A 57,550-nucleotide genomic window follows, 5' to 3' on the forward strand; every position below is an offset into this window, starting at 1 on the left:
AAGTCCGGCGGCCCCGCGGGCGGGCCGGGCGTCAAGAGCCCTCCGCCGGTGAACGCCGACCTCTTCACCCCCGGCCCCGCCGCCTCCTTCCCCGACACCGTCTCGACCGAACTCCCGAGCGGGATCGGCAGCGGTCTCAGCATCCCGCCGCCCACGTACACGGCCCCGCCGCCGTACACGTCGCCGTCCGCGCTGAACATCCTGCCCACCGGTGGCCGCGACGTACTGTCCGGACCCTTCGACCTCACCACCCGGGACTCGAACAGCCCGAACGACACGAACAACCTCGGCGGCTACGGCTTCAACAGCGGCAATGGCTTCAACGGCAGCAACAGCTTCAGCGACCCGAGCGGGCCACCGGCCCCCTACGTGCCGCCGTCCACCTCGTCGGCCTTCACCCCGTCCACGCTGCCGTCCGGGCACACCTCCGGGCCGTCGTCCGTCTCGAACGCCGACCTCACGACACCGGACCTCACGCCGCAGGACCTCACCGACGGCCTCACGCCGGACACGCCTTCGAACGTGCCACGATCGACAAGTGACCTCCCCCAGGGGCTCACCACGCCGAAGGGCTCCTCCACCGCACCGGACTCGAACACCCCGGGCGGTATGGACGCCACGCACGTGGATACCGATCCGGGCGACGCACCGTTCGGCCAAGACGGGACACGGGACGTCCCTCACGACACCACCGGGCAGGACCTGCCCGGGCAAGGACAGCCCGCCCGGAACACCGGCGCCCAGCCGGGCACGGAACACGGCACACACCAGCAGGTGAACGGCGCCCCACCGGCAACCGACGCCGAATCCGACACCGTCACAGCGCCGACGCCCCTGGGCACCTCGGCCGGCCCGAACACGACAGCACCCGCATCCGCCCCCGGGGCTCACAACGCATCGCCCGGTACGCCGGGAAGCCAGTCACAGCAGTCCTCCCGGACCGACCTGACAGACGGGACCGACGCGACAGGCCTGACAGACGACGATGTGACCGGCCTGCCTGACCAGCAGGCCGACCGAAACGGTCAGGAGTACCTGTCCGACGGTACGGACCAGTCGCTCACCCCGGCACCCCGTGACACGAACACGACCACGAACACGACCGTGCCCGAAGGTGACCCGGCGCCCCCGACAGGGTTGCGTACCTCCTCCGAAGCACCGCAACCGGACGCGGCACCGCTGAGCGGCGAAGCCCCGGCCGAGCACACCGGCACGGACGCCGAAACAGGCGCGGACGCGCTCACCGGGCCGACGCCGGAGCCCTCCCTGCCCATCGCCGATCCGGTGCGCCCCGAGCAACGGCGGGCCGGGGCCCACGACGCACCGGCGGTGCCGACAACGGAGCCGGAAGCACCGGCCGTGTCGCCGGACACCTCGTCGGCCGAGGCGTCCGACGGCCGGTCCGCTACGTCGTCGAGCTTCCCCGGCATGTCCTCACCGTCGTCCTCCCCGCCCCTTTCCCCTTCCCCGCCGACCGCTCTGGCGACTTCTTCGTCGTCCTTGCCCGCTCCGGGGGCAGGGCCCCAGCAGGGGGACCTGCCCGGCCTCTCCGGCCCGGATGCCGACCTGGCCCCGGACGGGGCCGAGGCGGTAGGGGCGTCCGGCCCCGTCTCAGGGACCACCGCCGACGCCGCCCCCGGGTCGCCCGCCTGGGAGGCGGCGCGCGCCGGGGTGGAACCGGTGCCGCGCTCGCACACCTGGGTCGACCCGGTGTCGACGCCACCGGATCCGCAACAGCAGGGTCGGACAACTCAGTTCGTGGTGAGGTCGAAGTTCGAAGTACGCCGCTTCGGGGTGGGCGGCGACCATGTCACCGACCTCACCGTCGAGGTCGGTGTCGGCAGCCCGGACCGGATGCCCGACGGCGTCTGGGCGAAGGTGCTCAGCGGCGTCGATACCGCGATCAACGCACCGGGCCACCGGCTGCCGAACGGTGACCTCCTGCATGTGACGGTGGTGCGCGTCGAGAGCGACCCGCACCCCAACGGGCTCAACGTCGAATTCGTCGGCCGCGACCAGCAGATGACCCGGTCCGCCTGGTGGGCGGATGCCGACCCCGTCGACTACGCGCACGAGATCACGCACATGCTCGGCCTCCGCGACGAGTCCCGGCACGCGGTCGCACCTCAACGCCCGGACGTGGAGGGGAGCCTCCTGGGGGACTACCGGCGCCCGGCCCCCGAGGGGCTGGCCCAGGGCGGGCTGCGCGGCCGCCATCTGCAGCTGATCAGCACACTCATCGGGGACCTCACGCCCACACCCGCCAGGACACCCACATCCGCATCCGCGCGCACGACCGCGACGGCAACCGTGTCCGCGACGGCGACCGTGGCCTCCCCGCCGCCCGTCGGCCGTCCGGCCACCACCAGCAGCGCCCCTGGTGCCGAGCCGTACGTGCCCGTGCTCCCCAGCACCCGGCCCCCCGTGCTGGACCGGGACCTGCCCCGGCCGCTCGGCGGGCGGCGGGACCGGACCGACTTCGGTGACGGCTCCCGGATGCCCGCGTACATCGACGACGTGCAGGAGCTCGTGCAGGACGCCCCTCCGGAGGTCCTCCTCGAACTGGTCTCCGGCGGCATGACCTTCGGGCACAGCGACGTCGTCCTGCGCGGCACCGGCGAGGCGCTGGCCGAGATCGGCCGGCTGCTGTCCACAGGGTCCGACGGGGTGCGGCCCGAGCAGCCGAAGAAAGGCCGCCCGGCCGGTTCGAACCTGATGGCCGACGTCACGTACGCCTTCACCCAGGAGCCCAAGACACTGGCCGGGGACGGGCGCGTGTTCCCGTACACGGCGCAGGACGGCAGTGCGCGGAAGCTGTCGGTCGTCGCGCGCCACTACGGCGACTGGGAACAGTTCACCGACACCTACGGCAGCCCCGTGAAGGTGGACGGGATGCACCGCTCGGTCTTCACCGCCGGGCAGAGCAAGACCATGCAGTCGGCGTTCCAGATCGCGCTCGGCGGGCCCATCGGGCCCGTGGGCGCGGCCGCATTCAGCGGTTTCGGCCGGCTCGGTCTGCGGCTCGGTTTCACCGACCGGGTGGGATACGGACAGACCGAACAGGGGACGAGCCAGACGGAGACCCGCGCGCTCGACGGCTCGCGGGTGTATCTGGACCACGTCTACTACGACCTGCGGGTCACCGATGCGGACGGAAGGATTGTGAGCGGTCCCGAGCCCGCGGTCTTCGGGTTCGCGGTGAGGGACGGGCTGTCCGTACGGCTGCCGGACAGCGTGATGAGTGCGACCGCCGCCCCCGGGCGCATCCCCCGCTCCATGGAGCTCGGCCGGCAGTCGGCCTACCGGCTGGTCCGGACGGAGGGGTTCGGCCCCGTCTCCCGGATGCGGGACTGGGCGGCCCAGGAGATCGGCGTGGCACCGGGCAGTACCGCCTACGGTGAACTCAACTCCTTCTTCTCCTCGTTGAGCTTCCAGCGGCAGAGCCCCGCACTGTCCAGGGGACGGGTCACCACCGTGCCTCTCTTCGCCGACGACAGGACCCGTACGCCGCTGGGCGTCTTCGTGGTCGATGTGGTGCCAGGCCGGGCGACGCTGATCACGGAGACGCCCGACGCGGAGATGCGCGACATCAACACCCTGGCCGTACGCAACGACCGGAGTGTCCAGAAGACGGCGGCCTTCGGAATCGACGGCGTCGCGGGCCCGGCCTTCAACTTCTTCGACCTGGGGAACGGTGCCCTCAATCTCCGGCTCCAGTTCGGCGCGGCGTTCCGATACCTCTTCTCCGTGTCGCGCACCGCCGGCCTCGGCGGTTCCGGGGCGATCAAGACGGCCGGCCAGGTCAAGGGCGATGCGACGGGTCTCTACCTGGTCCGGAAGACGGTGTACGTCCAGCGCAGCGGCAGCGGCTCCCGGCCGCAGCAGTTCCACACCTGGAGCGTGGACCGGATGACCCGCACGGAGGCGCGTCGGCTGGCGGGCTGGGACGACGGCCTGCGGCGTGCGCTGCGCGCGGGAGCACCGGAACCGTTCGCCCCCGCGTACCTGACCCCGGACAGGCCGCCCACCCTGGGCATGCACCGGGTGGAGGAGTTCGCCTTCGGCGACGGTACGAAGACCGGGCCGACCGGAGCCACGGGACGGGAGCGCACCTTCCTGGACACCCTCGCCGACGAGGTGCTGACGGCTCTCGCGGCGGCCTATCCCGGGCTGGTCGCACGGCTCGACCAGCTGGCGCCGCCGGAGCACAGGACCTGGCGGGAGCGGGCGAACGCAGTTCTGGGCCCGCCCGGTCCGTCCGCCGGCGCACGCCCCGCGCCGACGACGCGGTGGAAGAACGACGACGAGTACCGCACGGCCCTCGCCAACACCCTGGAGGTCCTCAGCGCCCTGTCGTACCGGAGCATGGCGGGAAACCTGGAGGCACTGACCACGACCGGCATCCGGATCCGGTTCAACGAGCCGGGCCGGATCGGACAGGGCCACCGCTACATCTGGCTGCACGGGGAGCTGACCAACCGCCGTTTCGAGGGCGTGCAGGACGACTTCAAGCTGCGCTACAGCTCGGTCGGTGTGGAGCGGGTGGACGGCCAGAAGAGCGCCAAGCGCATCGGGGAGGCGGGCGTCGAGGGGCTGATCGCCTTCCGTGACCCCCTGACGGACGACATCGGCGCACCGAACAACGCGGGCGGGCCGAGCGCCGGCGTGCGCTGGGGTTGGCAGGCCGACGAGGAGACCAGCTTCGGCGCGACGGCCACGTACGAGCCGATGACGGTGAGTGCCGGTCCGTCGCACCTCTACCGCTACGACCTCTCGATCACCGTGGACCGCGGCGGGTACTGGCGGTTCCGGGGCCTGCTGCGCGGAACAGCGACGCTGGGGCTGCTCGGCACCCAGCCGTTCGTCTTCCGGCAGCCGCAGGACCTGCTCATCGGTACGGCCCCCGGCGGCCGTCAGGTGGGCGGCGGGGACCGTACCGGGCAGGTGCTCATCAGCATCCCTGGCACGCACGCGCCAGCCGTGGACCCGCACCGCCGGGCTGCTGCCAACCCCTACGCGAGCGTCGCCCTCCAGCCGGTACGCACCCTGCGGCCCGACCGGGCGCGGGCACTCGCCCTCGGCGACCTGTCCAGGCCGGGCAGCCTGGTGCGCGCCTCCGACCTGGTGGGGGACCCGGGCCCGGTGACACCGGACGGCCGGGGCTCGCAGATGTTCCGGGACCTGCAGAACCATCCGTTCCTGACCATCGGCGTGATGCCGTCACCGGCCCTGGTCTCGGCACTCGGGCAGGCCATGGCCGCCGGGTCAGGCGGCGCTTGGCAGCTCACCGAGGAGGGTGCGCCGACCCGCGAGGCCGTACTCCGTGCCTTCCAGCCGCAGTACCTGACGGCCAACTTCGACCAGAGCTCCGGGCCGCTGGGCTGGAGTGCCTCAGGGCTGATGGGGAAGGGCCCGTACGCCACGCTCTGGGCCACCTTCCGGCATCTGACGGCGGTGGACGGCATCCAGGCGCTGACCGGGTCGGTGCCGATGGACACGGAAATGGTGCTGGGCGGCACCGGCCAGACGGCGGGTAAGCTGACGAAGACCCGCACCTTCTTCGTCGGCGGGCAGCTCGTCTACGCGCGCTCCCACGCGGCAGGGCCCGGACTGCTCGGCACCTACGGCCTGGTCGCCAGCCCCTGGTCGACGGCGGACCAGTCGAGCAGAACCGTGACCCGCTCCTTCGTCCACGACATGAACCGCAAGGGCTTCGGCCACCAGGTCCTCGTGTCGGGCGCCGCCGAGCACTGGCTGGCCCTGACGGCGAGCCTGCTCGGCTCCGGTGCCGCGGGCAGGCCGCTCGTTCCCGACTGGATCGCCGCGGCGGCCGGGCGGATGACGACCGTGCCCGGCGGCTGGCTGGCCCATGTGCCGGAGAAGAGCGCCCACCTCGTTGGGCTGATCGACGACGGCATGGGCGAGGTGCCGCGCTACACCCGCCACAGCTGGTCCCCGCAACCGTGGCTGCGGGACGACCACTTCGGTACGTACGCCGTCAACGCGCTGGACCCGACCGCGGCGCTCGCCGCCTTCGAACAGCAGGTGGCCGTGCTCGGGCTGGACGACGCCGGCCGGGAGCGCGTCCGCACCCTGGTCTCGTCCCGGGTCCTGCGATCCCTGGACAAGGAGACCACGGGCGGCGGCTCCTCGGTCCCGGCCCGCACCGGAGCGTGGGGCTGGCACAGCGTCCGGATCGGCAAGCGGCAGATCCGGATCAGGGTCCAGCTCGAACCCGGTACGCCGACGTTCGAGATGCTGGACCACAGCGTGGAGATGGAGGAGAACCGGCGGGCCATCGAGACGGTCACCGAAGGTGCCGAGTCCACGAAGGGTGCCGACTTCGGCTACCTCGTCGGGGAGGCCGTCCACACGGAGAACCCCACGGGGGCCGTGGCGGCGGGACCGACGTTCACGGAGACCGGCTCCGACCGGAAGTCCAACGGCGAGAGCCGTACGGAATCCACCCTGACCGTGTTCCGGGCGGCCTCGACGGAACCGTACGCGGAGATCGCCACGCCCTACACGCTCCGGATAACGCTGGAGGCGGACGACCCGGCACCGGGGCGACGGGGGCCCGTACGCACCGGGTTCGACCGGTTCCGCGGCAAGCAGGTCATCAGCGTGGCGCACTCCGCCGGAACCCTGCGCGAGCACGTCCCGCTGAGCCTGATGGCCCCCGACGGGGAGCCGGACGCCGATCTGCTGCCGCCCCCGGACCTGACCGGGCTCGCCGCACCGAGGCAGGGCGTCCCGCCGTACGTGCTGGGGCCCGACACCCTGCACGGTGACGGCACCCTCAAGCCGTTCCGTTTCCCCGCCACCGGCTTCGACGTGCGCCGGATCGTCGGCCTCGCGGACATCCAGGTGGCGAACACCTACGCGCTGGCCCTGTCGTACGACGCGGGGTTCTCCGTGGACGGACCTGATGCCGCACGCCGGGCCAGGGACACCGGGCTGACCCGGCTGGGCACCGGCTCGGCCCAGGCGCTGGAGGACGGGACCGGTAACGCCGCGCTCACGGCCTACTACCACCGTGCGGTGACGCCCCAGGGATACGGCGTCCCCGGGCTGACCGAGAAGAACATCGTCAGCACCGAGAGCGCTCAGCTCGAGCTGTACGCCAAGCCCGACTTCAGCCGCGCCCGGCTGCTGACCGTCGCCGACGGCCAGAAGATGGAGATGCTCCGGCGGACCGGCGCCGGCGCGGCGTCGTCCGTGGGACGGGAGAACGTCCAGGACTCCGCGCTCGGGGCGGGCGTGCTGATCAGCTCCGACAAGACGGGCATGCACCAGATGGGCGGGTCGGGCACCGGGCCGTACGCCGCTGAAGGCGACACCCTGCCCACCTCGGCGGACCAGCTGACCTCCATCAACACGAAACCCAAGACGGGCCGGGTGTTCCTGTTCGCCGTCCCCACCTCGTGGCTGAGCGTCGCCGATGTGCGTCGGGGCATCAAGGACACCCGAGTCGGACGCTTCGTCGGAGGCACCTTCGGCCATGTCAGGCCCGGCCCGAAGGCGGTCGGCTCGGAGGCGTACGCCCTGACCTGGGTCAGGGACGATGTCGCCAGGGAACTCGGCCTGATCGACGACACGAACTTCCCCGCCCGGGTGGGTGCCGCGTGGGACGCGGTGGGCGAGGCGAGCAAGGCGTGGGTCGACGCCGACAAGGCGTACTGGAAGAAGCGCCGTTCGGCGATCGGCCGGAGGGAGGAGCGGGACGCGGCGCGGATCGCGCTCGACGACGCGGAGACCGCCGCCGGGGCGGCCCGCCGAAGGCTGGCCCAGTCGTACGACGTGGCCGAGGCGGCCCACAACGCCGTGGAGGCCGCGGAGGAACGCATGGACCGGATACGGAGCGCCGGTCAGCAGTCGATACGCGAGGCCCGCGAAGCCCTCGAAGCCGCCGAGGCCTCGGACACCGGTGAGGCCGCCCACGATGGTTGGGCGGAGCTGGCACGCGAGGAGATGGCGGAGGCGCGTGCGGCCCTGGCGGCCGCCGAACGGACCTTCCGGGAACGGCTTTCGCCCGCCGAGGTCCACATCGCCGCCCTGCGGGAGCGTAAGGCGGCGGCCGACCGGCGGGTGAACACGGCCGAAAGAGCGCTTGCCACCGCGGACCGCCGGGTCGGGGCGGCCACCCGGCGGCACGACGCCGCCGTCACCGCCTTCGGTAACCGGCGCACGCTGCTCGGCATACTGAGGACGACGGCGGAGGACGCCGCGGCCGAGTACCACCGGGTGAGGGCGGGGACGGACCAGCTCACCCGGTGGCACCAGGAAGCGGCCACCGTCGAGGGCCGGAAGCGCCTGGAGGGCAGGACCGAGCCCCCGGCCGTCACCTACCTGAAGCCCGCGGTGCCAGCGCCCCCGGTGCCGCCCGCGCTCCCGGCGTACACGAGGACCGGCACCGGTCCGGACGCCCGGCTGACCTCGCCCGACCAGGTCACGTACGCCCTGCACGAGGTGCCGGAGGACGGGGACGCCTTCCTGCACGCGCTGGTGGAGGGGCTGAGCAGGAGCGCGCCCGGCCTGCTCACCGAACAGGGGGTGGACCTCGGCGACCGGCGTGCGGCGGCCGACGCGGTGCTGCGGATGCTCACCGCCAGGCTCATGGACCCCTCGGACGCGGACCTGCTCGAAGCCGTCGCCCCCGATGCCATGGATGCCTTCAGCGACGCCGAAGTCACCGGGGCGGGGCTGCGGGGGGCCGGGCCGCTGGCGGCGGACACTCCTGCAGGCCGCGAGTTCGACGGGCTGGGCGGACTGATGCCGCACTCCGTGACCCCGGACCCGGCGGCCCGGGCCGCGCTGGCCGTCGCCCAGCTGATGCGCCCGGGGAACACGGAGGGCGAGGCGGGCTGGAACCACGGGGCGGCCGACCTGCTGCCGGTGCTGGCCGCCCGGACGTTCGGGGTGGACATCACCGTCGTGGACGACGCGGGGCGCTTCCAGGACTTCGGCCCGGGACCGTCCGATCCCACGGGCCACCTGGCGGGGGCCCTGGGCCTGCCGCCCGGCAGCCCGCGGCCGCACGTGGTGCTCAGCCTGGCGGACCGCCATTACCGACTGGCGGTACGGGAGGGGGCGGTGACGGACGCGAAACCGGAGCCGAAGGCCGGGGGCAAGACGGAGGCCAGCACTCAGCCGGAGCCGAAGGTCCAGGACAAGACGGAGGCCAGGACTCAGCCGGAGCCGAAGCCGGTGCAGCCCTCGTCTGCCCTGCCTCCGGACGGTGCGGCCAGGGGGCGGCCCGTTCGGGTTCCGGTCACCGGGGAGTGTCTCTTCCACTCATTCATCGCGAGCGACCCCGGATACGTACGCAGCCGGCTGCCCGCTCTGGCGGAGTCCGCCCCCGCCGCGTACGCCTGGCTCGGCGACGCCGACGCCGTGCGCGGGGGGCTCAGCGGCAGAGCGGTCGTCCAGTCCACCACCGGGCACTACCCGGGCGGCCCGGAAACCGCCGTCGTGAGCGCGATGCGCAAGGCCGTCGAGGCCCATGTGACCGGGAGCGGAGGCCGTCTGCCCCGATCCGTCATCGGGCAGTTGCGCCTGTCGACGACGGCGGAGTTCGGGGCCCGGATCGCGGGACTGCACCGGGCGGGGCTCGTCTCGCTGCTCGCGCACCACGGTGTGGACGCGGACATGCTGATCGACCGCTCGGAGGCGGGACTGCGCGCGGAGTTGGCCGTTCTGTACCCGACGAGCGCGGCTCCACTGGACGACGCGGAGATGCGTACGGTCATGCGCGCTGTCGCCCGCTGGGAGGAGGATTACATCACCGACGTGGGCGAGATCTTCCTGCCCCTGCTCGCCCATACCTTCGGGGCCCGGGTCGAGGTGGCCTGGGACGGTCGTCTGGCCGACACCCGCCGGGCCGGCCCCAGCGGCGCATCCCGTGTGATCGAGGTGCACTACAACGGCGTGGACCACTACAACGGGAGCAGCGCCGAAGCGCATGACCTGCTCGTCTACGGCGACAGTGTGGCCCCCGAGCGCGTCAAGCCCGAGGAGCGTGACGGTGAGGGCGACGTACGGGTGAATCCGCTGTGGATCCCCCTGGACGATGTCGATCCCGATCTGCTGGTCACGGCGAACCCGGACACCGTGTGGATCTACACGGTGACCGAGGACGGACAGATCCTGCTGGGCAGCGAGCAGCCGAGCGGGATCATCACGCCGGAGCAGTCCGACGCACTGCTCGCCGGCATGCGGAGCGTGGCTCCGGACCTGACGGCGGACGGACTGCGGAAGGACCTGGACGAGCTGGGGCACACGGGCATCGCGGCCCGGTTCGGGGGGTCCGGACGGTCGGAGCCCGGGATGAGCCGGGGGTCCGGCGAGGTCCGGTGGAGCCCGGAGCTGAAGCGGTGGACGGTAAACGACAAGTTGGGCCGCTACAGGAGCGAATCCGCCCGGCCCGGCCCCGGCCCGGACGTCGCGGCGGGCCGGCTGCGGGAGGTGGCGGAGCTCTTGACGGAACGGCTCGGCGTGCGGGTCGTGCCCGAACAGGTCAAGACCGCTACGGCGGCGCCGTCCGGTCAGCCTCCCGCCCCCGTCGTTGCACCGCCGGCGGTGCCGTTGAAGGGGATGGTGTCGGTCGCGGAACTCGAAGCGATCGGCATGACGCTGTCGTTGGCGCAGTCCACACAGGCGGCGCTCCTGCGCGACAAACTGCCCGTGGAGGAACTGGGGCTGACGCCCGAGCAGCACAGGCTCATCCGGGTGCAGCGGGGTGAGCCCGACACCTCGGCGCCCACGCGGCTGCTGCTCGACTCGCCGGAACCCTCGTCCCCGGGAGCAGCGTCGACTCCCTCGACATGATCATGGACTGGGAGGACGGCGACGAGGACAGCCGGTCCGCCGAGCCGGACCGCCACCGGGATCCTGGAGGACCTCTACGGTCCCGGGATCGGCGAGGCCCCGCTCTGTCCGGCACTGCGCGAGACCCTGGTGCGGCTGGACGCGCTGCGCCGGGCCGTGACCGGATCGCCTCTGCGTGAGGGCCCGTTCGACCTGGACGCGGTCACCCGGTACGTCCTCGGTCTGGGTGAGCGGGAGGCCGTGACCAAGGTGCAGCGAGGCGAGCTGTTCCGGGTGGCACTCGACGAGAACGTGGAAGGGGCCCGGAGCCTCGCCGGCCTCGCCGCGTTCCGACTCGTGCTCGACGGGGTGTCCTGTGTCGCCCGCACACTGCCCCGGACCGGTGGCAGCCGGGGCAGGAACTGGACGGGCGGCAGGATCAGGGAACTGGACACGTCACAGGCGGTCGGGGTGGCCCAGCAGCCGTACGGGGTGCCCCCGCTCGGTGAGGCCGACCCGGCGCCGTACGTCGTCCTGGCGGCCGAAGGCCGCCACGACCACGTCGTGGTGCTGGACGGTGACGGCACCCCGCACCGCGTGACCACGGAGGTGTTCGCCGAACTGCTCGCCCTGGACCCGTTGCTGGCCGGTCTGCCGGACGCCACTCCCGTGGTCCTGCTGGTTCCGGAGGCGGGTGCACGGGGCCTGGATCTGCCTCGCGCGGTCGCCGACCGGACCGGCCGCACGACCTGGGCCCCCAGCGGCCGTCTGCGGTTCACCCCGCAGACGGAGGGCGGCCCGGCCGTCGTCTCACCGGAGCACCGTCCCGGTGAGGCGGCGGGGGCCTGGGGATTCAGCGAGCCGGGCTAGGTGCTCGACCCGGCCGGCGCACCATGACCAGGCCGCGCGGGCCCGCGTGAACTGCTCGCCCGAGGCCGCGAGCGGGCGTCGCCGAGGGCCGCGTGGACGGGAGGTCGTGTGCTCGTCACCGGCATGAAGCAGCTTCAGGAACACGGCCCGGCTGGAGCGGTCTTCCGGCGCTTCGGACGGCCGCACAATCAGACGCTCCTCGAGACGATCGGCAACCCGCGCCGCGAAGCGGCCGACGCTCGCCAGCAGGCCGAGTACGCCGCCCGCTAGCGGGAGCACAAGGAGGAGCTGCGCCGCATCGCCGCACAGCACAAGCCCGAGCAAGAGGCCCGCCGTCCGGTGTGCGCCGACTGCGGCACCCGGTTCACCGACGAACGGTGGAAGATCATCGAGCCTGCAGGGTGGGCTACCCCACGCGAGACCCACCCGCACCTGTGCGACGACTGCAAGCAGCGCGCCCACACCGCCGAACGCCAAGCCGAGCAGGCCGGGCCCAAACGCCAGGAGCACGACCAAGCTGTGCCCCTGCAGAGGGAGGGGGGATGGCTCGCGCGGTTCCGCTCCTGATGGAAGGGCCGTTAGCCCGCCCGTGCGGGGCCTGCCGCCGCCCCCGCTCTGGGAGACTGAGGGCCACCATTCCAGCGGCGAGGAGCGAGCACAGGGCGGCGAAGGCGGATTCAAGCGGTGACCGACGCACCCTGACGGGGCCGGACGACACCCGTCATCCGGCCCTCTCGGCACATCTGACCCCGGAAGGACCACCATGAACCACAGGCAGCTGGCCCTCGTGTACGGCTTCGCCCTGTTCCTGCTCTGCTGCGCCATCGGCTACGACCTGAACGACGGACACCCCAGCATTCCCTGGGGTCTTGCCGGAGTCGCTGCGGGCACCGTCCTCGCCGTGGCCGTCCGCAAGCGGACGGGCCGGTCCGGCAGCTCCCGGGACTCCGGTCACTGACGGCGCGCGGCCCCGGACAGCGGCTCCGTGCCGTCGCCCCGGCCGGGGCGACGGGCTACCGAGTGGGGGAGGGCTGGTGGGTGACGGCGCGGTCGCGCTGGGCTGCGGCCTGGCCAGCCAGGCCGCAGCACGTAAGCGGCGACCGCCCGTACACCCGCGTCCCAGCAGTCCCCGAACCGCTCCTCGACTCCGTCGGGGCGTGGCTCTCGACGATCCAGGTGTGGGCCCCGGCGACCACTCCGGCCTCCAGCCGCGCGACGAGCTCGTCCGCGCGTCCGGCGGGTAGCCCGGCGGCGGCCAGGGCGCAGAACGCCTTCAGGCGGGTGTTCACAGCCTCGTCCCGGGGCTGGCGGACCCGGGGCGAGCTCCTGCCCGTAGGCGTCCGCGTCGTACGACCCCGTGCTCATGCCGTTCCTCCTTCGTCTTCCCGGGCCCGCCGCGCCGCCCACTGCGGATCGCGCGCGGCGTAGTGACGGCGTGGGCCAGGACGACGACGGCCTGCCGCCCGGCGCCGCCCCGGAACCACGTGTCGGTGAAGCGGACCTGGTCGGCCGCCCGGTCGCCCAGGCGCCGCCACGGACGCACCCGGCCGAGGACTGCCGGCTTCTCGGCCCCTGAACCGCTGATGCGATCACGAGTTCTGGGTAAGCGGGTGGCATGTTCTTTTTCAGTAACCGGATCGGCTGCCTGGGGTCTCTGCTCATCAGTGTGGTAGCGACAGTCGTCCTGTTCATGATCTTCAGTCGCTGATGCAGCTGCCTGTGCCCGTCACGACCAGCGCATTCCGATCGCGGACAGCTGTTCCATCCGTTCCGGTGTCAGGGGCGCGGCCCTGCTGCGCTGGTTCCCGATCCAGGCGCCCAGCTTGTGCTCGCGCTTCTCCTGGTCGTCGCCGACGATTCGCTCGACGTGCTTCCTGGGGACCTGGAGGTGTCCCTCGCGTTCGTAGAACTGTTTGGCTGCTGTCCAGGGGCGGTTTTTCTGATCAGTGGGTGGTGTGTTGGCCTGGGCTGATCAGTTTGGTGTGGGGGGTGATAGGGCTTCGGGCCGAGCTAGTGCCGCATCAGGCAACGTTCGCCCTGTCGACGACGGCGCGTAGGCGCCGGTCGTCGGCGTGGCGGTTTCGCCAGATGATGTAGCGGCGGATCATGCTGCCCTGCTCTTTATGGTCGGCGTGGTCCGTGCCATCGAGGGCGAAGTAGCGCAGGGCCGTGAACTGGGCCTCAATGCGGTTGAGCCAGGAACTGTCGGTCGGGGTGTAGGCCAACTCGACGTTGTTCGCTGCGGCCCAGGTGCCGACGCGCTGGCACTTCTTCGTGGTCAGATGTGGGAAAAAGTTGTCGCTGATGATCGCGATTCGGACGTCGGGCGGGTAGAGGCTGCGCAGGTAGCGGCAGAACTCCAGGAACTGCGTACGCCTCTTGACCGGCTTGATCCGCCACAGGTACTTCTGTTCCCCATTGATCTTGATGAAGACCTCGTCCAGATGCCATTTGTCCCCAGGCCGAGGCTGCCGGCGGCGCAGCGCACCTGCGTACTGCTGCCCGAACTTGGCGCACCAGCGGCGCACCGTCTCGTAGGAGACGATCACGCCGCGCTCAAGCATGAGCTCCTCGACCTCGCGGAAGGACAGCGGGAAGCGGTGGTACAGCCACACCCAGTGGGAGATGACCTCGACCGGATACCGGTGCCCCTGGTACGACAGCGACACCCTCCCCACGGACGCCCCCTCCCAACCTGATCAACCAGAAAATCATCCCACCGATCAGCCAACGTGACAGTGCCCTCGGCTCCACAGCCCGGGCCGTTGCGTGAGGTGGTCTTGTCCGGGTTGGTCAGGTGAGGCCGAGGGCGGTCAGGGGGCGGCGGTAGTCGCGGGCGGCATGGCGGAGGGCGGCGTCGGGCGCTCGGCGCTTTGGTCCGCGCCCGTGCCCGCCCGTTCCGCCCTCTGGGCGGGCCAGTCGTCCACGGGTGGTGCGGCTGGGGTCACCGGGGCGGTGCGGGGGTCGGCTGCCCGGCTCGTACAGGGCCGGCGCAGGGGTCGGGCCGGGCAGCCGGAGGGGGCGGGCGTCAGCTCGTCGAGGGGTTGACGGTGAGGGTGGCCGTGTTGTTCGTCAGGTCGGGGTCGAAGGCGCGGACGGGGGGTTCGTAGGCGTCGTTGTAGAGGGCGGCGCGGGCGGTGGCGTTCGGGATGACCTCGTTGATGTGGAGGGTGAAGGGGAAGGTGTGGGTGGCGGGCTTGCCGGATTCGGTGAGGTAGATGGGGGTGTTGCAGCGGTAGCGGGTCTCGGACTGGGACCAGCAGGCGTCGGGGGCGGAGGCGACCGAGGTGCCGGCGGGGATGTCGATGTCGACGGTCGCGGCGGGTTCGCCCGCGCCGAGGGAGGCGACCCAGGCGGGGCCCGCGTTGTGGACGGTGACGGTGGCGGGAACGGTGTCGCCGGCCGCGCCGGAGACGGTGGAGGCGGTCAGCCGGTAGTCGGCCTGGTTGACGGTCTTCACCGTGAAGCTGCGGTACGGCTGGAGCTCGTCGGAGGGGGCGGCGGCCGGGGTGAGGTTCAGCTCCGGGCCGGCGCCCGGGGTGAAGGCGCGGCCGGCGCGGGCCTCGGCGAGCGCCTGCTCGGAGTAGGGCTGCGCCGAATAGTCGACGCGGTCGAAAAGGGCCATGTCCTTGGTGCGGAACTTCAGCGGGAGGGAGTGGTACGAGCCCGGGGTCGTCCGCTCGTCCAGGACGCAGAGGAACGTACGGCCGATGACGGCGTTCGTGGACTCGCAGTTGGAGGGGACGGACATGCCGAGGCGGATGCCGCGGGAGGTGAAGACGGTGAGCAGGGTGCGGTCGGCGGTGCGGTTGCCCTGGTTGCCGAGGACGACGGAGGAGTCGAAGGGCTGATTGGGTGCCATGCCGGTGCGGTACTCGGCCTGGGTGAGGCCGAGCGCGGGGCCGTCGTTGACGGCGACGTAGGTCTCGCCCGGGTAGGCGTTCATGCCGCCGGCCTGGGCGGTGTAGCGGACGTAGCCGTCGTTGCCGTCGGTGGCGCCCGGCTTGGCGGTCAGGCCGATCCGCGCGGCAGGGGCGTTGGCGCCGCCGGGGAGTTCGGGGGTGGAGCAGACGGCGGTGGTCTCGTTCTCCGGGCGGCAGTTCGCGGGCCAGGTGACCTCGGCGAACGAGGCGACTCCGGAGGCGTCGACGGTGAGCGTGCCGACCGGGACGGTGGTCGCCGTGTTGTCGTGGCTGATCTGCACGGTCAGCGACTGCGACGGTGCGGGGGAGCCGTCCTCGGACGGGCCCGCGAGGGTGATCTCGTACGGGTCGGACCAGAGCCACAGGGCGTCGGAGGCGGCCGCGGCGGGGGCCGCGGCCGGGCCGGCGACGGCGGCGAGCGCGCCGAGTGCGGCGGCAGAGGCGATGAGCGTCTTCTTCACGGGGATCAAGACTGCGGGGATCGGCGGATGGTTGTATGGGGAAGGAGGGCCGGTTTCAGTCCGCCGGGCCGGCCGTGCGGGCGACGAGGACGCCCGAGCGGGTGATGAGGTAGCCGAGTTGGGCGTGGCTGCCGCTGCCGAGGGCGGCAGAGAGTTCGGCGAAGTGGCCGCGGCAGGTGCGGACCTTGTGGCCGACGTCCTCGCGTACGGCGCAACTGCGCGAGCAGACCTCCGTCCGGAACGAGCAGACCGGCCTCACGTCGGGGGCGGACCGGCTGCCCGTACTCGCCTCCCGGCCGCTGGACGACAGCACGTTCGCGGCGATGCGTCGCGCCGCCGCCCGGTGACGCCCCGGTCGGTCGCGCCGTCGCGCAAAACGACGGACTTCCGGCTGGGGCACGGCCGGCACCGGGCGAGGCGCGCAAACCGCCCCGCAGTGCATGCAGAGCGGCACGATCACCAAAGTGCTTCGCTGGCGCAGTAGTTGAGATCGAATATAGGTATGCCTCCTACGCCTGCCCGTCGCCCCCGGTTACGCCGTACCACCCGCCTCGCCGCCCGGACCTCCGGCCGGCCACCGATCACGCCCGCTCCCGCTCAGGGTGAACGTGGGGAGGGCATGGACTGGGCACGCCGGATCGAGCTGGTCACCGTCGTGGTGGCCGCCATGGTGGCGGTGGCGGGTCTGTGGTACTCGAACGTTCAGACCCGGCAGGCCAACGAGCAGGCACGGGAGGACCGCGCGCTGGCCAAGGAGGGGCAGATCACCGACCGGTACACGGCGGCGGTGGGAAACCTCGGCGAGGACAAGATGGACGTACGGCTGGGCGGCATCTAAGCCCTGCAGCGGATCATGCAGGACTCCCGCCGCGACCAGCCCACCATCGCCAACGTCCTCGCGACCTACATCCGCACCCACGCTGCCAAGCCCCCGGCGAAGGGCAAGGACGTCCCGGCCGATGTCCAAGCCGCTCTCACGGTCCTGGCCACCCGCGACACGTCCCGGGACGGCGCCTTCCTCCTCGACCTTCAGGGCGTCAAACTCCCCAACGTCGCCCTGAACTTCGCTGATTCCGAGGCAGCTCTGCAAAAAGCGGATCTGAGCGGCGCGGACCTGACCGGCGCGGAGATGAGGGAGGAGCAGGTCGACTCAGCCAGGACTGACGGCGGTACACGGTTGCCTGATTTCCGGTAAAAGCTCACATGCTCCCCGCCTGCTTCGAGGGACTGGGGGCCAGCCTTCCCGCGTCCACCTCGTGCATACCGACCGAAGGTCCAGGTCACGGCCGCAGCCCACGACGGACGCGCCCAAGGGGCCGTCGTCGTTTCCTGGCCGGGCGCGGCGGATCCGGTCAACTCCCGCCGGCGTACGGCGGGGGTCGACCGCCGACTGTGATGCTCAGAAACTGCCACACCATCTCGACGCATGCCTGATGTGGAGTACGCGTATGTCCAGTACAGAGGCCACTTTGAGGCTCACCGTCGCCGCCCTGATGCGTCTCGCCGGGGAGCGCCAGGCCGACCTCGCGGCCGGACTCGGCCTGAGCCAGGCCCAGATCAGCCGCAAGCAGGCCGGCGCTGCGAGCTGGTCGCTGGCCGACGTCGACAAGCTCGCCCCCCACTACGGCATCCCCGTCCCCGACCTCCTGGTCGGCGTCGACCGCGCCGTCCACTGCCTGCCCGCCCGCCGCCGCGCCCCCGCCTCGGGCGCGGCCCAGCTCACCATCCACCCGTAACGACCACCGCGCCCCAGGGGCGCCCCCGTGCCGGTGGACCGTCCCGTCTCCTTCGACCCGGCCGTCCTCCCCCGCCAGCAGACCTTCCGCGGCCAGGCGACCAAGGGAAGCCCGCACCTTCTCGGCGCCCGGCCGTGAGGGGTGCTCCGGGCGGGCCGCGGAGCGTACGCTCCGCCCATGACCACCTCACCGAACCCGCGCAGCGCTCGACACGACCACGACCTCGGATGGGGCGTCACCACCTCCTGAACGACCACCGCCGCGCCCCGGAACCTCCTTCCGGGACGCGGCGCCGGTACGAGCGGGAGGGATCGGCGGGGGCGTGCCGGCCCGATCGGAGCTGGGCGGCTCTTCGGTCACCCGATCGATCGGGTGATCCGCGTCCGCTCTGCGGCGCAGCGGTGCGGGGGCCGGGAAGATGCGCCGGTGACCATCATTCCCGCGTCTGCCGTGGTGGTGACTGGCCAACTACCTGCGCGAACTTGATTACGACGCGCACGGAGGGGCGAGTGGCGGGACGCCCTGGGGGCGCAGCCGGGAAGCGGAATCCATCCGCATGTACGACGAGATCTCCACCGTCCTGGACGCGACCGTCAAACGGCCGGCCCCGACGGAACCGCCCCTGCGGGGCGTCGTGGACGACGCCTTCGTCGACGCCAAGGCGCCGCGATGACCGCCTCACAGGGGCGCGGCACCATCCCCCGACATGGAGCGCGCGGGTCAGGCCGCGGTCCCCGCAGTACGGCCGAGGGCCGAACCGGTCCGACGCCCTCTCGGCTGGCACCGGACCAGACCTCCGCCCTGAGCGGCTTGGTATCCGAATGGGTCTTCGTACATCCGGTGAGCCGTTCGGCTCCCTGGGCACATCCGCCACAACACCGCACGGAATAAGCTGACTTACTGCCATCCCTTGGTGCCCTGTGACCATCGCTGGCTACCCTTTTGTGTGCAAAGGTGCCCCAGACAGGGACACCCCAACACCAGGGGGAAAAATGCGCAAACTGGCGACGACCGCGGCGGGTATGGCTCTGGCGCTGGGAACCTTGGGTCTCACCACCGCTCCCAGCGCCTCAGCGGTGACGCCCTGTCCGTCCGGAGCGGTCTGCATCCGCGAGACGAACGGCAGCATCCTCAACAGGAACATCTTCTACAGCTACGGCGCCCACAACCTCTCCAACGTCACCGGAAACCGGGTACTGGTCAACAACCAGACGGGCGGCGCCGGCTTCCGGGTCTGCTACGACTACAACGGCGGCAGGTGCTCCGACGTGATGCGCGGCGTGGGCGAGTCCGCCCCGTACAACATGACGCCGATCAACTCGGTCGTCCTCGTGCCCTGAGCACACCCCACGGGCGTCACTCGACGGCCGGTCGCAGCGCCCTCGCACCCGGCCGCTGAAGCCACCGTGGCCCGGCTGCCTTCCCAGAGGCAGCCGGGCCGACGTAGAAACGCGCTCCTGCCGACCGGCTCCGGCGCACAGGACGGCAAGGCCGGAGCGGCTGGAGCCACCCCCGCCCCTTCGCCCTTGAGCCCTTTCCAACCTCATGCTGACGCGTGATGGGGGACGAGAACGGCCTGGACGATCGCGGTGATGCGGTTGGTGCTGCAGCGGAGCTTCCGTAGGAGGCGCCAGCCCTTCAGAGTGGCCATGGACTGCTCGCCGAGGCATCGGATCTTGGCGTGCGTGCTGTTGTGCCGACGCTTCCAGCGTTTGAGCCGAAGGTCCCTGAACGGCACCCGGACGGGCCGCCCGGCTCCCTGGTACGCCTTGTCCGCCCAGCACTTCGGCTCGGCCGTGGTACGTGCGCCGATGATCCCGTGGGTCCGTGCGGCGGTCAGGTCGTGGACGGACCCGGGCAGGGCGGGAGACGCCCACAGCAGCCGACCCAACGGATCGGTGAGGACCTGGACGTTCATGCCGTGGCGCTTGTTCTTCCCGGAGTAGTACGGGTGTCGGCGGCGATCCGGTCGATCGGCAGGAGGGTACCGTCCAGGATCACGAACGCCTTGGTCCGGATGGTCTTCATCGCCTCGGTCAGGGTCGGCGCGAGGGCGGCCAGGACGTCGATGACCTCGTGTATGGAGCGGTAGACGGTCGCGGCGCCGATGCGGAACCCGGCGGCGAGCTGGGTGGAGGTATCGCCGCACCGCAGGTGAGCCAAGGCGAGCAGGGCCTGTCGGTCCGCAGGCAGACGTCGCCAGCGCGTCCCGATCTCCCGCCGCCGAGCACGCAGTTGAGTGCTCAGGTAGCGCAGTGTGCGGCTGGACAGGTCGATCGACGACGGGTAGACAAGCACACGAAGCCCTTGGCGGACGGTGGATCTTGGTCGTGAACCCGTCTACCAGGAGCTTCGTCGTACCGCAGCTCCATCCAACACGCAACCAGCGCCCTCAGGTTGGAAACAGCTCACGGAACACCTACACCTGGAAGCCCGCCTTGGCCAAGGCGGGCGTCATCCCGCCGCGGGCCGAGGGGGCGAAAGCCTGGCAGTGGGCGGCAGCTCCGAAAGGCGGCTTCCCTGTGCTTCGGCACACCTACGCCTCGATCATGTTGGAAGCCGGAGAGTCCGTCGTGACCCTGGCGCGGTGGCTCGGGCACTCCTCGCCTGCGATCACTCTCGGTTACTATGCTCACTTCATGCCGGAGGCCGGCAGCAAGGGGCGCGGCACCATCGACGGTCTGCTGGGGGAGCGCGGGAGGTCAGCTTGCCGGCTGAAACTCCCCAGATTCTCCCCAGAGCTATCGACCCGTGTTCCCGGCCTCTACGCTCCAGAGAAGCCTTCCGTGGATTGCAAGGTTGAAGAGATGGGTAGCCTAGGAAAGTGTTGCAAGAGGTCGTAGCAACCCGCTATGTCACGCCCCTGCGTGAGGGCGGCTCGCTCCCCGGGATCGTCGAGGCCGACGACCTGGGCACGTACGTCATGAAGTTCACCGGGGCGGGCCAGGGCCGCAAGACGCTCGTCGCCGAGATCATCTGCGGGGAGCTCGGCCGGCGGCTGGGGCTGCGGGTGCCCGAGCTGGTGACCATGGAGCTGGACCCCGTCATCGGGCTCGCCGAACCCGACGAGGAGGTGCAGGAGCTGCTGCGCGCCAGCGGTGGGCTGAACCTCGGGATGGACTACCTGCCCGGCTCGTTCGGGTTCGACCCGCTCGCCTACGAGGTCGGGTCTGCCGAGGCCGGGCGCATCGTCTGGTTCGACGCGCTGATCAACAATGTGGACCGCTCCTGGCGCAACCCCAACCTGCTCGTCTGGCACGGCGACCTCTGGCTCATCGACCACGGCGCGACCATGATCTGGCACCACAACTGGCCGGGGGCCGAGGCGTCCGCCGCCAAGCCGTACAACGCGTCCGACCATGTGCTGGCCCCCTTCGCGCCGGACATCGCGGGCGCCGCCGCCGAGCTGGCCCCGCTGGTCACCGAGGGGCTGCTCGCCGAGGTCGCCGCCGACGTGCCGGACGTATGGCTGGCCGACGAGCCCGGCTTCGGCTCCGCCGACGAGGTGCGCCGGGCCTACATCGCCCCGCTGCTCGCCCGCGCCGCCGACATCCACGAGCGGATCACGTTGGACGCCCCGACCGCGGCCCGGCCCTCCCAGGCCCCGGGCTGGCTCACCGACCGCCTTCCGCCCCGGCCGAAGGGGACCGGCGACGGCCGGGACGCGGCAGCCGCCCGTACCGGCGAGGAGGCCGGCCGATGACACGCGACGTCTTCGAGTACGCCCTCCTGCGCGTCGTCCCCCGGGTCGAGCGCGGGGAGTGCTTCAACGCCGGGGTGCTCGTCTACTGCCGGGCCCGGTCCTTCGTCGCGGCCCGTACGCACCTGGACGAGGCCAAGCTCAGGGCGCTCGACCCGGGGGCCGACGTCGTGGGCGTGCGGGCCGCCCTCCGCGCCGTCGAACAGGTCTGCGGCGGCGGCGAAGAGGCCGGGCAGGCGGCCGGCGACGACGCCGGACGCCGGTTCCGCTGGCTGATCGCCCCGCGCTCCACGGTCGTCCAGCCCGGCGTCGTGCACAGCGGCCTCACCGCCGACCCGGCCGGCGAGGTGGAGAGGCTGCTCGGCCTCCTCGTGTACTGATCCACGCCCCGGCGGGACCTCCACGGCACAACGGCGGGCGCTCCCGCCCGGTGTGACGTGCGGCCCGCCGGGGCGCGCGCCGTTGACACGGGGTGCCAGGGCTTCTAGCGTCTCGACTGCTGAAGGTACTAAGCGGTTGCTCAGCCATCGGGGTCTTCCGTCAGGGAGCGCCCCGCCCCCGCTGGGCCGCTATCCAAGGGCGAGGAGAGCCAAGCATGTCCACCACCGAGCAGCGTGTCGCCATCGTGACGGGAGCGGCGCGGGGCATCGGCGCCGCCACCGCCGTACGCCTCGCGGCCGAGGGCCGCGCCGTCGCCGTACTCGACCTCGACGAGGCGGCCTGCAAGGACACGGTCGAGAAGATCACCGCCGCCGGGGGCACTGCGCTCGCCGTCGGCTGCGACGTGTCGGACGCCGGCCAGGTGGAAGCCGCCGTGGCGCGGGTCGCCGCCGAACTGGGCGCGCCGACGATCCTCGTGAACAACGCGGGCGTGCTCCGCGACAACCTGCTGTTCAAGATGAGCGAGTCCGACTGGGACATCGTGATGAACGTGCACCTCAAGGGTGCGTTCCTGATGGCGAAGGCCGTCCAGGCGCACATGGTCGAGGCCAAGTTCGGCCGGATCGTCTCGCTCTCCTCCTCCTCGGCCCTCGGCAACCGCGGCCAGGCCAACTACTCCGCGGTCAAGGCGGGGCTCCAGGGCCTCACCAAGACCCTCGCCAAGGAGCTCGGCAAGTTCGGCGTCACCGCCAACGCCGTCGCGCCCGGCTTCATCGTCACCGAGATGACCGCGCAAACCGCCGAGCGCGTCGGCATGGGCTTCGAGGAGTTCCAGGCGGCGGCGGCCACCCAGATTCCCGTCCAGCGCGTCGGCCGCCCCGAGGACGTCGCGAACGCCATCGCCTTCTTCACGGGCGACGGTGCGGGCTTCGTCTCCGGCCAGGTCATGTACGTGGCCGGCGGCCCCCTCAACTGACCCGAAGGGCGACGGACATCATGACGGTGCAGGACAGCGGAAAGGTCGCGCTCGTCACGGGCGCGAGCCGGGGCATCGGCTACGGCGTCGCGGCGGCTCTCGTGGCGCGCGGCGACCGGGTGGCCATCACCGGGCGCGGGGAGGAGGCCCTCAAGGAGGCCGTCGGGCGGCTGGGCGCCGACCGGGTGATCGCCATCCCCGGCAAGGCGCACGACGAGGCGCACCAGGCGGCGGCGGTCGAGCGCACCATGGAGGCGTTCGGCCGGGTCGACTACCTGGTCAACAACGCCGGGACGAACCCGGTCTTCGGCCCCATGGCGGAGCTCGACCTGAACGTGGCCCGCAAGGTCTACGAGACCAATGTGATCTCGGCGCTCGGCTTCGCCCAGCAGACCTGGAAGGCATGGCAGCGGGAGAACGGCGGGGCGATCGTGAACATCGCCTCGGTCGCCGGGGTCTCCGCCTCGCCGTTCATCGGCGCGTACGGCATGAGCAAGGCGGCGATGGTCAACCTGACCCTCCAGCTGGCGCACGAGTTCGCCCCGGTGGTCCGGGTCAACGCCATCGCCCCGGCCGTGGTGAAGACGAAGTTCGCCGAGGCGCTCTACGAGGGGCGCGAGGAGGAGGCTGCCGCCGCCTATCCGCTGGGGCGGCTCGGGGTGCCCGAGGACATCGGGGGCGCGGCGGCCTTCCTCACCTCCGCGCAGTCCGACTGGATCACCGGGCAGACCCTCGTGGTCGACGGAGGAATTTTCCTCAACGCGAGCGTGGGCTGAGATCGGCCTGAGCCGATTTGGCCCTGATTGGGTCAAGTGCCTCGCCGGGCCTGGGGATTGTCCCGGCGGGGCGCTGCGGTATGGTCTGCCGACCCAAGGCTGATCGAGGAGCGTGCGCGTGTTCTACCGGGCCAGTCTGCAGGCTGCTGCAGCCCTAGCTTCCCTTTCTCTGCTGGCCGGATGCGGTCTCCTCTCCGACAGTGGATCGGAGGTGGAGCAGAAGATAACCGTCGGGACGACCAGCTCCCCCTCCACGCTCGATCCGGCGGCGGCCTGGGACAGCTCCTGGGAGCTCATGCGGAACGTCTACCAGACCCTGGTGAGCTTCCCGACCGGCAGCACGAGCCCGGAGCCGGACGCGGCGCGGTCCTGCGAGTTCACCGACTCCACGAGCATGGCGTACCGGTGCACGCTCAGGAAGAACCTGAAGTTCTCCAACGGCGAGAAGCTCGACGCCGAGGCCGTGAAGTACTCCATCGACCGGATCGTGGACATCCACTTCAAGGGCGGACCGGCCGGAATGCTCGGCTCCCTGGACCGGATCGAGACCAAGGGCGAGGACACGGTCGTCTTCCACCTGAACAAGTCCGACGCCACGTTCCCCTTCATCCTGGCCACGCCCGCGATGTCGCTCGTCGCCCCCGGCGACTACCCCAAGGACAAGATCCGCGAGGACGGCAAGGTCACCGGCTCCGGCCCGTACCTCCTGGAGTCCTACGAGGAGGGCCGGACCGCCGAACTGAAGAAGTACGCGGACTACAAGGGCTTCGCCGACCGGAAGAACGAAGCGGTCACCATCCGCTACTTCGGCGAGTCCGCCGACATGGTGAAGGCGCTCCGGGCGGACGAGATCGACGCCACCTACCGGGGTCTGACCGCCGAGGAGGTCGTCAGCCTGGAGGACGACAAGGACGACAACGGCGGTCTCCGGATCGTCGAGTCCACCGGCGCCGACATCCGCTTCCTGGTCTTCAACCCGAAGGACCCGGCCGCCGCGAACCCCGCCGTCCGCAAGGCCATCGCCCACATCGTGGACCGCGACGCCCTGGTCGCCAAGGTCTACCGGGGAACCGCCGAACCCCTCTACTCGATGGTCCCCAAGGGCATCGCCGGACACACCACGAGCTTCTTCGACACCTTCGGCGACCCGGACGTGAAGAAGGCGAAGAGCATCCTCACCGGGGCGGGCATCACCAAGCCCGTGAAGATGAAGTTCTGGTACACCACCGACCGCTACGGCTCCTCCACCGAGCCCGAGTTCGAGGAGCTGAAGCGGCAGCTGGAGGCGTCCGGGCTGTTCGAGATCACCATCGAGGGCGAGCCCTGGAAGACGTTCCAGGAAGGCTTCAACAAGGGCGAGTACCCGGTCTTCGGCCGCGGCTGGTTCCCGGACTTCCCCGACCCCGACAACTTCGTCGCCCCCTTCGTGGGCAAGGAGAGCGTCACCGGCACTCCCTACATCAACAAGGAGATCACCCAGCAGCTGATCCCCGCCTCGCGGCAGGAGAGCGACCGGGGCGCGGTCAGCAAGCAGTTCGAGCGGGCCCAGGAGATCCTCGTCGACGACGTCCGCCTGCTGCCGCTGTGGCAGGGCAAGCTGTACGTCGCCGCGGGCGAGGACATCGGCGGCGGCGAGCGCGCCCTCGACCCGCAGACCGTCATGCAGCTGTGGGAGCTGTACCGCAAGGCCAGCTGGTAGCCGCCCGGCGGCTGCCGGACACGAGGGCTCCTGAGGGGCGTTGTCAGTGGGGACCGGTAGGTTCGGGGATCAAGAACTTGCTGCTCACCGGAGGTTGTGGACGTGACCGATATCGACCTGCTGCCCGAGTCCTGGCGTGCCGTCCTCGGCGAAGAACTGCAGAAGCCGTACGTCAAGGAGCTGGCGGACTTCGTCGAGGAGGAGCGGGCCAAGGGGCCCGTGTACCCGCCGCGCGAGCAGGTCTTCGCCGCCCTGGACGCCACGCCGTACGAGAAGGTGAAGGTCCTGATCCTGGGCCAGGACCCGTACCACGGCGAGGGCCAGGGCCACGGCCTCTGCTTCTCCGTGCGGCCCGGTGTCAGGACGCCTCCGTCCCTGCGCAACATCTACAAGGAGATGCAGCAGGACCTGGGTCTGCCGATCCCGGACAACGGCTACCTGATGCCGTGGGCCGAGCAGGGGGTCCTCCTGCTCAACGCCGTGCTCACCGTGCGGGCCGGTGAGGCCAACTCCCACAAGAACAAGGGCTGGGAGAAGATCACCGACGCCGTGATCCGCGCCGTCGCCGACCGGCCCGACCCGGCGGTCTTCGTGCTCTGGGGCAACTACGCGCAGAAGAAGCTGCCCCTGATCGACGAGGAGCGCCATGTCGTGGTGAAGGGCGCGCACCCCTCCCCGCTCTCCGCCAAGAAGTTCTTCGGCTCCCGCCCCTTCACCCAGATCAACGAGGCCGTCGCCGCGCAGGGGCACCAGCCGATCGACTGGCGGATCCCCGACCTCGGCTGACGGACGGGCCGCCCTCCGGGCCCGTGTCTGACCGATTCCGCGCCGGCCCGGCGTTAGCGTCGGACGGAGGGGGACCGGCGGCACGGGCGACGAGGAGCGAGCAGTGGTGGAGCAGCAGGAGGCGTCCGAGGACGCCGTCATGACCCGGATCGGCCAGGCGATCATGCTGCTCCACGGAGGCGACCGCGAGGAGGCCCGCAACCGCTTCGGCGCGCTCTGGGCGGAGCTCGGGACGGACGGCGACCCCCTGCACCGCTGCACCCTCGCCCACTACATGGCCGACACCCAGGACGACCCCGGCGACGAGCTGGCCTGGGACCTGCGCGCCCTGACGGCCGCGGAGGCGCTGCACGCCACCGGGGGCCCCTGCGACGCCGACGGGCCGGGGGACGCCTCGGGGCCGGAGGGCGCCGAGGCGTCCGGGGGAGCGGGGGAGAGCGGAGGCGCGCGGGCGGAGCACCGGGACCTGCCGGCAGTCCGGGCGTTCTACCCCTCGCTGCACCTCAACCTCGCGGCGGACTACCTCAAGCTCCAACGCCCCGACGCCGCCAGGATCCACCTCCAGCGGGCCCGCTCGGCGGCCGTCGTGCTCGCGGACGACGGGTACGGGGGCGGGGTCCGCGCCGCCATCGACCGCCTGGAGTCGCGCCTGCGGGAGGGATGACCCCGCAGGCCCGCGAGGGAACCGGGCCGCCGGGCCCCGTACGGGCACGGCCCCGGCGCCAGGGGCGTCAGCGACCGTACACCTCCGAGCAGATGCGGGACTGCGGGCTGCCCGCGGGCCACATGCCGTACCCCCGGCCCAGGGCGCAGACGTCCGCACCGCCGGGGACGCGTGGCAGGGCGGGTACGGCGACGGGCGGTTCGGCCCGGGGCCGGTGAGGGGCCCGCCGATGCGGCGGCTCCGGGCGGGCGGACCCGAACGCCCCGGCACGCCGGGGCGCGGTGGAAGAGCCGGCGGCCGGGGGCGCGGAGGAGGAGCGGCGGACGGCCGGTGGGGAGGGAGCCGGGTCGGGTACGGCCTCCAGCGCCTCACGGGCGGGCGGTTGCACGATCTGCGGCGCCACGTCCTGCACCGGACCGCCGACGCCGGGACGCGGGGAGGGAACGGCTCCGGGCTCCACCGTCACGCAGCCGGAGACGGCCGTCACCGCTAAGCCGACCAGGAGCTTCGTGGTGATTCTGGTTCTCTGCACCCGGCAACTCTGCGGCCCGGACCGGGCTCCGGGGAGCCGGTGCGCGAGGAATGGCCCGCACGGGTGACCCGGTCAGCACGGCGCCCCGGCCCGGACCGGCCGGGGAGGGCGGTGTCGTACGGCCGGGCGGCGCCACCCCCTCTCGCCGTGCCCGGCCCGGCCCCCGGGCACGGGGGAGCCGGCCGTCAGGCGCCGGTGGCGCCGTCCAGGCGCTCGCGCAGCAGGTCGGCGTGGCCGTTGTGCCGGGCGTACTCCTCGATCATGTGCGTGTAGATCCACCGCAGACTGAACGGCGCGCCCGCCGAGCCGACGCCCCGGGAGAAGTCGTCCAGGCCCAGCGCGGCGGTGTTCGCGCGCGCCGCCGCTATCTGCTCCCGCCAGACGGGCTCGGTCCCGGCCCACGTGGCGGTCTCCGCCACCTCGAAGTCGCCGTCCGGCCGCTCCTCGGTGGAGTAGAGGTCGGGCAGCTTCTCACCCGCCAGGATCTCGCGGAACCAGAAGCGCTCCACCTCGGCCAGGTGCCGTACGAGACCGAGCAGGGTCAACGCGGAGGGCGGCGCCGACGCTTCGCGCAACTGCGCGTCCGTCAGCCCCGCGCACTTCACGGCCAGGGTCTCGCGGTGGTAGTCGAGCCAGCCCTCCAGCATGGGGCGTTCGGCGGCGTCGAGGGCGGGTTCGGAGCGTCCAACAGAAGTCATGAGGGTCATCATGATGCGTGATCAGGGTGCTGGCCAGGGGTTTTACCGCCGCACCGGCCGAGGGGCCGCGGGCGGCGGCGACGTATGCTGCCGGGGCGCGGACAGCCGCGCACAGCGGCGCGGCACGGCGACAGGGAGACCTCGTGAAGATCGGTTGCATCGGGCTCGGCGACATCGCCCAGAAGGCGTACCTGCCGGTGCTCACCGCCGTACCGGGGGCCGAACTGCATCTGCAGACCCGTACCCCCGCCACGCTCCACGCGGTCGGCGACGTCCACCGCGTCCCGGCCGGACACCGCCACACGACCCTCGACTCCCTCCTCGACACGGGGCTGGACGCGGCGTTCGTGCACGCACCGACCGCCGTGCACCCGCAGATCGTGGAACGCCTCCTCGACGCCGGTGTCCCCACCTATGTCGACAAGCCGATCGCCTACGCGTTCGCGGACTCCGAGCGGCTGGTGAACCTCGCGGAGCAGCGCGGCGTCAGCCTGGCCGTCGGCTTCAACCGCCGCTTCGCCCCGGGGTACGCGCAGTGCGCGGAGCACCCGCGCGAGCTGGTGCTGCTGCAGAAGAACCGGGTCGGGCTGCCCGAGGACCCCAGGACCATGATCCTCGACGACTTCATCCACGTCGTCGACACGCTGCGCTTCCTCGTCCCGGGCACGGTCGACCACACCACCGTCCGCGCCCGGATCGTGGACGGACTGATGCACCACGTGGTGCTCCAGCTGTCCGGCGACGGGTTCACCGCGATCGGCATGATGAACCGGCTGAACGGGTCGACCGAGGAGATCCTCGAAGTCTCCGGCCAGGACGCCAAGCGCCAGGTCCTCAACCTCGCGGACGTCGTCGACCACCGGGGCCACCCCAGCGTGCGGCGGCGCGGCGACTGGGTGCCGGTGGCCCGCCAGCGCGGTATCGAGGCATGCGTCCTCTCCTTCCTCGACGCCGTGCACCGGGGCGAGACGCTCAGCGCCCGGGACGCGCTGGCCACCCATGAACTGTGCGAGCGGGTGGTCAGGGAGGCCCTGGAGCAGGCTTCCTGAACGCCCGTACCCCCTCGACGGCGCAGAGCACGGCGATCGCCGCCAACGCCCCGTACACCGCCCAGTCGCCGAACCGGCCGTAGAGCGTCTCCCCGCGCGCCAACGGCAGGTCGAACACCTCCGCCGCGCTCGCGTCCGTGCCGAGCGGGCGGCCGACCCGCTCCCCCCGGGGCCCGTACGCGGCGCTGACCCCGGTGAGCGTGGCGTGGACCATCGGGCGGCCGTTCTCGGCCGCGCGCAGCGCCCCCAGCGACGCGTGCTGGGCCGGGGCCCAACTGTCCTGGAAGGTCGAGGTGGCGGACTGCGCGACGATCACCCGCGCGCCCTCGCGCACCAGCCTGCGGCTCATGTCGGGGAACGCCGTCTCGAAGCAGACCAGCGGGCCGATCCGCAGCCCCCGGGCCCCGTGCGGCAGCTCCATCACCACCTGGCGGTCGCCGCGCAGCCGGTCCTCGCCCGCCGCCTTGCCCACGGAGGTCGCCCACCCCAGCAGGGAACGGGCCGGGACGTACTCGCCGAACGGGACCAGCCGCATCTTGTCGTAGCGGTCCCCGGTCGGGCCGCCGGGCCCGACGAGCACCGCCGACTTGAAGATGCCCGACCGCCCCGAGCCGTCCGTCTGCCGGGCGTCCACGTTGACCAGCAGGTCCGCGCCGATCCGCCGGGACAGCTCCGCCAACCGCCCGGCGGTCTCCGGGCGCTGCCACGCACCCGCGCCGATGCCGCTCTCGCCCCACACCACCAGGTCCACGCCCCGGCCCGCCAGCGTCCGGGTCAGCTCCTCGCCCCGGTCGAGGCGGCGCGCGACGCTCCCCGGCCCCTCCACGACCCCCGGCTGCACGACGGCGACCCTGACCGTGCCCGCGCTCTGCGGGCGGGGCGCCCAGGCCGCCACCGCCGCGACGGTCAGCCCGCCCACCGCCAGCAGGGCCGCGGCGGTCGTCCGGGCCGCGCGGTCGGCGATCAGCAGAGCCACACCGGTGTTCACCGCCACCACCAGCAGGCTCACCAGCCACACGCCGCCCACCGAGGCGAGCCGCAGGGCCGGGCCCACCTCCCACTGGCTCGCGCCGAGGAGCCCCCAGGGCCCGCCCAGCCCTTCCCAGGACCGGACCAGCTCGATCATCAGCCAGCCGGAGGGAACGACGAGCACGGCGGCGACGGCACGTGGCGCGGTCGGAGCCCCGCCGAGCAGCCGGCCCACCAGCAGCCCCCAGGGGGCCCACAGCAGCCCGAGCAGCGCGGCCAGCAGCACGATGAAGACATGGAGGCTCGGCATCAGCCAGTGGTGCACGGCGACGACGAAGCCGATCCCGCCGAGCCACCCGTCCAGCGCCGCCCGGCGCGGTGAGCGCGCGGTGCGGATCAGCAGCAGCCAGGGGACCAGCGCAAGACAGGCGAACCACCAGAGGCCGGGCGCGGGGAAGGCGAGCGCGGGCAGGGCCCCGGCGAGCAGCGCCGCCGCCCCCCGCGCCCAGGGGGAGGCGAGCGGCCCGGTGCGGGGGGAGCCCGGGACGGCGGAGGACGCGGCACCGTTCCGCGCGGTGGCGGTGCCGCCCGGGGCGGGACGGGAGGAGCCCCCGGAGGAGTCGCGGCCGGGGCGGCCCGCACCGGCCGCACCGCCCTCGAAGGCGTCGCCGCCCGGGGAGCCGCCCTCGGAAACACCGTCCTCGTTCTCGCCGTCAGGGAGTCGCCGCCCGCCCCGCATGCGCATGCCGTGCCCTCCTCGGTCGTGCACGGGCGGACGGTCGCCGCGGTCGCCGTCGACGCGTCAGCCCCCGGACCCCTGGACTACCCAGTGTGGGGGAGGCGGCCCCCGCCGGACACAGGAGACGGGCCGAGCGGGGCACGGCGGCGGGCGGTCGCCTCCTTCCCGCCCCCGGAGCCCGGCGCCCCCTCTCGTGGACGGCGACCCGGTGGACCAGCCCGCCCGGAGCGGCGCGCCGCAGGCCGAAGGCGCCGCAGTGCGCCGGTCGCGAAGTCGGGCACACAGCCCGCCGGGCCGCCCGCCGGGCCGCCCTCCGGGACGCCCTCCGGGACGCCCGCCGCCCGTGAGGCCGAGGGGCCTGCGTCGGCCGGGCGGACGGCTTCCCGCGAGGGGCGCGGTTCAGCAGGGGACGACGGCGACCGGTCCCGGCGCGTGCGTGACCGTCGTCTGCGCCACCGGGGACAGCCCGAGCCCCAGCGACTCCCCTCCCTTGCGCCGTCCGACCACCGTCAGGGCCGCGGTCGCCGACGCGGTCACCAGGGTGCGCGACGCCGAACCGTTGACCGGCTCCCTGACGGTCTCGACCTGCGGGTACTTCTCGTGCCATCCCGAGGTCAGCTCGGCCAGGGTCCGGGCCGCCGACCCCGCCGCCTCCCGGCGGTCCAGGACGGGACCGCCCGCGAGCATCGAGGAGAACATCGTCCAGCCGTGCACGATCCGCAGGCGGGCGCCCGGACGGGAGGCCGCGGTGGCGAAGGCGAACTCCAGGACCGCTTCGCTGCTCTCGTCGGCGGCCACCCCCGCCACGATGTCGGTGAACTCCTCCGCACCGCCGGGCCGGTCGCCGTCCCCCGCCGGGCGGTCGTCCGGCACCACCACGACGGGGCAGCTCGCCATCGAGGCGGTGGCGAGACTGTTGGAACCGATCATCAGCGAACGGAAACCGCCGAGGCCGCGCGAACCGACCACGATCATCGACGCGTCCCGGCCCAGGGAGACCAGGGCCGCGGACGGGAAGTCCAGCGGGGCCAGCGTCGAACGCCGCAGCTCCGGGGCGAGGAGCGCGCTGCGCCGGGCGGCCTCGGCCAGCAGCTCCTCCGCCCCGCGCCGGCCGGCTTCTTCGTCCACCTGCCCGGTGACCGGGCGGACATGGACGATCAGGAGGGGCAGCCCGCGCCGCACGGCTTCGAGGGTGGCCCAGTCGAGCGCCTGCCGGCTGTGCGCGGAGCCGTCGACGGCGGCGATCACGGGAAGATCGTTGGTGGTCATGGACCGAGCGTACGTCGCCGGGAGGACGGCCCTCGCCCGGCTCCCGCCGGTGGTGGACGGCGCCCCCTCCGGACCCGTCCCCTCGTGGCGGGCGGGGGCTCAACCGTGGTCGTGGGTGGAGGTGGTGTCCTCCGGGGGCACGCTGCGCCCGCCGTCCCTGCCGGTGGCCACCACGGCGACCAGCAGCACCAGGACCGCCGCCACCGCGAGCCGGCCGCCGAGGCGCAAGGCCCACCGCGTCCGGTCCCCGGCGGTCGCCCCGGGCCGGACGGCCAGCTTCTCGGAGCGGCGGGCGGGCCGCGTCAGCCTCAGGAGCAGCAGCGCGGCGATAGGCAGCTGGAGCAGCCAGACGCTGGTGCGGAACCACCCGTCGTACCAGACGTTGGTCCCGTACAGCAGGGTGTGCCAGACGCTGAGGACGTAGACGACGATCACACAGCGGTGCAGCACCCGCCAGGTCCGGGGGCCGATCCGGTGGCGTACGTAGAAGAGCAGGCCCAGCGGGATCGCGAGGTACAGGGCGGCCTGGCCGATGGGGACGGCGACCCGCCCGGTCCCCGAACCGTAGCCGCCGGGGACGAACGCCTCCACGAAGGCGGTGGCGACCGCCGAGTTCCAGGACGCCGTGTCGTGGCGGACCAGTTCGGCCGCGAACAGCAGGGCGTGGGCCGCGATCAGGGCCATGGTGTTGAGGCTCGTGGTGCGGTGCAGGCGTTCCAGCCGGGGGACCGGCAGCGGCAGGCGGCCGGGCCGGGGGCCCGACAGCATCAGCCCGAGGACGACGGTGCCCCAGGCCCAGAGCAGGGCGGACCAGCCGAACGCCTGGCTGAGGAAGTACATCCAGAAGCCGCCCGCGTCGGCCATGAACGGCATCACGGTGAGGGTGGAGGAGGACTTGTCGCGGATGCGTACGTAGAGGAGGACGAAGACGGCCGCGGTGACGAGGAGCGCCACCAGGCCGTCGGGCCATGAGGCCCGCAGGTCGGAGCGGAGCGTCGGCCGCCTCGGCTCTCCCGTCGCCCGGGGGGCGGGGAGGCGGCCGTGGCCGGGGGCGGAGCCGGTGCCGGGAGGTGCGGCGTCCGGGCCGGGCGCCACGGCCGGTACGGACGCCGCCTCCGATCCGGGCGCGTCGGCCGCTCCGGCCGCGGGGGGCGGCGCGGCCCCGGGGGGCTCGGCGGCCGCAGCCGGGTCGGGGGCGGGGGGTGGGTTCGTCATGCGGCCTCTTCGGGGCGGGGCGGGCGGTGGCGGGCGGGGCGTATGCGGCGGCCCCGGGCCACGAGGCGTACACAGGCGTCTTGTTGGAGCAGTCGGACGGGGGAGGGGGAAAGTTCCCGCACCGCGCCTGTGGCGTGGATCACAGGGTGGCGCCGGTGGGGCAAACACGTCGAACTCCCGTTGTTTCGGCATCTGGTGCCCTTCTCACCCCTGCGGGGGCTGCTGGCACGATGACCCCATGGGAGCCGGAACCGCACTCCGACTCGGACGCACCGCACTGTTCGCGGTGGTGTGCGTCGCCGTGTCCGGGCTCGGCCACGCGCTGATGTCCGGCGCACCCCTGCCCCTGCTCGTCCAGGCCGTCGCGCTGCTGCCGGTGTGCGGGGCCGGCTGGTGGCTCGCCGCGCGGCGGCGGAGCGCCCCGGTGACCGTCGCGGCCCATGTCCTGGGCCAGGCGGGGCTGCACGCCTTCTTCTCCCTCCCCGGATCCCGGCTGCCGGGCGGGCACGGCGCGCACCACGCGGGCGACGGGCACAGCGCGTCGAGCGCCCTGCGCCACTCCGCCCACGAGCTCCCCCTCGGCGCCCCCTCGGAGCTGACGGGGTTTCTGTCCGCCTTCGACGGCACGGCGTTCCCCCTCGGCATGGCCGCCGCCCACGCGCTGGCCGGACTGGTCTGCGGCTGGTGGCTGTGGCGCGGCGAGGTGGCCTTCGCCCGGCTGGCCCGTTGCCTGGTGCTGTTCGTCCGCGCCCCGCTGCGGACGGCCTGGCGCCTGTGGTGCGCGACGCCGCCCGCCCCGGCCCCTCCCGTCCGGCGACGGTCCCGCCGACAGGGGCGCCACCGCCGGGAGCTGCTCGCCCTGCACGCGATCTCCCGGCGCGGGCCTCCGCCCTCCCTCCGCCTCCGCTGACCTCATCGCGCTCTCCGGCCGCCCTGCGCCGGAGGCGGTACGGGTGTGCCCGCGCACACCCGTGACAGCCATGCCGGTCTCACCGGGCCGCCGCCCTCCGCGGCCGCCCCCGACCGGCCTACGGAGCCGGGCGGCCGCCGCCCCGGCCCCGCAAGGACGCGAAGGACCGCTGTGAAACCTCCTGTTCCCGCACCCCAGGCGCCCGCGCCGGCCTCCGCACCACCGGCCGCCGGGCCTCCGACCCCCCTCCCCCCCGCGTTGCGCCCGCCGCTCGTCCCCGTGTCCGGCGCCCGCCCGCCGGGCCCGCGCACGCCGGACCCCCACCCGTCCGGCTCCCACCCCGCCGCCCCCCGTCCCTCCGGACCCCGGGCTCTGGCCGCCCGGCAGAACGACGGGCAGATCACCGACTGGGCGCTGGCCGCCGGGGGCGGGGACCGGGACGCCGCCGACCGGTTCGTCCGGGCGACCTACGGGGACGTCCGCCGGTTCGTCGCCTACCTCAGCTCCGACGCGCCCGGCGCCGACGACCTGGCCCAGGAGACCTACCTGCGGGCGATGAGCGGACTGGCCCGGTTCGCGGGGCGTTCCTGCGCCCGGACCTGGCTGATGGCGATCGCGCGGCGCGTCGTCATCGACCGGCGCCGGGCCGCCGCCGCCCGCCCCCGCACCGCCGACACCGCGGACTGGCAGACGGCCGCGGAACGGGCCCAGCCCCGTCATCTGCCCGGTTTCGAGGAGTCCGTCGCGGTGGTGGACGCCCTGCGCCGCCTGGAACCGGCACGCCGTCAGGCGTTCGTCCTCACCCAACTGCTGGGCGCGTCCTACGCGGAGGCCGCGGCCGTCGCGGACTGCCCGGTCGGTACGGTGCGCTCCCGCGTGGCGCGCGCCCGCCGCGAACTCGCCGGACAGTGGCGGGCGGAACCGGCGCAGGCCGGGCCGAAGGCCGGTTAGACGGGGTCCGCCCGGGGTCCCGCGGGACCCCGGGCGGCACGGCGGCGCAACAGCAGCGGCGCCGGCAGCAGCACGCACTGGAGGCAGACCACCGCCCAGAACCCGCGCGCCGCGCCCGCCGCCTCCGCCGCTCCGTACAGCTGACCGCCGACGAGCCCGGCGGCGAACGCCCCGATGCCCGCCGCCAGCCTCTGGCGCCCGAACACGCTCGCCGGGGCGGCCGTGGAACGGGCCAGCGCCTCCAGGTCGTTCTTGAGGAAGAGCACGATCTCCCCGCAGCACATCAGCGTCGCGCCCACCGCGATCCCCCCGCGCCCACCGACCCCGATCGCCGCCGTACCGGCCGCCATCGCACCGAAGCCCCATCTCAGCGCCGCCGGGTAGCTCAGCGCGGCGACCCGTTCGGCCAGCAGCGGTTGCGCGACGACCAGGAGGACCGCGTACCCCGTCAGCACGGCCCCGTAGAAGGCCGCCGACGTGCGGGGGACCGCGTACAGCGCCAGGTAGTGCTGGAAGAACATGAACGCGTACACGCTCAGCACGGTCACCACGAACGGCGAGGGCCCGGGGGGCGGGGTGACGCCGCCGTGGGCCGGGGCGGCGGCGGGCCGCTCCCGGGGCGGACCCGCCGCCTCGCGCGGCAGCAGAGCGTGGCCCGCCCCGACGAGTGCGAACAGCCCCGCGACGCACCCGAACAGCACGCCGGGCGAGCCCATGACCAGCGGCGCGGCGGCCGGAGGACCCAGCGCCATCCCCGCGTTGAACGCCGACCCGCTCGCCGACAGCAGCCGGGGGCGGGCCGCCTCGGACACGCCGTCCACCAGGTACGCCTTGTTGGCCGGGAGGTACAGCGCCGCGCCCGCCGACACCAGCAGCAGGGCCCCGACCGCCAGGACCGGGCTGCGCGGCCCGGGGACGAACGCGGCGAAGCCCGCCGTCCGCAGGGCCAGTGCCAGCAGCATCGCGCGCCGCAGCCCGATCCGCCCGGTCACCGGGCCCGCCACCGCGCCCCCGGCGAACTGGATCAGCGAGGCGACGGCCAGCACGACGCCGACCGTGCCGAGTCCGAGGCCGATGCGCCGGTGCAGCAGCACCGACATGTAGGGCAGTACGGCGAAGCTGCCCAGCGTGATCAGGAACGAGCCGGCCAGCAGGAACCGCCGGGGCCCGGTGAACGGCGTACGGCCGACACAGGGGCGGTCCTCTCCCCGCCGGGCCCGGCCCGCCCCGGCCTCCGGCGGTCCGTCCGGTCGCCGAAGGCTCATCCCGCCGGGCTCACGCCGCGTGGGCGACGACCGGCCGGACCCGGACGGCCGCGCTCCACGCCCGGTGCTGAGCCAGCTCCGCCGTCGCCCCCTCCGCCAGCACCATCCCCGTGCAGCCGCGCTGGTCGTTCACGTGCTCCACCCTCTCGCCGGGTTCGCGGACCGGGAACCACTCCACCGCCCCGGGGAACGCCCCGAGCTCGTCGAGTCCGAGCCAGCCCTTGAGCACGCCGGGCCGCTCGGCGTACACCAGGACGAAACCGTACGCCGGGCCTTCGGCGTCGAGCGGGGCGTCCAACAGCGCCGGGCGGCGGCCGAGCGCCTCGTCCACCATCGCGGTGTAGACATTGGTCCGCAGCGTCCGGCACAGCACCTCGCCGACCAGCGCCCCGCCGATCCTGCGGTTGATCTCCACCAGCTCCGGGCCGTCGGCCGTCAGGATGAACTCCACGTGGGCGAACCCCCGTTCGTGGCCGGCCACCGCCAGGACCCGGCCCACCCACGCCTCGATCCCGGCCCGCTCCTCCGCGGGCAGCGCCACCGGGAACGCCGCCGCCTCCTCCCGTACCACCGCGGCCCGGGACGTCTGGCGGCTCAGCACCCCGAGGAGCCGGGTGGCGCCGTCCCAGCTGAGGGTTTCGGCGCTGTACAGCGGGCCGGCGAGGAACGCCTCGGCGAACAGGGAGCCGGAGAGCCGCTGCCGGCCGGCCTCCGCCACCGCCCGGTGCAGGGCCTCCTCGTCGTGCACGACCCACACGGCACGCGAGGAGGTGCCCGCCGAGTCCTTCAGGACCGCGGGCAGTCCGACCGCCCGCAGCACCGCCTCGGCGCCCTCGGCGCCCAGCGGGACGGCCACGGCCGTGCCGCGGCTCAGTCCCCGCGCGTACAGGGCCTCCCGGACCCCGCGCTTGTCGCGCAGCAGCCGTACGGCCGCGGGGTCGGCGCCCGGCAGCCCGAGCCGGGCCGCCAGCTCCGCGGCCGGCAGGCTCCAGGTGTCCGTCGTGTTGATCAGCCCGGCCAGCTCCGGCACGGCTGCCAGCGCCCGGCGGACGGCCTCGGGGTCGTCCGTGTCCACGTCCACGACGTCCAGCGCGTCCGGCCGCAGGACCGCCAGCTCGTGCCGGTAGACCGAACGGTCGCCGGTCAGCAGGCACAGCCGGTGCCCCGCCCCGGTGGCGGCCTCCGCCATCCGGCCCAGGCCGAAGGAGAGGGACTCCAGTGCGGCGATCGTCATGGCAGCAGCTCCACGGTCGTTGCGGGGGAGGGGGCCGCGCCCTCGGCGGACTTCCCGTCGCCCCCGGTGGCCCCGGCGGAATCGACGGACGTGTCGCCCTCGGCGGTCCGCGCGGCCGGCGGAGCGGGGCGGCCCGCCCACTCCATCACGGACCACGGCGGTCGCAGGCCGGCCGGCGAGGTGATGGCGCGGGGGCGCAGCCCGGCCGGGTCCAGCGCCTCGGCGTGGCGGGCGAACACTCGCTCCGTGTACCGGTGTCCGGTGTCGGCGCCCAGCACCAGATGCAGCCGCCCGGGATCGCGGGCCGCCTCCCAGGAGGCCGCGAGGTGGGCCGCTCCGGTGGACAGGCCGGCGAACACCGCGTGTTCCCGCAGCAGTCCGACGGCCCCGGCCATCGCGTGGCGGAAGTCGAGCCAGTGGACGGTGTCGTACAGCTCGTGGCGGACGTTCCCGAACGGGATCGAGCTGCCGATGCCCGCGATGATCGCCTCCGGGTCCTCGAACCGCTCGCTCCCGAAGGTCACGCTGCCGAACGGCTGGACGCCCACCAGCCGCACCGGCCGTCCCGACTCCCGCAGCGCGCGGGCCAGTCCACCGGTCGACGCACCCGTGCCCACCGCGCCGACCACGGTCACCGGGCCCTCGGGCAGCGCATCGGTCAGGAGCTCCGCGAACTCCCGGTACCCCTCGTGGTGGACTCCGTCGTGGTACTGCCGCATCCAGTGGAAGTCCGGCCGCTCGGCCAGCAGGCGGCGGACGTGGCGGACCCGCGCCTCCTGGTCCAGGCGCAGGCTCCGGGAGGGCGGCATGGCGTCGACCGTCGCGCCCAGGATCTCCAACTGCGCCCGCATGGTGGCGTCCACGGTGGTGGAGGCGACGATGCGGCACCGCAGCCCGTAGCGGTGGCAGGCCATGGCGAGGGCCAGCGCGTAGATCCCGCTGGAGCTGTCCACCAGCGTCTGCCCGGGGACGATCCGGCCCCGGCGCAACAGCGAGCGGACCGCGCCGAGGGCGGCGTACACCTTCATCGTCTCGAAGCGGGCGAGGACGACGTCGCCGGTGAGCCGGATCAGGTCGGGGGCCTTGACCGCGTCGGTGATGTGCTCGTGGATCACCGCGGGGGCGGTCCGGGAGCCGGAGCCGTCGCGGGGCTCCGGGGCGTCGTGGGGGGCGGAGGCGAGCCGGGCTCCCGGGGTGGAGCGGGGGCGGGTGCCGGGGCCGGTCCTCATGCGCGCCGCCCGCGGACGACGAGCCGGTCCGAGCGCTGGTCGTAGCCGGACGCGTCGAACCCGCCGAAACACTCCACGCCGGTGAAGCCCGCCTCCTCGAAGAGGGCGTGCAGCTCGGCCGCCGAGTAGAGCCAGGAGGTGAGGGACGCCGTCCGCGCCGTCGTGCCGCGCACCAGCGTCCAGTCGGTGCGCAGCCGCCGCCAGCCGTCGAGGACGGTGTCGCGCTGGACGACGTAGGAGCCGTCCGGCAGGTCCACCGCCTGGGGCCGGCCGATCCAGCCGGCCAGCACCTCCTTGCCCATCACGTCCACCAGGAGCCGGCCGCCCGGCACGAGGCTGTCGTACGCGTTGCGCAGCACCCGCAGGTTGTCCTCGGCCGCGTCGAAGTAGCCGAAGGAGGTGAAGACGTTCAGCACCACGTCGAAGGCTTCCGGCTCCCGGTAGGCGAGCATGTCGGCGCGCTCCAGCCGCACCTTCGCCCCCGCCGCGTCGCAGGCGGCACGGGCCCTCTCCAGCATCGAGGGCGAGAGGTCGACCCCCGTCACCTCGTACCCCCGGGCGGCCAGCGGCACCACGAAGAGGCCCGGCCCGCAGCACAGGTCCAGCACTCTCGTGCCGGGCGGGAAGTCCAGCAGGGGGGAGCCGGCGACCAGGGCGGCCGCCGACTCGGCCCGCGCGGGTGGGAACATCGTCGGGGCGAAATCGGACCAGAGCGCGTCGTCCTCGTACCAGTGCATGCCTCGCGGTCTCCTCACGGGCCAGAGCCTGTCTGCCGTCCCTCCAGTAGTCGGCCGCCGCTGCCGGGGAGTTCCCTCCTGCCCGCCGCCCCTTCCCCGCGCCTCACCGGCGGGCTCCGGGCGGTGTGCAGGCGACGTAACCGTCGCCGCCCGCCCGGTGTCATCCCCGGGTAACGGGCTCTTCCTAGATTCGGGAACGACCGCCGCCCGACCCGCGTTTCCCCGGGAACGCCCGCCCCGAAGGGCCTCCATGACCGCGCCGACCCCGCCGCCGGACGCCCCCGCCACCGACCGGGTGCGCACGGTCTGCTCGTACTGCGGCGTCGGCTGCGGGATCGTCCTCGACGTCGCCACCGGCCCCGACGGCCGCCGCGCCGTCGTCAAGGCGTCCGGCGACAAGGAACACCCCTCGAACGCCGGCCGGCTCTGCACCAAGGGCGCGACCGGCGCCGACCTCCTCGCCGCCCCCGGCCGGCTCACCACCGCCCTGGCCCGCCCCGACCGGGGCGAACAGCCCGCCCCGCTCGCCCGGGACGCCGCCATCGCGGAGACCGCGCGCCGACTGCGGTCCGTGCTGGACGCCCACGGCCCGGACGCGATCGCCCTCTACGTCTCCGGCCAGATGTCGCTGGAGGCGCAGTACCTGGCCAACAAACTGGCCAAGGGCTTCATCCGGACCACCGCGGTCGAGTCCAACTCCCGGCTCTGCATGGCGAGCGCGGGCAGCGGCTACAAGCTGTCCCTCGGCGCGGACGGCCCGCCCGGCTCCTACGACGACCTCGCCCGCGCCGACGTCTTCCTCGTCATCGGCGCCAACATGGCCGACTGCCACCCCGTCCTCTTCCTGCGGATGATGGAGCGCGTCAAGGCGGGCGCGAAACTGATCGTCGTCGACCCCCGGCGCAACGCCACCGCCGCCAAGGCCGACCTGTACCTGCGCATCCGGCCCGGCACCGACCTGGCGCTCCTCAACGGACTGCTGCACCTCCTGGTCGAGAACGGGCACACCGATCCGGAGTTCATCTCCGACCACACCGAGGGCTGGGAGCAGATGCCCGCCTTCCTCCGCGACTACCCGCCCGCCGCGGTGGCGGAGACCACCGGCATCCCCGAGGAGGACATCCGGCGGGCCGCCCGCTGGATCGGCGAGGCGGGCGACTGGACGAGCTGCTGGACGATGGGGCTCAACCAGTCCACCCACGGCACCTGGAACACCAACGCGCTGATCAACCTGCACCTGGCGACGGGCGCGATCTGCCGCCCCGGCAGCGGCCCGTTCTCGCTCACCGGCCAGCCCAACGCCATGGGCGGCCGGGAGATGGGCTACATGGGCCCCGGGCTCCCCGGCCAGCGGTCGCTCCTGGTCGACGAGGACCGCGCCTTCACCGAGGAGCTGTGGGGCATCCCGCCCGGCACCCTGCGCGCGGACGGTTCGGGCGGCGGCGCCGTCGACCTGTTCCGGCGCATGGCGGAGGGGGAGATCAAGGCGTGCTGGATCATCTGCACCAACCCGGTCGCCTCGGTCGCCAACCGCCGCACCGTCATCGAGGGGCTGGAGGCCGCCGAACTGGTCGTCACCCAGGACGTGTTCGCCGAGACCGAGACCAACGCGTACGCCGACATCGTCCTGCCCGCCGCGCTCTGGGCCGAGTCCGAGGGCGTCATGGTCAACTCCGAGCGCACCCTCACCCTCTCCCGCCGCGCCGTGGACCCGCCCGGCGAGGCGTGGCCGGACTGGCGGATCATCGCGGCGGTCGCCCGCGCCATGGGGTACGAGGACGCCTTCGACTACACCAGCGCCGAGGAGGTCTTCACCGAGATCACCCGGGCGTGGAACCCGCACACCGGCTACGACCTGCGCGGGGTCACGTACGAACGGCTGCGCGCGACCCCCGTCCAGTGGCCGAGCGCCGATGCCGGGGGGCCCGCCCGCAACCCCGTGCGCTACCTCAACGACGGCGTCGGCCGGGAGCCGGCCGTACGGCCCGACGGGAGCGTGCCGAGGCTCGTCTTCCCCACGCCGAGCGGCCGGGCGGTCTTCCACGCCCGCCCGCACCTGCCGCCGGCCGAGATGCCCGACGACGACTTCCCGTTCGTCCTGAACACCGGGCGGCTCCAGCACCAGTGGCACACGCTCACCAAGACCGCCAAGATCGACAGGCTGAACCGGCTCGACCCCGGTCCGTTCATCGAGATCCACCCGGACGACGCGGCCGCCCTGGGCCTCGCGGAGGGCGACGGCGTCGAGGCCGCGTCGCGGCGCGGCCGTGCGGTGCTCCCGGCCCGGATCACCGACCGGGTGCGGGCGGGGGAGTGCTTCGCCCCTTTCCACTGGAGCGACCTGTTCGGCGAGTACCTGGGGGTGAACGCCGTCACCAACGACGCGGTCGACCCGATCTCGCTCCAGCCGGAGCTGAAGGTGTGCGCGGTACGGCTGGCGAGGGTGGCCGCCCCCGCCGTGCGCCCCGCTCCGACCGCCGCCGCTCCGACCGCCGCCGAACGGTCCGCGCTCGCCGGGGCGCCCGGCCCCACGGACGCCCCGCCCCAGGCGGCCGGTGGGGGCCTGGCGAGTACCCTGGGGCCGGCTGACACGGCCCCGCCCGTCCTCACCGGCGCCGAACGCCGCTATCTCGCCGGATTCCTCGCGGGTCTGGGGGAGCACCCATCGGGCACCCCGGTGCTTCCGGCGGGTGCCCCGTTCGCCCCGGACCACGCGCTGTGGGTCAACGGCATGCTGGCGGGAGCCCACTCCCGCCTCCCGGAGCCGCGGGGCCCGGCGACCGCCCCCGCGGCACCGGCGACCACCCCGCCCGAGCAGGCCCGACCGGTCCTCGTGCTCTGGGCCTCGCAGACCGGCAACGCCGAGGAGGCCGCGGCGACGGCCGCCCGCACGCTGGCCGCCGAGGGGTACCGCACCACGCTCCTCGGCATGGACGACGGAACGCCCGAGGCCCTGCCGAGCCCCGCCGACCTCCTCGTCGTCACCAGCACCTTCGGCGACGGCGACGCCCCCGACAACGGCTCCGGCTTCTGGGAGTCGCTGAACGCCCCCGGAGCGCCGCGCCTGGAGGGCCTGCGGTACGCCGTCCTCGCGCTCGGCGACTCCTCGTACGACGACTTCTGCGGCCACGGCCGCCGACTGGACGAACGGCTGGGCGAACTGGGCGCGGAGCGGCTCGTCCCGCGCACCGACTGCGAACCCGAGTACGAACAGCCCTTCGAGCAGTGGCTCAAGGAGGTCCGGACGGCGCTGGAGGCGGAGGCAGGGCCGAACCCCCGGACCGCGACCGCGACCGCCCCCACGACCGCGACCGCCCCCACGACCGCGACCGCCCCCACGACCGGGGCCGCCTCCACAACCGGCGCCGGGACCGGGACAACGCCCTCGGCCGGTACCCCCGCCATGACGCCGCCCGCCCCCGCCCGCCCCGCCCGGGCCGCGCCCGTCTCCGCCCTCCTCACCGGGAACCGCCTCCTGAGCCTGCCCGGAGCGGCGAAGGAGGTCCGCGCCTTCACGATCGACACGCGGCACGCCGACACCCCCCTGAGCTACACCGTCGGGGACGCCCTCGGCGTGCAGCCCCTCAACTGCCCCGGCCTGGTGGCCGAATGGCTCGACGCCACCGGCCTCGACCCCGCCGCCGAGGTGGAGGTCCCCGCCCACGGCACGGTCGCGCTCGGCGAGGCTCTGCACCGCCACTTCGACATCACCCGGATCACCCCGGACCTGCTGCGTCTGGTCGCGGACCGGACGGGGGACCGGACGCTGAGGAAGCTGCTGCGCCCCGACAACAAGGGCGAGCGGGACCGGTGGGCCTGGGGGCGGCAGGCCGTCGACGTCCTCGCCGAACACCCGGTACGGGCCACGGCCGCGGTCTGGGCCGAGGTGCTGGGACCGCTCCGCCCCCGGCTGTACTCCATCGCCTCCAGCCCGCTCGCGGACCCCCACCGGATCAGGCTGACCGTCTCCGTGATCCGCTACGAGGGCCGCCTCGGGCGGATGCGCAAGGGCGTGGCCTCCACGTTCCTGGCCGACGCCGGACCGGACAGCCCGCTGCCCGTCTCCGTCCGGCGCAACGACCGCTTCGCCCCGCCCGCCGACCCGGCCGCCCCGATGATCATGGTCGGCCCCGGCACCGGGATCGCCCCGTTCCTCGGCTTCCTGGAGGAGCGGCGGGCGCTCGGGCACTCCGGCGCCAACTGGCTGTTCTTCGGCGAGCAGCACCGGGCCACGGACTTCTACTACCGCGAAGAGCTCGACGCCCTGATCCGCTCGGGCACCCTCACCCGGTTGGACACCGCCTTCTCCCGCGACCAGCGCGCCAAGGTCTACGTCCAGGACCGGATGCGCGAGCACGGAGCCCAGCTCTGGTCCTGGCTCCGCGACGGCGCCCACCTCTACGTCTGCGGCGACGCCTCCCGCATGGCCAAGGACGTGGACCGGGCGCTGTGCGACATCGCCGTGGCCCACGGCGGCCTCGCACCCGAAGCCGCCGCCGCGCAGGTGAAGCGGCTAGCCTCGGACCGCCGATACGTACGTGACGTGTACTGAACGAGGGAGCATGGCGATGGCCTGGGCGAACGTACCCGTGGACACCGGATCGCCGACCGCGGGCGCGGTCCTGCTGACCGGCGTCCCCGGCAGCGGCAAGAGTACGGTGGCCCCCGCGCTCGCCGCCCGGTTCGACGCCGCCGCCCACATCGAGGTGGACGGGCTCCAGGAGCTCATCGTCTCCGGCGGCCGGTGGCCCACGCCCGAGGGGGACCGGGAGGCGGACCGGCAGCTCTTCCTCCGTGCCCGCAACGCCTGCCTGCTGGCGGGCAGTTTCGCCGCCGCGGGTTTTCTGCCGGTCATCGACGACGTCGTCGTACGCCGTGCCCACCGGGACTTCTACCGCGCCGCGTTCACCGCCGGACCGCTGCACGTCGTGGTCCTGGCACCGGGCGCGGCGAAGGCCAGGGAGCGCAACCTCGGCCGGGACAAGAGGCTGACGACGGACTGGTCCCCGTTGGACGCGGTGATGCGCGACGAGTTGGCCGACGAGAAGATCTGGATCGACAACGCGGAGCTGACCGTGGACGAGACGGTCGACGCGGTCCTGTCCGCCACCGGTCTGAGGCCCCCGGGGCCCTGACGCCGCGGGCGTTGTCAGACCCCCGCCGTACGGTGAGGACATCTATCCGCGCCGCTGGCTGCTGCGCTGCTGGATCGCCCCGCCCGGCTGCTCCCGGGCGGGGCGCACATCCGCCGGGTCAGCCCGCCGACTCGCCCGCGTGCGGGCTCAGCGCACCGGTCCAGATCAGCGCGAAGATGACGATGCCGAGCAGGATGCGGTAGATCACGAACGGCATGAAGGACTTCGTGGTGATGAACTTCATGAACCAGGCGATGACGGCGTAGCCGACGAAGAAGGCCACCACCGTCGCGAAGATCGTCGGGCCCCAGGAGACGTGCCCCTCGCCCACGTCCTTGAGCTCGTAGGCGCCCGAGGCGAGCACGGCGGGGATCGCCAGGAGGAACGAGTAGCGGGCGGCCGACTCGCGGGTGTAGCCCATCAGCAGGCCGCCGCTGATCGTCGCGCCCGACCGGGAGACGCCCGGGATCAGCGCCATCGCCTGGCAGAACCCGTAGATCAGACCGTCCTTGACGCCCAGGTCCTTCAGTGTCTTGCGCTCCTTCGCCACGCGGTGCCTGCCGCCCGTCTCGTCCCGTGCGGCCAGCCGGTCCGCGACGCCCAGCACGACGCCCATGACGATCAGCGTCGTCGCGATCAGCCGCAGGTCGCGGAAGGGGCCCTCGATCTGGTCCTTGAGCGTGAGGCCCAGCACGCCGATCGGGATCGAGCCGACGATGACCAGCCAGCCCATCTGGGCGTCGTGGTCGCCGCGCATCGTACGGTCCGTCAGGGAGCGGAACCAGGCCGACAGGATGCGGGCGATGTCCTTGCGGAAGTAGATGAGCACCGCGGTCTCGGTGCCGATCTGGGTGATCGCGGTGAACGCCGCCCCCGGGTCGTGCCAGCCCGCGAACGCGGCCGTCAGCCGCAGATGCGCGCTGGAGGAGATCGGCAGGAACTCCGTGAGTCCCTGGACGAGTCCCAGGACGAATGATTCGAACCAGCTCATGGGGGTTAGGCCATCCCGGAGGTGATCGTGCGCCGGCCGCGGACTGCTGGGCCCGCCGGCCGCGCGCACAGTGCAGAGTGCGGTCAAGGATCAAGGACATCGAGGTCGCGGGCAGCGTATCGCCCGAAGGTGAACGCCAGGCTGACCGCACGGGTCGTCCACGTGCCGCCGTGCGCTCAGTCCTCCGGCGTGTCCCGGCCCAGCCGGTGGCGTTTGCGCCAGGCCACCAGCCCCCCGCCGAGAGCGGACAGCACGATGAAGCCCATCGCGGCCAGGAACACGGGCGAGGTCGGCGAGGCGGCCTCGCTGCCGGCTATCACGTACGCCGCCGTGTTCGGGATCGACCCGAGCCCGGTGGCCAGGAGGAACGGCGGAGCGCCCATCCGGGAGGTCGCCGCACAGTAGTTGGCGGCGGCGAACGGGACTCCGGGGAAGAGCCGCAGCGCCAGGACCGACCGGAAGCCGTGCCGGCTCAGCACCCCGTCGGCGGCGGTGAGCAGCTTCCCGCGCAGCAGCGTCCGCAGCGCGTCCTGTCCCAGCACCCGGCCCAGCATGAACGACACGCCCGCGCCCAGCACCGTGCCCGCCAGCGCTGCGGCCAGCCCCGCCTGCGCGCCGAACAACGCGCCCGCGGCGATGTTCAGCAGCGGGCGGGGCACGAACGCCACCGTCAGCGCCCCGTAGGCGAGCCCGAAGAGCATCGCGGCCGTGCCGCCGGCCAACTGGGGCGGCCACCCCGAAGCGAGCAGCCGCTGCGGCTCGAACAGCAGCATCGTCGACGCGGCCCCGAGGAGGACGACCACGAGCAGCGAGAGCCGGGACCACGGCGACAGGAGCGCCCGGGTGAGGCGCACGGCCGGGCCGGCGGCGGGCCGGGCGGTGGGGACGGGGTCGAACATTCGGGGAGAGTAACCGAAAAGGGTGTGTGATCGCCGTAACGTGCGTCGCGTGGGCCCCGCCCCGGAGACCCCCGTCCCACCGGATTCCGCCCCTGCGGCCCCCGCCCCGTCCGACAGCGTGCTCGCCGACGCCGTCCTGGAGCGCCTCGTCGCGGCGTACGCCCCGGCCGCCGAACCCCCCCTACGGGCGGAGGGGGCCGCCGGGGAGACTGTTCGACTACTGCCTGCGCCGCGCGGGCCACCCGGACTTCTTCCTCCGCAAGGCGGTCGGCTGGGCGCGGCGCGAGTACGCTGGGACCGCCCCCGCCGCCGTACGCCTCTTCGTCGAGGGGCCCGGGACCGCCTGTCGCCGCTCTCCGAACGCGAAGCCCTCAAGAACCTCTGAACGTCCGGGGCGAAGGGGAGGGCGGCGGAAAACCATTCGACGCGCCCGCCGCGCCCGGCCATGATCGGGGCATGTTCCGGTACGCCTTCCTCGCAGCGCCGTCCGCGGTCGCGGACGCGCCGAAGGCTGCCGTGAACGAGGCGGTCGCCGCGGCCCCCGCCCCGGCCGCCCTCGCAGCAGCAGTCGTCGCAGCGGTGTCCACCGCCGTCGCAGCGCCCTTCGGCGGCGCCCGAAGCTGACCCTCCCCCGACAGTCCGGCGGACCCCGCAAGGGGAGGGTCGGCGGGGCCCTGGGGTCTTCTCCATCTCAGCTTCGAGCTCTCCAAGAGGAACGAACCATGTCCAAGACGGCTTACGTACGCACCAAGCCGCACCTCAACATCGGCACCATGGGCCACGTCGACCACGGCAAGACCACCCTCACCGCCGCCATCACCAAGGTCCTCAGCGAGCGCGGCGGCGGCAGCACCTCCTACGTGTCCTTCGACCGGATCGACCGGGCCCCCGAGGAGGCCCGGCGCGGTATCACCATCAACATCGCGCACGTCGAGTACGAGACCGACACCCGCCACTACGCGCACGTCGACATGCCCGGCCACGCCGACTACATCAAGAACATGGTCACGGGAGCGGCGCAGCTCGACGGGGCGATCCTCGTGGTCTCCGCGCTCGACGGGATCATGCCGCAGACCGCCGAGCACGTCCTGCTGGCCCGTCAAGTGGGCGTCGACCACATCGTCGTCGCGCTCAACAAGGCCGACGCGGGCGACCCCGAGCTGACCGACCTGGTCGAGCTGGAGGTCCGCGACCTGCTCTCCGCGCACGGGTACGGCGGGGACGCCGTCCCCGTGGTCCGGGTCTCCGGGCTCAAGGCGCTGGAGGGCGACCCGCGCTGGACGGCGGCGATCGAGGGGCTGCTGGACGCCGTCGACACCTACGTGCCGATGCCGGTGCGCTACACCGACGCCCCGTTCCTGCTGTCCGTCGAGAACGTCCTCACCATCACCGGCCGGGGCACCGTCGTCACCGGCGCCGTCGAGCGCGGCACCGTCCGCGTCGGGGACCGGGTCCAGGTGCTGGGCGCGGACGTCGAGACGGTCGTCACCGGCCTGGAGACCTTCGGCAGGCCGATGGAGTCCGCCGAGGCCGGGGACAACGTGGCGCTGCTGCTGCGCGGGGTGGAGCGCGACCGGGTCCGGCGCGGCCACGTCGTCGCCGCGCCCGGCAGCGTCACGCCGAGCCGCCGGTTCACCGCGCAGGTGTACGTGCTGTCGGCGAAGGAGGGCGGCCGGACCACCCCGGTCGCCACCGGCTACCGGCCGCAGTTCTACATCCGTACGGCGGACGTCGTCGGGGACGTCGACCTCGGGGAGGCGGCCGTCGCGCGTCCCGGCTCCACGGTCACGATGACCGTGGAGCTGGGCCGCGACGTGCCGCTGGAGTCCGGTCTCGGCTTCGCGATCCGCGAGGGCGGTCGCACGGTCGGCGCGGGCACGGTCACCGCGCTGCTCTGAGCACCACCGCGGCCCGCCGCCCCTTCCGCCGGAAGGGGCGGCGGGCCGCGGTGCGGGGGAGGCGACAATGGTGGGGTGAACGAGCCGATACCCGTCATCCGCGAGGTCGACCACGGGACCGCCCGGCTGCTGCCCGACGTGGACCGCGGCCGGGCCTGGCTGCTCACGGTCGACGACGCCCCCCAGTCCTACGTGGACCTCGACGACCCGTACCACCTGGAATTCGAGTACGTACGGCGGCTCGCCCACGTCGTGGACGGCGCGGGGGAGCCGGGGGCGCCCCTGGACGTCCTGCACCTGGGCGGCGGTGCGCTGACCCTGCCCCGGTACGTGGCCGCGACGCGTCCCGGCTCGCGGCAGGACGTCGTCGACGCCGACCGGGGGCTGCTGCGGCTGGTCGGCGAGCAGATGCCGCTGCCCGAGGGGAGCGGTGTCATCCTCCACGCGGCCGACGCCCGGGAGCGGCTGGAGGCGACGGCCCCCGCCTCCGTGGACCTGCTGATCGCGGACGTCTTCGGCGGCTCCCGGGTGCCGGCCCACCTCACCTCCGTGGAGTACGCGCGGGCCGCCGGACGGGCGCTGCGGGAGGACGGGGTCTACGCGGCCAACCTGGCCGACAGCGCGCCGTTCGCCTTCCTCCGCTCGCAACTGGCTAATTTCGCCGAGGTCTTCCGCGAGGCGGCGCTGATGGCGGAACCGGCGGTCCTGCGCGGGCGGCGCTTCGGCAACATCGTCCTGCTCGCCTCGCACACGCCCCTCGACACGGCCCCGCTCGTCCGGCGCTGCGCGGCGGACGCCTTCCCCGCACGGGTCACCCACGGCTCCGCGCTGACCCGGTTCCTGGGCGCGGCCCGCCCGGTCGCGGACGCGGACGCCGTCGCCTCGCCCGAACCGCCCGCCGGGGCCTTCAGCGTGGGCTGAGGCGCCCGGCGGGCGGGGCGGGGCGGGCAGGGAACGGGCCGGTGCGGGCCGCCGGTGTCAGCCGGTGGGCTGACCGGCGAGGCGGACCGTGCTGAGGATCTGCTGGATGGTGGTGTCCGGCAGCTCGTCCTTGACGCCCTCGGCGGCGTAGAGGGCCCAGGTGGAGTAGTCGCCCTTGGCGTTCTTGAAGGAGAAGGCGATCGACTTCCCGTCGCTGTCGCACTTCTCCTTGTTGGCCAGGCCCAGGGCGGTGGCCTGGACGACGCTGCCGGAGAGGCCCGACTTGGTGGTGAAGGGCTTGGGCTTGCCCACCTTCACCTTCTCCTTGGGGTCGAGCTGGGCGTAGGCGGCCCACACGAAGTTGCCTGCCTCGGCCGTCGCGGCCTCATCGGTGTTCTTGGCGCCCTGGGCGCCCTTCGTCCCGACGCCGGCGAGTCCGGTGTCCTCCTCGCGGCCGTCCCCGTCGGAGTCGTCGACGCACCACTTGCTCTTGTAGTAGGCGGGCGCGGAGAAGCCGGCGACCGGCGACCCGTCCCCCTTCTTGGCGTCCTCGAAACCGGCGAACGTTCCCGAGCTGGAGACCTCCCAGTCCCCGGGCACGTCGAACTGCGTGCCCCACTTGGGGTTGGTGACGACCTTCCAGCCCGGAATGAGCGGCTTGGGGTCGCTGTCGGAGCCGCGCGGGTTCTCCGCCGGCGTGGAGCCGGTGGCCGATTCGGCGGGCTCGGCGCTCGGCGAGGCGGGCTTCTTGGGGTCGGCGACCGTCTTGCCGTCGTCGTCCTTGCCGAGCACGAGGAAGCCCGTGACGCCCGCCGCGATCACGACGGCGGTCGCCGCGACGATCGCCGTGATCACCGTCTTCTTCTTGTCGTCGCCGGGCTTCGGCCCGCCGGGCGGACCCGGGACGGCGTACTGCGGCACCGTCGGCTGCTGGTAGGGGTTGGGCTGCTGGTACCCCGGCTGCCCGCCGGGCGGTGGGCCCTGCGGGTAGCCGTAACCCGGCTGCGCGGGCTCTCCCTGCGGCGGATACCCCGGTTGCTGGTAGGGGTTGGGCTGCTGGTACCCCGGCTGCTGGTACGGGTTCTGGTTCTGGTCCTGCGGGTTCTGCTCGCCCCCGGGCGGCTGCGTTCCTGGCCACATGGCCAGTAACCATAGATGGACCGTGCGGCCACTTCTACGGCCGCCCTGTACCGGAGCCGTCACAAGGGGATGGCCAAACGGTGCTACTGATGAGTAACATTCCGGCATGAGCGCTGAACAGATGACCGTGGGCGAGATGCTCGTCGCGACCGTTCCGATGGCCCGGACCCTCAACCTCGCCTTCCTGGAGACGACCCCGGAGCGCGCCGTCGTCCGGCTGCCCGACCAGGCGGACTACCACAACCACCTCGGCGGCCCGCACGCCGGAGCGATGTTCACGCTCGCCGAGTCCGCCAGCGGCGCGATCGTCATCGCCGCCTTCGGCGACCAGATGTCACGCGCCGTGCCGCTCGCCGTGAAGGCGGAGATCGGCTACAAGAAGCTGGCCAAGGGCGAGGTCACGGCGACCGCGACCCTCGGCCGCCCCATCGCCGACGTCGTCGCCGAGCTGGACGCCGGGCAGCGGCCGGAATTCCCCGTCGCCGTCGAGATCCGGCGCGCCGACGGGGCGGTCACGGGCGAGATGACCGTCGTGTGGACCCTGCGCCCCCACAGCTGACCGTTCACCGCACGCGTACGCACCGGGCCGCGGCCCCTCCCGAGGCGGGGAGGGGCCGCGGCCCGGTCGTGCACGGCGGGGGCGCGGGCCTCAGCCTCCGTGCGCCTCGCCCTCCGCGGGCGCGGCCTCGTGCGCCTCGCGGTGGGCCTTGGCCAGCTCCACGTACCCGGCCGCGTTGAAGCGGATGCTCTCCAGCTCCTCCGGGGTCAGCGGCCGCTTCACCTTCGCGGGCACGCCGGCGACGAGCGAGCCCGGCGGCACGCGCATCCCCTGCGGCACGAGCGCCTGCGCCGCGACCAGCGAACCGGCACCGATGTGCGCCCCGTTCAGGACTGTTGCGCCCATCCCGACCAGCACGTCGTCCTCGATCACACAGCCGTGCAGCACCGCGTTGTGGCCGACCGAGACCCGCGCGCCCACGGTCAGCGGGAACCCGGGATCGGTGTGCACGCTGCAGTTGTCCTGGACATTGCTGTCGGGACCGATCGAGATGGGGCCGCAGTCGGCGCGCAGCACCGCTTGGTACCAGACGCTGGAGCCCGCCGCGAGCGTCACCTCGCCGATCACCACGGAGGTCGGGGCCGTGAACGCGTCCGCGTCGACGTCCGGCTCCTTGCCGCCCATGCCCGTGATCAACGCCTGCTCCGCCATCGCCTGCTCCTTCGCGCCGGTGTGGTGCCGTCCCACACGGTAGGGGACGGCCGCCGCGGCCCGCCGCGCAGTGGGGCGAACATCACAGGTCACCGCGCCGATCGCCCGCCGCGCCGCCGACTACCGTGAGCGCGTGCCGAAGAACCGCAACCCGTTCTCCCTCCTCGCCCGCCTCCCGCGCCGCGCCGCCTCCCGCGCGGTCCACCGCGGCTGGAGCTGGGCGCAGCGGGCGGGCGCGGTCACCGCCGAGCACCCCGGGCGGCTGCGGTTCGGCGCGATCGGCCCCGGCACCCGGCTCGCCTTCCCCCAGGGGACCGTGTTCGGCGAACCCTGGATCGAGCTGGGCGCGCACTGCGTCATCGGCGAGCAGGTCACGCTCACCGCCGGGATGATGCCGGACCTGGACCTGGGCCCCGACACCGTCCTCACCCTGGGCGACGGCGTGGTGCTGGGACGCGGCAGCCACGTGATCGCGGACACGACGGTGACGATCGGCTCGGACACGTACTGCGGCCCCTACGTCTACATCACCTCGACGAACCACAGTTACGACGATCCGTACGAGCCCGTGGGCAAGCAGTGGCCCCGGATGGAACCGGTGACGATCGGCCCCGGCTGCTGGATAGGGACCGGCGCGGTGATCCTGCCCGGCGCCCGCCTCGGCCGGAACGTGGTGGTCGCGGCGGGCGCGGTCGTCCGGGGCGAGGTCCCCGACCACGCCGTGGTCGCCGGGGCGCCCGCCCGCGTCGTCCGCAGCTGGGATCCGCGGAAGGGGTGGCAACCGCCCCTGCGGACGCCCGCTCCCGTGCCGATACCCGAGGGCGTCACGCCCGAACAGCTGCTCGCCCTCGCCGAACCGGACGAGGCACGCGACACCCCGTGACGCCCCCTGAGGCGGGGGTACGGCCGGTGGGCGGGGGGCGCCCGCAGGGCGGTGCAATATTCTTGACCCCGGCATCCGCCGTACGCGACTCAGCCACCCGCACTCGGGTATCCGCACCCGGGCCTCCACGCCCCGGTCTCCCCACTCCGCCATCCACCGCAGGGACGGTACGTGTCCGACCTCGACCAGCTCACCCAGTCGCTGGCCCGCAACCTCAAGCGCTGGCGCGGCGAGCGCGGCTTCACCCTCGACGCCCTCGCCGCCCGCGCCGGGGTCAGCCGCGGGATGATCATCCAGATCGAGCAGGCGCGGACGAACCCGAGCGTCGGCACCACCGTGAAGCTGGCCGACGCCCTCGGCGTCAGCATCACCACCCTCCTCGACCACGAGCAGGGCGCCCAGGTCAGGCTGGTCCCGGAGAGCCGGGCCGTCCGCATGTGGTCCACCGAGGCGGGCAGCTCCACCACCCTGCTGGTCGGTGCGGAGGCCCGCGGCCCGCTCGAACTGTGGAGCTGCCGGCTGATGCCGGGGGAGGGCACCGCCTCCGACCCGCACCCGGAGGGCACCGTCGAACTCCTCCACGTGACCGAGGGCGAACTGACGCTCCTGGTCGACGGGCGCACCCACCCGGTGCCCGCCGGGACCTCCGCCGCCTTCGAGGCACACGTACCGCACGGCTACCGCAACGAGGGCGGCGAACCGACCGTGTTCACCATGACCGTCGCCATCCCGCCGGTTCGCTGAGCCGCCCGCCCGGGGCGCCGGGGGCCGGGACGCTCGCCCGGGCTCCCACCTGGTGGGACGCCCCGTCCGGACCGTCCCGACGCTGTTAGCGTGAGCGCCATGCGCGCACCCATCGGAACGTTCGAGGACGCCGCTCCCGCCGCGGAACGGCTCGACCTCCTGCCCGCCCCCGTCGTCGCGGCGCTCACCGCCGGGTGGGGCGGATTCACCGCCGACCAGGTCCTCCACGTCGACAGCGACCCGGCCGTCGCCGACACCGCCGTCTTCGCCGAGCACCACGGCGCCGGCCTGCTCGACACCTCCGCCAACTGCGTCGTCGTGGCGGGCAAGCGCGGCCAGGACGTCACCCTCGCCGCCTGCGTGGTGCTCTCCCGCACCCGGGTCGACGTCAACGGCGCGGTCCGCAAGCACCTCGGGGCCCGCAAGGCGTCCTTCGCCCCCATGGAGACGGCGGTCGGCGAGAGCGGCATGGAGTACGGCGGCATCACCCCCATCGGGCTGCCCGCCGCCTGGCCCCTCCTGCTGGACCCCGCCGTGGTGGACGAGGAGTGGGTGCTGATCGGCAGCGGCAGCCGGCGCGGCAAGCTCATCGCGCCCGGCAAGGCGCTGGCGGCCCTGCCGGGAGCGGTGGTCGTCGAGGGCCTGGGCGTCTGACCCCTCCCGGGCCGCCCGCCCCGGCCTTCCCGGCCGGCCTCCGCTCCGGCCGTTTCCCGCCCCGGCCTTCCCGGCCGTGCTCCTCGGCGCCTTCCCCGGGGGGCGCTCCTCGCGCGGCGGCCGCTCAGCCGCTGGGCCGCCGCCGGTGCTCCGTGAGCCAGAGCGCGGCGAAGTCGACGGCCGCCCGCAGCCGCAGGAGCCTGCACTCCGCCGCACCCACCCGCCCCGCCCGTACGTCCCCCTCGGCCGCGGCCTCCTCGAAGGCCGCGCCCAGGGCCGGGAAGTCCCCGTCGTCCAGGGCCACATCCTCGTACTCCCACCACCGGCGCACCCCGCCCGGCGCGACCACGCACCGGTAAGCGCGGCGCGGCGGGCCGGGCGCCCGGTACTCGCCCAGGTGGAACGCCGTACACGTGGCGTAGCCGGTGCCGAGCAGCAGGACCCGGGCGTCCGCCTCGTACAGCCGGGCCAGCGGCGAGTCCTCCCCGAGGTGGCAGTCGGGGCGGTGCCCGGCGAGCAGCCGCCCCGCCCCGGGGCCGAGCGCCGCGAAGGAGGTCTGCGGGTGCGCGCTGCGCACGGACCCCGCCGCCGTCCGCACGGCCTCGGCCAGCGCGCCCATCGACGGCGCGGGCGTCAGCGAGGGGTCGTACGGATCCATCGAGGCGCGGACGGCCTCCACCGCCCCGGCGTCCAGGCCCCGCACCCGGGCGCGGTAGTGCGGGGAGGTGTCGGAGTTCTCCGGGGTGAAGGAGGGGACCACCACCGTCCCCTCCGGCCCCACGGCCCGGCGCAGCGCGGCCAGTACGCCCCGCGCGCCGTCCGCCACCGGGCCCACCGACCGCAGCGAGGCGTGCACCAGGAGCACATCGCCGGGCCGGACGCCCAGCGCGCTCAGCGCGGCCGTCGTGCGGGCCCCGTCGCTCACTTCGGTCACCTCGGTCGCGTCGTCCACGGCGGGAATCCTGCCCGCCGTGGAACACCCCGCACACCTGGACCGCCCGGCCGTCCCGTGCTCCTGGACCGCCCGGACCCGCTCCCGCCACCCGCCCGGACCGCTCAGGCGGCTCCGCCCAGCCGGGGGATCTCGATCGCGGGGCAACGGTCCATGACCATGTCCAGGCCCGCCGCCCGGGTCCGCGCGAAGGCGTCCGGGTCCACGACGCCGAGCTGGAACCAGACCGCCTTCGCCCCCGCCGCCACCGCCTCGTCCGCGACGGCGCCGGCCTGCCCGCTGTTGACGAACACGTCCACCACGTCGACCGGGAAGGGGATGTCGGCGAGCGAGGCGTATCCCTGCTCCCCGTGCACCGTCTCGGCCTTCGGGTGCACGGGCACCACCCGCTTGCCGAACCGCCGCAGGACCTCCGCCACGCCGAACGCCGCCCGGGAACGGTTGCCCGACAGGCCCACCACCGCCCAGGTGTCGCCCGTGTCCTGGAGAATCCGCCTGATCGTCGCGGGGTCCGCGTATCCGTCGTTCGCGTGCGTGCCGTCGATGTCCATGCCCGGACAACCGGCGGGCCCCGCCCGATCATTCCCGCCGGGACCGCCCGGCGCGGCGGCGCATAGGGTGGACGGATGCAGGAGCAGTACCGGACCGTCGCCCGCGCGGGTGTGCACGAGAGCGAGATCAACCGATCCCGTTTCCTCTGCTCCCTCGCCCCCGCCGCCACCGAACAGGAGGCGCAGGAGTTCGTCGCCCGCGTCCGCAAGGAGCACCCGACCGCCTCCCACAACTGCTACGCGTACGTGATCGGCGCCGACGCCTCCGTGCAGAAGGCGAGCGACGACGGCGAACCCGGCGGCACCGCGGGCGTCCCGATGCTCCAGATGCTGATGCGGCGGGAGGTGCGGTACGTCGCGGCGGTCGTCACCCGCTACTACGGCGGGGTCAAGCTCGGCGCCGGCGGACTGATCCGGGCGTACGGGGGCGTGGTCGGCGAAGCCCTCGACGCGCTCGGCACCCTCACGCGGCAGCGCTTCCGGCTCGCCACGGTCCGGGTCGACCACCAGCGCGCCGGGAAGCTGGAGAACGACCTGCGGGCCACCGGGCGGGACGTCCGCGAGGTCCGGTACGCCGAGGCCGTCACCATCGAGATCGGGCTGCCGGACGCCGACGTCGTGCCGTTCACCGGCTGGCTCGCCGACGCCACCGCCGGGACCGCCACCCTGGAGCTCGGCGGTGAGGCGTACGGCGACGTGTGACCGCCACCGCGCCCGGACGCGCGGGGCGAGGACGGTGCCGCGCCCGCCGGTGCACGGCCGATGCGGGTCCGGCGGGCCGACGGCGCTAGCGTGGTCGCTGCCGGACGGCAGGACGGGCCGCCCGTGCGCGGCCCACGGGGTGGAGGACGAGGACGATGCAGGTCGAAAGCGGCGGAGTGATCACGTGAGGCTCCTGCACACCTCGGACTGGCACCTGGGCCGGTCCTTCCACCGCGTCCCCCTGCTCGACGCCCAGGCCGCCTACCTCGACCACCTCGTGGCGACCGTGCGGGAGCGCGAGGTGGACGCGGTCCTCGTCGCGGGCGACGTCTACGACCGGGCCGTTCCGCCGCTCCCCGCCGTCGAGCTGTTCGACCGGGCGCTGCACCGGCTCGCCGCCGAGGGCGTGCCCACCGTCATGATCTCCGGCAACCACGACTCGGCCCGACGGCTCGGCGTCGGCGCCGGTCTCTTCGAACGGGCCGGCATCCACCTGCGGACCGATCCCGGGAACTGCGCCACTCCCGTCGTCCTCGCCGACGACCACGGGGAGGTGGCGTTCTACGGGCTGCCCTATCTGGAACCGGCCCTGGCCAAGGACGTCCTGGGGGCCTCCGGGACCGGGCACGAGGCGGTCCTCACCGCCGCCATGGACCAGGTCCGCGCCGACCTCGCCACCCGCCCCGCCGGCACCCGCTCCGTCGTCCTCGCCCACGCCTTCGTGGCGGGCGGGGAGCCCAGCGACAGCGAACGCGACATCACCGTCGGCGGGATCGCCGCGGTCCCCGCCGGCGTCTTCGACGGGGTCGACTACGTGGCGCTCGGCCACCTCCACGGCTCCCAGCGGGTCACCGCCCGGGTCCGCTACTCCGGTTCGCCGCTCGCGTACTCCTTCTCCGAGGCCGGCCACCGCAAGACCATGTGGCTCATCGACCTCGACGGCAACGGGGACATCGCCGCCGAGGAGCGGATCGACTGCCCCGCCGAACGCCCCCTCGCCCGGCTCCGCGGCCGTCTCGACACGCTGCTGGAGGACCCCGCCCTCGACCGCCACGAGCACGCCTGGGTCGAGGCCACCCTCACCGATCCGGTACGCCCCGCCGACCCGATGGCCCGGCTCGCCGGGCGCTTCCCGCACGCCCTCAGCCTCGTCTTCGACCCCGAGCGGCCGCCGGAGGAGCCGGGGACCACCTACGCCCAGCGGCTGAAGGGCCGCGACGACCACCAGATCGCCGAGGACTTCGTCGCCCACGTCCGCGGCGGCAGCGGCCCGAGCGACCTCGAACGCACCGTGC

At 73.5% G+C, this 57,550-nt stretch carries 47 protein-coding genes and 4 pseudogenes (1 of these 51 cut by a window edge); 30 read left to right on the forward strand and 21 right to left on the reverse strand.

Annotation, left to right across the window (positions count from 1 at the left end; all coding sequences use genetic code 11):
- The first annotated feature begins 48 nt into the window (after positions 1-48).
- From ACH4K1_RS21330 to ACH4K1_RS21345, 4 genes are all read left to right on the forward strand, one after another.
- Positions 49-10,827, forward strand: coding sequence for a hypothetical protein (locus ACH4K1_RS21330; RefSeq protein WP_398090844.1), 10,779 nt, complete (start codon positions 49-51; stop codon positions 10,825-10,827).
- A 129-nt stretch (positions 10,828-10,956) separates the two neighbouring features.
- Positions 10,957-11,676 (forward strand): lonely Cys domain-containing protein, encoded by a 720-nt coding sequence (locus tag ACH4K1_RS21335; RefSeq protein WP_398090845.1) that lies wholly within the window; start codon positions 10,957-10,959, stop codon positions 11,674-11,676.
- Positions 11,677-11,784: 108 nt separating this feature from the next.
- Positions 11,785-11,946, forward strand: coding sequence for a hypothetical protein (locus ACH4K1_RS21340; RefSeq protein ID WP_398090846.1), 162 nt, complete (start codon positions 11,785-11,787; stop codon positions 11,944-11,946).
- 493 nt (positions 11,947-12,439) lie between these two features.
- Positions 12,440-12,634, forward strand: coding sequence for a hypothetical protein (locus ACH4K1_RS21345; RefSeq protein ID WP_398090847.1), 195 nt, complete (start codon positions 12,440-12,442; stop codon positions 12,632-12,634).
- A 55-nt stretch (positions 12,635-12,689) separates the two neighbouring features.
- On the opposite strand, the gene ACH4K1_RS21350 is transcribed toward ACH4K1_RS21345, so the two are convergent.
- The 5 genes and pseudogenes from ACH4K1_RS21350 to ACH4K1_RS21370 all read right to left on the reverse strand — a co-directional run.
- Positions 12,690-12,965 (reverse strand): hypothetical protein, encoded by a 276-nt coding sequence (locus ACH4K1_RS21350; RefSeq protein ID WP_398090848.1) that lies wholly within the window; start codon positions 12,963-12,965, stop codon positions 12,690-12,692.
- A gap of 437 nt (positions 12,966-13,402) precedes the next feature.
- A pseudogene (locus tag ACH4K1_RS21355) lies at positions 13,403-13,603 on the reverse strand (helicase associated domain-containing protein); the annotation flags it as partial.
- Positions 13,604-13,697: 94 nt separating this feature from the next.
- Positions 13,698-14,345: a transposase gene (locus ACH4K1_RS21360; RefSeq protein WP_398090849.1), complete on the reverse strand. Its 648-nt coding sequence runs from the start codon at positions 14,343-14,345 to the stop codon at positions 13,698-13,700.
- Positions 14,346-14,704: 359 nt separating this feature from the next.
- Positions 14,705-16,060 carry a hypothetical protein gene (locus ACH4K1_RS21365; RefSeq protein ID WP_398090850.1) on the reverse strand — a complete coding sequence of 452 codons (1,356 nt, stop codon included), beginning with the start codon at positions 16,058-16,060 and terminating at the stop codon, positions 14,705-14,707.
- A 55-nt stretch (positions 16,061-16,115) separates the two neighbouring features.
- A pseudogene (locus ACH4K1_RS21370) lies at positions 16,116-16,253 on the reverse strand (helix-turn-helix transcriptional regulator); the annotation flags it as partial.
- A gap of 426 nt (positions 16,254-16,679) precedes the next feature.
- Here ACH4K1_RS21370 and ACH4K1_RS21375 point away from each other — a divergent pair.
- The 4 genes from ACH4K1_RS21375 (at position 16,680) to ACH4K1_RS21390 (ending at position 19,136) form a co-directional block, all read left to right on the forward strand.
- Complete coding sequence (locus ACH4K1_RS21375) at positions 16,680-16,898, forward strand: hypothetical protein (RefSeq protein WP_398090851.1); 219 nt, start codon at positions 16,680-16,682, stop codon at positions 16,896-16,898.
- Positions 16,899-16,913: 15 nt separating this feature from the next.
- Positions 16,914-17,255, forward strand: coding sequence for a pentapeptide repeat-containing protein (locus ACH4K1_RS21380; RefSeq protein WP_398090852.1), 342 nt, complete (start codon positions 16,914-16,916; stop codon positions 17,253-17,255).
- Positions 17,256-17,508: 253 nt separating this feature from the next.
- On the forward strand, positions 17,509-17,796 hold the full coding sequence (locus ACH4K1_RS21385; RefSeq protein WP_398090853.1) for a helix-turn-helix domain-containing protein: 288 nt from the start codon (positions 17,509-17,511) through the stop codon (positions 17,794-17,796).
- Between the two features lie 992 nt (positions 17,797-18,788).
- A complete protein-coding gene (locus ACH4K1_RS21390; RefSeq protein WP_398090854.1) occupies positions 18,789-19,136 on the forward strand; it encodes a hypothetical protein in 348 nt (115 codons plus the stop codon).
- A gap of 203 nt (positions 19,137-19,339) precedes the next feature.
- Here the strand turns inward: ACH4K1_RS21390 and ACH4K1_RS21395 are convergent.
- A pseudogene (locus ACH4K1_RS21395) lies at positions 19,340-20,094 on the reverse strand (transposase family protein).
- A 526-nt stretch (positions 20,095-20,620) separates the two neighbouring features.
- On the opposite strand from ACH4K1_RS21395, the gene ACH4K1_RS21400 reads away from it, so the two are divergent.
- The 7 genes from ACH4K1_RS21400 (at position 20,621) to ACH4K1_RS21430 (ending at position 26,778) form a co-directional block, all read left to right on the forward strand.
- Positions 20,621-21,499 carry a HipA family kinase gene (locus ACH4K1_RS21400; RefSeq protein WP_398090855.1) on the forward strand — a complete coding sequence of 293 codons (879 nt, stop codon included), beginning with the start codon at positions 20,621-20,623 and terminating at the stop codon, positions 21,497-21,499.
- A complete protein-coding gene (locus tag ACH4K1_RS21405; protein WP_398090856.1) occupies positions 21,496-21,876 on the forward strand; it encodes a DUF3037 domain-containing protein in 381 nt (126 codons plus the stop codon). Before ACH4K1_RS21400 ends, ACH4K1_RS21405 begins: the two co-directional genes overlap by 4 nt.
- A gap of 215 nt (positions 21,877-22,091) precedes the next feature.
- Complete coding sequence (gene fabG, locus ACH4K1_RS21410; RefSeq protein ID WP_398090857.1) at positions 22,092-22,853, forward strand: 3-oxoacyl-ACP reductase FabG; 762 nt, start codon at positions 22,092-22,094, stop codon at positions 22,851-22,853.
- Between the two features lie 20 nt (positions 22,854-22,873).
- Positions 22,874-23,629, forward strand: a complete 756-nt coding sequence (locus tag ACH4K1_RS21415; protein ID WP_398090858.1) for an SDR family oxidoreductase — start codon at positions 22,874-22,876, stop codon at positions 23,627-23,629.
- 118 nt (positions 23,630-23,747) lie between these two features.
- Entirely contained in the window at positions 23,748-25,328 is a 1,581-nt protein-coding gene (locus tag ACH4K1_RS21420; protein WP_398090859.1) for an ABC transporter substrate-binding protein, read from the forward strand.
- A gap of 102 nt (positions 25,329-25,430) precedes the next feature.
- On the forward strand, positions 25,431-26,114 hold the full coding sequence (locus ACH4K1_RS21425) for a uracil-DNA glycosylase (protein WP_398090860.1): 684 nt from the start codon (positions 25,431-25,433) through the stop codon (positions 26,112-26,114).
- Between the two features lie 103 nt (positions 26,115-26,217).
- Positions 26,218-26,778, forward strand: coding sequence for a hypothetical protein (locus ACH4K1_RS21430; protein ID WP_398090861.1), 561 nt, complete (start codon positions 26,218-26,220; stop codon positions 26,776-26,778).
- A 67-nt stretch (positions 26,779-26,845) separates the two neighbouring features.
- Here the strand turns inward: ACH4K1_RS21430 and ACH4K1_RS21435 are convergent, their stop codons facing one another.
- The gene (locus ACH4K1_RS21435) at positions 26,846-27,310 is read right to left on the reverse strand and encodes a hypothetical protein (protein WP_398090862.1); all 465 of its coding nucleotides are present in this window, start codon (positions 27,308-27,310) and stop codon (positions 26,846-26,848) included.
- A gap of 185 nt (positions 27,311-27,495) precedes the next feature.
- Positions 27,496-28,008: a DinB family protein gene (locus ACH4K1_RS21440; protein ID WP_398090863.1), complete on the reverse strand. Its 513-nt coding sequence runs from the start codon at positions 28,006-28,008 to the stop codon at positions 27,496-27,498.
- Positions 28,009-28,151: 143 nt separating this feature from the next.
- Here ACH4K1_RS21440 and ACH4K1_RS21445 point away from each other — a divergent pair, with 143 nt between their 5' ends.
- Entirely contained in the window at positions 28,152-29,057 is a 906-nt protein-coding gene (locus ACH4K1_RS21445; RefSeq protein WP_398090864.1) for a Gfo/Idh/MocA family protein, read from the forward strand.
- Here ACH4K1_RS21445 and lnt read toward each other — a convergent pair.
- The 3 genes from lnt to ACH4K1_RS21460 all read right to left on the reverse strand — a co-directional run bounded on the left by lnt (position 29,029) and on the right by ACH4K1_RS21460 (position 33,249).
- Positions 29,029-30,771, reverse strand: a complete 1,743-nt coding sequence (gene lnt, locus ACH4K1_RS21450; protein ID WP_398090865.1) for an apolipoprotein N-acyltransferase — start codon at positions 30,769-30,771, stop codon at positions 29,029-29,031. The two genes, ACH4K1_RS21445 and lnt, sit on opposite strands and share 29 nt — an antisense overlap.
- Positions 30,772-31,164: 393 nt before the next feature.
- Positions 31,165-32,034 (reverse strand): universal stress protein, encoded by an 870-nt coding sequence (locus ACH4K1_RS21455; RefSeq protein ID WP_398090866.1) that lies wholly within the window; start codon positions 32,032-32,034, stop codon positions 31,165-31,167.
- Positions 32,035-32,133: 99 nt separating this feature from the next.
- Entirely contained in the window at positions 32,134-33,249 is a 1,116-nt protein-coding gene (locus ACH4K1_RS21460) for a ferric reductase-like transmembrane domain-containing protein (protein WP_398090867.1), read from the reverse strand.
- Positions 33,250-33,487: 238 nt separating this feature from the next.
- On the opposite strand from ACH4K1_RS21460, the gene ACH4K1_RS21465 reads away from it, so the two are divergent.
- Positions 33,488-34,159: a hypothetical protein gene (locus tag ACH4K1_RS21465; RefSeq protein ID WP_398090868.1), complete on the forward strand. Its 672-nt coding sequence runs from the start codon at positions 33,488-33,490 to the stop codon at positions 34,157-34,159.
- 372 nt (positions 34,160-34,531) lie between these two features.
- Positions 34,532-35,110 carry a sigma-70 family RNA polymerase sigma factor gene (locus ACH4K1_RS21470; protein ID WP_398090990.1) on the forward strand — a complete coding sequence of 193 codons (579 nt, stop codon included), beginning with the start codon at positions 34,532-34,534 and terminating at the stop codon, positions 35,108-35,110.
- Here ACH4K1_RS21470 and ACH4K1_RS21475 read toward each other — a convergent pair.
- Genes ACH4K1_RS21475 through ACH4K1_RS21490 form a run of 4 tightly spaced genes read right to left on the reverse strand, consistent with a single transcriptional unit; the run spans position 35,107 to position 39,575 of the window.
- Positions 35,107-36,375, reverse strand: coding sequence for an MFS transporter (locus tag ACH4K1_RS21475; RefSeq protein ID WP_398090869.1), 1,269 nt, complete (start codon positions 36,373-36,375; stop codon positions 35,107-35,109). The two genes, ACH4K1_RS21470 and ACH4K1_RS21475, sit on opposite strands and share 4 nt — an antisense overlap.
- Before the next feature lie 10 nt (positions 36,376-36,385).
- Entirely contained in the window at positions 36,386-37,609 is a 1,224-nt protein-coding gene (locus ACH4K1_RS21480) for an ATP-grasp domain-containing protein (RefSeq protein WP_398090870.1), read from the reverse strand.
- Positions 37,606-38,838, reverse strand: a complete 1,233-nt coding sequence (locus ACH4K1_RS21485) for a pyridoxal-phosphate dependent enzyme (RefSeq protein ID WP_398090871.1) — start codon at positions 38,836-38,838, stop codon at positions 37,606-37,608. Before ACH4K1_RS21485 ends, ACH4K1_RS21480 begins: the two co-directional genes overlap by 4 nt.
- Positions 38,835-39,575, reverse strand: a complete 741-nt coding sequence (locus ACH4K1_RS21490) for a class I SAM-dependent methyltransferase (protein ID WP_398090872.1) — start codon at positions 39,573-39,575, stop codon at positions 38,835-38,837. Before ACH4K1_RS21490 ends, ACH4K1_RS21485 begins: the two co-directional genes overlap by 4 nt.
- A 250-nt stretch (positions 39,576-39,825) precedes the next feature.
- Here ACH4K1_RS21490 and ACH4K1_RS21495 point away from each other — a divergent pair, with 250 nt between their 5' ends.
- The gene (locus ACH4K1_RS21495; RefSeq protein ID WP_398090873.1) at positions 39,826-44,127 is read left to right on the forward strand and encodes a molybdopterin-dependent oxidoreductase; all 4,302 of its coding nucleotides are present in this window, start codon (positions 39,826-39,828) and stop codon (positions 44,125-44,127) included.
- A 16-nt stretch (positions 44,128-44,143) separates the two neighbouring features.
- On the forward strand, positions 44,144-44,710 hold the full coding sequence (locus ACH4K1_RS21500; protein WP_398090874.1) for an AAA family ATPase: 567 nt from the start codon (positions 44,144-44,146) through the stop codon (positions 44,708-44,710).
- Positions 44,711-44,828: 118 nt separating this feature from the next.
- Here the strand turns inward: ACH4K1_RS21500 and ACH4K1_RS21505 are convergent, their stop codons facing one another.
- Both ACH4K1_RS21505 and ACH4K1_RS21510 read right to left on the reverse strand, forming a co-directional pair.
- Entirely contained in the window at positions 44,829-45,701 is an 873-nt protein-coding gene (locus tag ACH4K1_RS21505) for an undecaprenyl-diphosphate phosphatase (protein WP_398090875.1), read from the reverse strand.
- A gap of 176 nt (positions 45,702-45,877) precedes the next feature.
- The gene (locus ACH4K1_RS21510; RefSeq protein WP_398090876.1) at positions 45,878-46,600 is read right to left on the reverse strand and encodes a TVP38/TMEM64 family protein; all 723 of its coding nucleotides are present in this window, start codon (positions 46,598-46,600) and stop codon (positions 45,878-45,880) included.
- Positions 46,601-46,806: 206 nt separating this feature from the next.
- Between ACH4K1_RS21510 and ACH4K1_RS21515 the strand changes: the two are divergent.
- From ACH4K1_RS21515 to ACH4K1_RS21530, 4 genes and pseudogenes are all read left to right on the forward strand, one after another.
- Positions 46,807-46,985: pseudogene (locus tag ACH4K1_RS21515) on the forward strand (DNA alkylation repair protein); the annotation flags it as partial.
- Positions 46,986-47,056: 71 nt separating this feature from the next.
- On the forward strand, positions 47,057-47,224 hold the full coding sequence (locus tag ACH4K1_RS21520) for a hypothetical protein (RefSeq protein WP_398090877.1): 168 nt from the start codon (positions 47,057-47,059) through the stop codon (positions 47,222-47,224).
- A 98-nt stretch (positions 47,225-47,322) separates the two neighbouring features.
- Positions 47,323-48,498: an elongation factor Tu gene (gene tuf / locus ACH4K1_RS21525; RefSeq protein ID WP_398090878.1), complete on the forward strand. Its 1,176-nt coding sequence runs from the start codon at positions 47,323-47,325 to the stop codon at positions 48,496-48,498.
- 75 nt (positions 48,499-48,573) lie between these two features.
- Positions 48,574-49,419, forward strand: coding sequence for a spermidine synthase (locus tag ACH4K1_RS21530; RefSeq protein WP_398090879.1), 846 nt, complete (start codon positions 48,574-48,576; stop codon positions 49,417-49,419).
- Between the two features lie 57 nt (positions 49,420-49,476).
- Here the strand turns inward: ACH4K1_RS21530 and ACH4K1_RS21535 are convergent, their stop codons facing one another.
- Positions 49,477-50,559: a hypothetical protein gene (locus tag ACH4K1_RS21535; protein WP_398090880.1), complete on the reverse strand. Its 1,083-nt coding sequence runs from the start codon at positions 50,557-50,559 to the stop codon at positions 49,477-49,479.
- Positions 50,560-50,680: 121 nt separating this feature from the next.
- Between ACH4K1_RS21535 and ACH4K1_RS21540 the strand changes: the two genes are divergently transcribed.
- Positions 50,681-51,118 carry a DUF4442 domain-containing protein gene (locus ACH4K1_RS21540; protein WP_398090991.1) on the forward strand — a complete coding sequence of 146 codons (438 nt, stop codon included), beginning with the start codon at positions 50,681-50,683 and terminating at the stop codon, positions 51,116-51,118.
- A gap of 90 nt (positions 51,119-51,208) precedes the next feature.
- Here the strand turns inward: ACH4K1_RS21540 and ACH4K1_RS21545 are convergent, their stop codons facing one another.
- On the reverse strand, positions 51,209-51,769 hold the full coding sequence (locus tag ACH4K1_RS21545) for a gamma carbonic anhydrase family protein (protein ID WP_398090881.1): 561 nt from the start codon (positions 51,767-51,769) through the stop codon (positions 51,209-51,211).
- Between the two features lie 133 nt (positions 51,770-51,902).
- Here ACH4K1_RS21545 and ACH4K1_RS21550 point away from each other — a divergent pair, with 133 nt between their 5' ends.
- The 3 genes from ACH4K1_RS21550 (at position 51,903) to ACH4K1_RS21560 (ending at position 54,050) form a co-directional block, all read left to right on the forward strand.
- Complete coding sequence (locus tag ACH4K1_RS21550; protein ID WP_398090882.1) at positions 51,903-52,652, forward strand: acyltransferase; 750 nt, start codon at positions 51,903-51,905, stop codon at positions 52,650-52,652.
- A 171-nt stretch (positions 52,653-52,823) separates the two neighbouring features.
- On the forward strand, positions 52,824-53,396 hold the full coding sequence (locus tag ACH4K1_RS21555) for a helix-turn-helix domain-containing protein (RefSeq protein WP_398090883.1): 573 nt from the start codon (positions 52,824-52,826) through the stop codon (positions 53,394-53,396).
- Between the two features lie 99 nt (positions 53,397-53,495).
- Entirely contained in the window at positions 53,496-54,050 is a 555-nt protein-coding gene (locus tag ACH4K1_RS21560; RefSeq protein ID WP_398090884.1) for a YbaK/EbsC family protein, read from the forward strand.
- A 124-nt stretch (positions 54,051-54,174) separates the two neighbouring features.
- Here ACH4K1_RS21560 and ACH4K1_RS21565 read toward each other — a convergent pair whose 3' ends face one another.
- Both ACH4K1_RS21565 and ACH4K1_RS21570 read right to left on the reverse strand, forming a co-directional pair.
- The gene (locus tag ACH4K1_RS21565; RefSeq protein ID WP_398090885.1) at positions 54,175-55,002 is read right to left on the reverse strand and encodes an aminoglycoside N(3)-acetyltransferase; all 828 of its coding nucleotides are present in this window, start codon (positions 55,000-55,002) and stop codon (positions 54,175-54,177) included.
- Between the two features lie 104 nt (positions 55,003-55,106).
- Entirely contained in the window at positions 55,107-55,553 is a 447-nt protein-coding gene (locus ACH4K1_RS21570) for a CoA-binding protein (protein WP_398090886.1), read from the reverse strand.
- A 75-nt stretch (positions 55,554-55,628) separates the two neighbouring features.
- On the opposite strand from ACH4K1_RS21570, the gene ACH4K1_RS21575 reads away from it, so the two are divergent.
- Entirely contained in the window at positions 55,629-56,255 is a 627-nt protein-coding gene (locus ACH4K1_RS21575) for a YigZ family protein (protein ID WP_228992302.1), read from the forward strand.
- Between the two features lie 184 nt (positions 56,256-56,439).
- Positions 56,440-57,550, forward strand: the 5' portion of a protein-coding gene (locus ACH4K1_RS21580; RefSeq protein ID WP_398090887.1) for an exonuclease SbcCD subunit D. The gene runs 59 nt beyond the window's last position; 1,111 of the gene's 1,170 nt are visible here — the first part of the coding sequence; its start codon is at positions 56,440-56,442; its stop codon lies beyond the right edge, outside the window.

The organism is Streptomyces sp. NPDC017448, from assembly GCF_044330565.1.
GTDB lineage: Bacteria > Actinomycetota > Actinomycetes > Streptomycetales > Streptomycetaceae > Streptomyces.

Coding starts and splice junctions, on each gene's coding strand:
- fabG (WP_398090857.1), top strand. CDS start 22,092: ATGTCCACCACCGAGCAGCGTGTCGCCATCGTGACGGGAGCGGCGCGG.
- ACH4K1_RS21560 (WP_398090884.1), top strand. CDS start 53,496: ATGCGCGCACCCATCGGAACGTTCGAGGACGCCGCTCCCGCCGCGGAA.
- ACH4K1_RS21480 (WP_398090870.1), bottom strand. CDS start 37,609: ATGACGATCGCCGCACTGGAGTCCCTCTCCTTCGGCCTGGGCCGGATG.
- ACH4K1_RS21535 (WP_398090880.1), bottom strand. CDS start 50,559: ATGTGGCCAGGAACGCAGCCGCCCGGGGGCGAGCAGAACCCGCAGGAC.
- ACH4K1_RS21465 (WP_398090868.1), top strand. CDS start 33,488: ATGGGAGCCGGAACCGCACTCCGACTCGGACGCACCGCACTGTTCGCG.
- ACH4K1_RS21495 (WP_398090873.1), top strand. CDS start 39,826: ATGACCGCGCCGACCCCGCCGCCGGACGCCCCCGCCACCGACCGGGTG.
- ACH4K1_RS21405 (WP_398090856.1), top strand. CDS start 21,496: ATGACACGCGACGTCTTCGAGTACGCCCTCCTGCGCGTCGTCCCCCGG.
- tuf (WP_398090878.1), top strand. CDS start 47,323: ATGTCCAAGACGGCTTACGTACGCACCAAGCCGCACCTCAACATCGGC.
- ACH4K1_RS21380 (WP_398090852.1), top strand. CDS start 16,914: ATGCAGGACTCCCGCCGCGACCAGCCCACCATCGCCAACGTCCTCGCG.
- ACH4K1_RS21460 (WP_398090867.1), bottom strand. CDS start 33,249: ATGACGAACCCACCCCCCGCCCCCGACCCGGCTGCGGCCGCCGAGCCC.
- ACH4K1_RS21440 (WP_398090863.1), bottom strand. CDS start 28,008: ATGACTTCTGTTGGACGCTCCGAACCCGCCCTCGACGCCGCCGAACGC.
- lnt (WP_398090865.1), bottom strand. CDS start 30,771: ATGCGCATGCGGGGCGGGCGGCGACTCCCTGACGGCGAGAACGAGGAC.
- ACH4K1_RS21385 (WP_398090853.1), top strand. CDS start 17,509: ATGTCCAGTACAGAGGCCACTTTGAGGCTCACCGTCGCCGCCCTGATG.
- ACH4K1_RS21500 (WP_398090874.1), top strand. CDS start 44,144: ATGGCCTGGGCGAACGTACCCGTGGACACCGGATCGCCGACCGCGGGC.
- ACH4K1_RS21510 (WP_398090876.1), bottom strand. CDS start 46,600: ATGTTCGACCCCGTCCCCACCGCCCGGCCCGCCGCCGGCCCGGCCGTG.
- ACH4K1_RS21390 (WP_398090854.1), top strand. CDS start 18,789: ATGCGCAAACTGGCGACGACCGCGGCGGGTATGGCTCTGGCGCTGGGA.
- ACH4K1_RS21570 (WP_398090886.1), bottom strand. CDS start 55,553: ATGGACATCGACGGCACGCACGCGAACGACGGATACGCGGACCCCGCG.
- ACH4K1_RS21415 (WP_398090858.1), top strand. CDS start 22,874: ATGACGGTGCAGGACAGCGGAAAGGTCGCGCTCGTCACGGGCGCGAGC.
- ACH4K1_RS21545 (WP_398090881.1), bottom strand. CDS start 51,769: ATGGCGGAGCAGGCGTTGATCACGGGCATGGGCGGCAAGGAGCCGGAC.
- ACH4K1_RS21540 (WP_398090991.1), top strand. CDS start 50,681: ATGACCGTGGGCGAGATGCTCGTCGCGACCGTTCCGATGGCCCGGACC.
- ACH4K1_RS21520 (WP_398090877.1), top strand. CDS start 47,057: ATGTTCCGGTACGCCTTCCTCGCAGCGCCGTCCGCGGTCGCGGACGCG.
- ACH4K1_RS21575 (WP_228992302.1), top strand. CDS start 55,629: ATGCAGGAGCAGTACCGGACCGTCGCCCGCGCGGGTGTGCACGAGAGC.
- ACH4K1_RS21490 (WP_398090872.1), bottom strand. CDS start 39,575: ATGCACTGGTACGAGGACGACGCGCTCTGGTCCGATTTCGCCCCGACG.
- ACH4K1_RS21375 (WP_398090851.1), top strand. CDS start 16,680: ATGGACTGGGCACGCCGGATCGAGCTGGTCACCGTCGTGGTGGCCGCC.
- ACH4K1_RS21505 (WP_398090875.1), bottom strand. CDS start 45,701: ATGAGCTGGTTCGAATCATTCGTCCTGGGACTCGTCCAGGGACTCACG.
- ACH4K1_RS21345 (WP_398090847.1), top strand. CDS start 12,440: ATGAACCACAGGCAGCTGGCCCTCGTGTACGGCTTCGCCCTGTTCCTG.
- ACH4K1_RS21455 (WP_398090866.1), bottom strand. CDS start 32,034: ATGACCACCAACGATCTTCCCGTGATCGCCGCCGTCGACGGCTCCGCG.
- ACH4K1_RS21475 (WP_398090869.1), bottom strand. CDS start 36,375: ATGAGCCTTCGGCGACCGGACGGACCGCCGGAGGCCGGGGCGGGCCGG.
- ACH4K1_RS21485 (WP_398090871.1), bottom strand. CDS start 38,838: ATGAGGACCGGCCCCGGCACCCGCCCCCGCTCCACCCCGGGAGCCCGG.